The 56,079-nt window shown below is 68.8% G+C and carries 51 protein-coding genes, 1 other RNA gene and 10 pseudogenes (2 of these 62 running past the window's edge); 35 read left to right on the top strand and 27 right to left on the bottom strand.

Translation table 11 applies throughout. The features are described from left to right. Positions 1-120: the 5' portion of an NADPH-dependent F420 reductase gene (gene npdG, locus OG953_RS30615; protein WP_405688365.1), read on the bottom strand. Its footprint begins 591 nt before the window's first position; only the first 120 of its 711 coding nucleotides appear in the window; it begins with the start codon at positions 118-120; the stop codon falls past the left edge of the window. A gap of 141 nt (positions 121-261) precedes the next feature. Between npdG and OG953_RS30610 the strand changes: the two genes are divergently transcribed. After that, positions 262-864, top strand: coding sequence for a hypothetical protein (locus OG953_RS30610; protein ID WP_405688363.1), 603 nt, complete (start codon positions 262-264; stop codon positions 862-864). A 90-nt stretch (positions 865-954) separates the two neighbouring features. After that, positions 955-1,231: pseudogene (locus OG953_RS30605) on the top strand (MFS transporter); the annotation flags it as partial. 43 nt (positions 1,232-1,274) lie between these two features. On the opposite strand, the gene OG953_RS30600 reads toward OG953_RS30605, so the two are convergent. Next, positions 1,275-1,505 (bottom strand): hypothetical protein, encoded by a 231-nt coding sequence (locus OG953_RS30600; protein ID WP_176740283.1) that lies wholly within the window; start codon positions 1,503-1,505, stop codon positions 1,275-1,277. Between the two features lie 58 nt (positions 1,506-1,563). Between OG953_RS30600 and map the strand changes: the two genes are divergently transcribed. Both map and OG953_RS30590 read left to right on the top strand, forming a co-directional pair. After that, entirely contained in the window at positions 1,564-2,421 is an 858-nt protein-coding gene (gene map, locus OG953_RS30595; protein ID WP_189277516.1) for a type I methionyl aminopeptidase, read from the top strand. A 60-nt stretch (positions 2,422-2,481) separates the two neighbouring features. Next, a pseudogene (locus OG953_RS30590) lies at positions 2,482-2,559 on the top strand (biliverdin-producing heme oxygenase); the annotation flags it as partial. Here the strand turns inward: OG953_RS30590 and OG953_RS30585 are convergent. Then, entirely contained in the window at positions 2,549-3,319 is a 771-nt protein-coding gene (locus OG953_RS30585; RefSeq protein ID WP_405688361.1) for a PhzF family phenazine biosynthesis protein, read from the bottom strand. The pseudogene OG953_RS30590 and the gene OG953_RS30585 overlap by 11 nt on opposite strands. A gap of 157 nt (positions 3,320-3,476) precedes the next feature. Between OG953_RS30585 and OG953_RS30580 the strand changes: the two are divergent. The 5 genes and pseudogenes from OG953_RS30580 to OG953_RS30560 form a co-directional block, all read left to right on the top strand. Continuing rightward, positions 3,477-3,691: pseudogene (locus tag OG953_RS30580) on the top strand (hemin ABC transporter ATP-binding protein); the annotation flags it as partial. A 189-nt stretch (positions 3,692-3,880) separates the two neighbouring features. Continuing rightward, complete coding sequence (efeO, locus tag OG953_RS30575; protein ID WP_405688360.1) at positions 3,881-5,017, top strand: iron uptake system protein EfeO; 1,137 nt, start codon at positions 3,881-3,883, stop codon at positions 5,015-5,017. A 19-nt stretch (positions 5,018-5,036) separates the two neighbouring features. After that, the gene (gene efeB / locus OG953_RS30570; protein ID WP_405688358.1) at positions 5,037-6,332 is read left to right on the top strand and encodes an iron uptake transporter deferrochelatase/peroxidase subunit; all 1,296 of its coding nucleotides are present in this window, start codon (positions 5,037-5,039) and stop codon (positions 6,330-6,332) included. A gap of 230 nt (positions 6,333-6,562) precedes the next feature. Then, a complete protein-coding gene (efeU, locus tag OG953_RS30565; RefSeq protein WP_405688357.1) occupies positions 6,563-7,534 on the top strand; it encodes an iron uptake transporter permease EfeU in 972 nt (323 codons plus the stop codon). Beyond that, a complete protein-coding gene (locus tag OG953_RS30560) occupies positions 7,467-8,399 on the top strand; it encodes a hypothetical protein (RefSeq protein WP_405688355.1) in 933 nt (310 codons plus the stop codon). Before efeU ends, OG953_RS30560 begins: the two co-directional genes overlap by 68 nt. Positions 8,400-8,525: 126 nt before the next feature. Here the strand turns inward: OG953_RS30560 and OG953_RS30555 are convergent, their stop codons facing one another. Together OG953_RS30555 and OG953_RS30550 are read right to left on the bottom strand one after the other, a co-directional pair. Next, complete coding sequence (locus OG953_RS30555; RefSeq protein WP_402000193.1) at positions 8,526-9,272, bottom strand: bifunctional DNA primase/polymerase; 747 nt, start codon at positions 9,270-9,272, stop codon at positions 8,526-8,528. 143 nt (positions 9,273-9,415) lie between these two features. Continuing rightward, positions 9,416-10,033, bottom strand: coding sequence for a TetR/AcrR family transcriptional regulator (locus OG953_RS30550; RefSeq protein WP_405688354.1), 618 nt, complete (start codon positions 10,031-10,033; stop codon positions 9,416-9,418). A 171-nt stretch (positions 10,034-10,204) separates the two neighbouring features. Here OG953_RS30550 and ddaH point away from each other — a divergent pair, with 171 nt between their 5' ends. Next, positions 10,205-11,020 carry a dimethylargininase gene (ddaH, locus tag OG953_RS30545; RefSeq protein ID WP_405688351.1) on the top strand — a complete coding sequence of 272 codons (816 nt, stop codon included), beginning with the start codon at positions 10,205-10,207 and terminating at the stop codon, positions 11,018-11,020. Positions 11,021-11,054: 34 nt separating this feature from the next. On the opposite strand, the gene OG953_RS30540 is transcribed toward ddaH, so the two are convergent. Further along, positions 11,055-12,062 carry a small ribosomal subunit Rsm22 family protein gene (locus tag OG953_RS30540; RefSeq protein ID WP_405688349.1) on the bottom strand — a complete coding sequence of 336 codons (1,008 nt, stop codon included), beginning with the start codon at positions 12,060-12,062 and terminating at the stop codon, positions 11,055-11,057. A gap of 141 nt (positions 12,063-12,203) precedes the next feature. On the opposite strand from OG953_RS30540, the gene OG953_RS30535 reads away from it, so the two are divergent. Together OG953_RS30535 and OG953_RS30530 are read left to right on the top strand one after the other, a co-directional pair. Next, positions 12,204-13,511 carry a hypothetical protein gene (locus tag OG953_RS30535; protein WP_405688348.1) on the top strand — a complete coding sequence of 436 codons (1,308 nt, stop codon included), beginning with the start codon at positions 12,204-12,206 and terminating at the stop codon, positions 13,509-13,511. Positions 13,512-13,584: 73 nt separating this feature from the next. Further along, complete coding sequence (locus OG953_RS30530) at positions 13,585-14,235, top strand: hypothetical protein (RefSeq protein ID WP_405688347.1); 651 nt, start codon at positions 13,585-13,587, stop codon at positions 14,233-14,235. Positions 14,236-14,248: 13 nt separating this feature from the next. Here the strand turns inward: OG953_RS30530 and OG953_RS30525 are convergent, their stop codons facing one another. Then, the gene (locus OG953_RS30525; protein ID WP_405688345.1) at positions 14,249-15,571 is read right to left on the bottom strand and encodes a multidrug effflux MFS transporter; all 1,323 of its coding nucleotides are present in this window, start codon (positions 15,569-15,571) and stop codon (positions 14,249-14,251) included. A gap of 87 nt (positions 15,572-15,658) precedes the next feature. Here OG953_RS30525 and OG953_RS30520 point away from each other — a divergent pair, with 87 nt between their 5' ends. Next, on the top strand, positions 15,659-16,663 hold the full coding sequence (locus tag OG953_RS30520; RefSeq protein WP_405692148.1) for a Gfo/Idh/MocA family protein: 1,005 nt from the start codon (positions 15,659-15,661) through the stop codon (positions 16,661-16,663). A gap of 71 nt (positions 16,664-16,734) precedes the next feature. Here the strand turns inward: OG953_RS30520 and OG953_RS30515 are convergent, their stop codons facing one another. Then, on the bottom strand, positions 16,735-18,363 hold the full coding sequence (locus tag OG953_RS30515; protein ID WP_405688343.1) for an alkaline phosphatase D family protein: 1,629 nt from the start codon (positions 18,361-18,363) through the stop codon (positions 16,735-16,737). 262 nt (positions 18,364-18,625) lie between these two features. Here OG953_RS30515 and OG953_RS30510 point away from each other — a divergent pair, with 262 nt between their 5' ends. Both OG953_RS30510 and OG953_RS30505 read left to right on the top strand, forming a co-directional pair. Beyond that, positions 18,626-19,399 carry an SDR family oxidoreductase gene (locus OG953_RS30510; protein ID WP_405688342.1) on the top strand — a complete coding sequence of 258 codons (774 nt, stop codon included), beginning with the start codon at positions 18,626-18,628 and terminating at the stop codon, positions 19,397-19,399. 386 nt (positions 19,400-19,785) lie between these two features. Then, positions 19,786-20,667, top strand: a complete 882-nt coding sequence (locus OG953_RS30505; RefSeq protein WP_405688340.1) for a PhzF family phenazine biosynthesis protein — start codon at positions 19,786-19,788, stop codon at positions 20,665-20,667. 21 nt (positions 20,668-20,688) lie between these two features. On the opposite strand, the gene OG953_RS30500 is transcribed toward OG953_RS30505, so the two are convergent. Together OG953_RS30500 and OG953_RS30495 are read right to left on the bottom strand one after the other, a co-directional pair. Further along, positions 20,689-21,630 carry an NAD-dependent epimerase/dehydratase family protein gene (locus tag OG953_RS30500; protein ID WP_405688339.1) on the bottom strand — a complete coding sequence of 314 codons (942 nt, stop codon included), beginning with the start codon at positions 21,628-21,630 and terminating at the stop codon, positions 20,689-20,691. Then, entirely contained in the window at positions 21,627-22,679 is a 1,053-nt protein-coding gene (locus tag OG953_RS30495; RefSeq protein WP_405688338.1) for a ScbA/BarX family gamma-butyrolactone biosynthesis protein, read from the bottom strand. The genes OG953_RS30500 and OG953_RS30495 overlap by 4 nt, the downstream gene beginning before the upstream one ends. A 133-nt stretch (positions 22,680-22,812) precedes the next feature. Here OG953_RS30495 and OG953_RS30490 point away from each other — a divergent pair, with 133 nt between their 5' ends. From OG953_RS30490 to OG953_RS30480, 3 genes and pseudogenes are all read left to right on the top strand, one after another. Continuing rightward, positions 22,813-23,475 (top strand): ScbR family autoregulator-binding transcription factor, encoded by a 663-nt coding sequence (locus OG953_RS30490; RefSeq protein ID WP_405688335.1) that lies wholly within the window; start codon positions 22,813-22,815, stop codon positions 23,473-23,475. 125 nt (positions 23,476-23,600) lie between these two features. After that, on the top strand, positions 23,601-24,503 hold the full coding sequence (locus OG953_RS30485) for a glycosyltransferase family 2 protein (protein WP_405688334.1): 903 nt from the start codon (positions 23,601-23,603) through the stop codon (positions 24,501-24,503). Positions 24,504-24,684: 181 nt separating this feature from the next. Then, a pseudogene (locus OG953_RS30480) lies at positions 24,685-24,823 on the top strand (VOC family protein); the annotation flags it as partial. Here OG953_RS30480 and OG953_RS30475 read toward each other — a convergent pair. The 4 genes and pseudogenes from OG953_RS30475 to OG953_RS30460 all read right to left on the bottom strand — a co-directional run. Next, complete coding sequence (locus OG953_RS30475) at positions 24,801-25,697, bottom strand: metallophosphoesterase family protein (protein ID WP_405688332.1); 897 nt, start codon at positions 25,695-25,697, stop codon at positions 24,801-24,803. The pseudogene OG953_RS30480 and the gene OG953_RS30475 sit on opposite strands and share 23 nt — an antisense overlap. A gap of 506 nt (positions 25,698-26,203) precedes the next feature. Next, entirely contained in the window at positions 26,204-26,638 is a 435-nt protein-coding gene (locus OG953_RS30470) for a hypothetical protein (RefSeq protein WP_405688331.1), read from the bottom strand. Between the two features lie 176 nt (positions 26,639-26,814). Continuing rightward, entirely contained in the window at positions 26,815-27,576 is a 762-nt protein-coding gene (locus OG953_RS30465; protein ID WP_405688329.1) for a tyrosine-type recombinase/integrase, read from the bottom strand. Between the two features lie 250 nt (positions 27,577-27,826). Then, positions 27,827-28,324, bottom strand: a pseudogene (locus OG953_RS30460) (ISAzo13 family transposase); the annotation flags it as partial. Positions 28,325-28,724: 400 nt separating this feature from the next. On the opposite strand from OG953_RS30460, the pseudogene OG953_RS30455 reads away from it, so the two are divergent. From OG953_RS30455 to OG953_RS30445, 3 genes and pseudogenes are all read left to right on the top strand, one after another. Further along, positions 28,725-30,229: pseudogene (locus OG953_RS30455) on the top strand (ISL3 family transposase). A gap of 499 nt (positions 30,230-30,728) precedes the next feature. Further along, positions 30,729-31,850 (top strand): IS630 family transposase, encoded by a 1,122-nt coding sequence (locus OG953_RS30450; protein WP_405688327.1) that lies wholly within the window; start codon positions 30,729-30,731, stop codon positions 31,848-31,850. Positions 31,851-31,893: 43 nt separating this feature from the next. Further along, positions 31,894-32,676, top strand: a complete 783-nt coding sequence (locus OG953_RS30445; protein WP_405688325.1) for a class I SAM-dependent methyltransferase — start codon at positions 31,894-31,896, stop codon at positions 32,674-32,676. A gap of 74 nt (positions 32,677-32,750) precedes the next feature. Here the strand turns inward: OG953_RS30445 and OG953_RS30440 are convergent, their stop codons facing one another. After that, positions 32,751-33,209: a hypothetical protein gene (locus tag OG953_RS30440; RefSeq protein ID WP_405688323.1), complete on the bottom strand. Its 459-nt coding sequence runs from the start codon at positions 33,207-33,209 to the stop codon at positions 32,751-32,753. Between the two features lie 75 nt (positions 33,210-33,284). Next, the gene (locus OG953_RS30435) at positions 33,285-33,605 is read right to left on the bottom strand and encodes a hypothetical protein (RefSeq protein WP_405692146.1); all 321 of its coding nucleotides are present in this window, start codon (positions 33,603-33,605) and stop codon (positions 33,285-33,287) included. A gap of 719 nt (positions 33,606-34,324) precedes the next feature. On the opposite strand from OG953_RS30435, the gene OG953_RS30430 reads away from it, so the two are divergent. Further along, complete coding sequence (locus OG953_RS30430; protein ID WP_405688322.1) at positions 34,325-34,510, top strand: hypothetical protein; 186 nt, start codon at positions 34,325-34,327, stop codon at positions 34,508-34,510. Between the two features lie 12 nt (positions 34,511-34,522). Further along, the gene (gene ltrA, locus OG953_RS30425) at positions 34,523-35,590 is read left to right on the top strand and encodes a group II intron reverse transcriptase/maturase (protein WP_405688320.1); all 1,068 of its coding nucleotides are present in this window, start codon (positions 34,523-34,525) and stop codon (positions 35,588-35,590) included. A gap of 173 nt (positions 35,591-35,763) precedes the next feature. On the opposite strand, the pseudogene OG953_RS30420 reads toward ltrA, so the two are convergent. Then, a pseudogene (locus tag OG953_RS30420) lies at positions 35,764-36,006 on the bottom strand (DNA mismatch repair protein MutT); the annotation flags it as partial. A gap of 152 nt (positions 36,007-36,158) precedes the next feature. Further along, on the bottom strand, positions 36,159-36,812 hold the full coding sequence (locus tag OG953_RS30415; protein ID WP_405688318.1) for a hypothetical protein: 654 nt from the start codon (positions 36,810-36,812) through the stop codon (positions 36,159-36,161). A gap of 655 nt (positions 36,813-37,467) precedes the next feature. Between OG953_RS30415 and OG953_RS30410 the strand changes: the two genes are divergently transcribed. From OG953_RS30410 to OG953_RS30390, 5 genes and pseudogenes are all read left to right on the top strand, one after another. Further along, positions 37,468-38,685, top strand: a complete 1,218-nt coding sequence (locus OG953_RS30410) for a replication initiator (RefSeq protein ID WP_405688317.1) — start codon at positions 37,468-37,470, stop codon at positions 38,683-38,685. Continuing rightward, positions 38,685-38,909, top strand: a complete 225-nt coding sequence (locus OG953_RS30405) for a helix-turn-helix domain-containing protein (RefSeq protein ID WP_405688315.1) — start codon at positions 38,685-38,687, stop codon at positions 38,907-38,909. The genes OG953_RS30410 and OG953_RS30405 overlap by 1 nt, the downstream gene beginning before the upstream one ends. After that, a pseudogene (xerC, locus tag OG953_RS30400) lies at positions 38,909-39,919 on the top strand (tyrosine recombinase XerC); the annotation flags it as partial. The gene OG953_RS30405 and the pseudogene xerC, both read left to right, overlap by 1 nt. A gap of 124 nt (positions 39,920-40,043) precedes the next feature. Then, positions 40,044-41,433, top strand: a pseudogene (locus OG953_RS30395) (IS1380 family transposase). 154 nt (positions 41,434-41,587) lie between these two features. After that, positions 41,588-41,893 (top strand): annotated as a pseudogene (locus tag OG953_RS30390) (tyrosine-type recombinase/integrase); the annotation flags it as partial. A 282-nt stretch (positions 41,894-42,175) separates the two neighbouring features. Here the strand turns inward: OG953_RS30390 and OG953_RS30385 are convergent. Together OG953_RS30385 and OG953_RS30380 are read right to left on the bottom strand one after the other, a co-directional pair. Then, complete coding sequence (locus OG953_RS30385) at positions 42,176-42,661, bottom strand: SUKH-4 family immunity protein (protein ID WP_405688314.1); 486 nt, start codon at positions 42,659-42,661, stop codon at positions 42,176-42,178. A gap of 83 nt (positions 42,662-42,744) precedes the next feature. After that, positions 42,745-43,854: a polymorphic toxin-type HINT domain-containing protein gene (locus tag OG953_RS30380; RefSeq protein ID WP_405688313.1), complete on the bottom strand. Its 1,110-nt coding sequence runs from the start codon at positions 43,852-43,854 to the stop codon at positions 42,745-42,747. Between the two features lie 6 nt (positions 43,855-43,860). On the opposite strand from OG953_RS30380, the gene OG953_RS30375 reads away from it, so the two are divergent. Further along, complete coding sequence (locus OG953_RS30375; RefSeq protein WP_405688311.1) at positions 43,861-44,400, top strand: hypothetical protein; 540 nt, start codon at positions 43,861-43,863, stop codon at positions 44,398-44,400. Then, positions 44,357-44,980 (top strand): DUF6907 domain-containing protein, encoded by a 624-nt coding sequence (locus tag OG953_RS30370; protein ID WP_405688309.1) that lies wholly within the window; start codon positions 44,357-44,359, stop codon positions 44,978-44,980. The genes OG953_RS30375 and OG953_RS30370 overlap by 44 nt, the downstream gene beginning before the upstream one ends. Before the next feature lie 235 nt (positions 44,981-45,215). Here the strand turns inward: OG953_RS30370 and rnpB are convergent. Continuing rightward, positions 45,216-45,617: RNase P RNA component class A (rnpB, locus tag OG953_RS30365), an RNA gene on the bottom strand. Positions 45,618-45,669: 52 nt separating this feature from the next. Beyond that, positions 45,670-46,239, bottom strand: coding sequence for a Uma2 family endonuclease (locus OG953_RS30360; protein ID WP_405692144.1), 570 nt, complete (start codon positions 46,237-46,239; stop codon positions 45,670-45,672). 180 nt (positions 46,240-46,419) lie between these two features. Here OG953_RS30360 and OG953_RS30355 point away from each other — a divergent pair, with 180 nt between their 5' ends. Both OG953_RS30355 and OG953_RS30350 read left to right on the top strand, forming a co-directional pair. Next, entirely contained in the window at positions 46,420-47,160 is a 741-nt protein-coding gene (locus tag OG953_RS30355; protein WP_405688307.1) for a MerR family transcriptional regulator, read from the top strand. Next, entirely contained in the window at positions 47,157-48,020 is an 864-nt protein-coding gene (locus OG953_RS30350; protein ID WP_405688306.1) for a hypothetical protein, read from the top strand. Before OG953_RS30355 ends, OG953_RS30350 begins: the two co-directional genes overlap by 4 nt. On the opposite strand, the gene OG953_RS30345 is transcribed toward OG953_RS30350, so the two are convergent. Continuing rightward, positions 47,965-49,407: an RNB domain-containing ribonuclease gene (locus OG953_RS30345; RefSeq protein ID WP_405688304.1), complete on the bottom strand. Its 1,443-nt coding sequence runs from the start codon at positions 49,405-49,407 to the stop codon at positions 47,965-47,967. The genes OG953_RS30350 and OG953_RS30345 overlap by 56 nt on opposite strands. Positions 49,408-49,641: 234 nt before the next feature. Here OG953_RS30345 and yaaA point away from each other — a divergent pair, with 234 nt between their 5' ends. Together yaaA and eda are read left to right on the top strand one after the other, a co-directional pair. After that, a complete protein-coding gene (gene yaaA, locus OG953_RS30340; RefSeq protein ID WP_405688301.1) occupies positions 49,642-50,442 on the top strand; it encodes a peroxide stress protein YaaA in 801 nt (266 codons plus the stop codon). A gap of 75 nt (positions 50,443-50,517) precedes the next feature. After that, positions 50,518-51,138 carry a bifunctional 4-hydroxy-2-oxoglutarate aldolase/2-dehydro-3-deoxy-phosphogluconate aldolase gene (eda, locus tag OG953_RS30335; protein WP_405688299.1) on the top strand — a complete coding sequence of 207 codons (621 nt, stop codon included), beginning with the start codon at positions 50,518-50,520 and terminating at the stop codon, positions 51,136-51,138. Between the two features lie 173 nt (positions 51,139-51,311). Here eda and OG953_RS30330 read toward each other — a convergent pair whose 3' ends face one another. From OG953_RS30330 to OG953_RS30315, 4 genes are all read right to left on the bottom strand, one after another. After that, positions 51,312-52,610: a bifunctional RNase H/acid phosphatase gene (locus OG953_RS30330; protein ID WP_405688298.1), complete on the bottom strand. Its 1,299-nt coding sequence runs from the start codon at positions 52,608-52,610 to the stop codon at positions 51,312-51,314. After that, on the bottom strand, positions 52,610-53,353 hold the full coding sequence (locus OG953_RS30325) for a zinc ribbon domain-containing protein (protein WP_405692142.1): 744 nt from the start codon (positions 53,351-53,353) through the stop codon (positions 52,610-52,612). The genes OG953_RS30330 and OG953_RS30325 overlap by 1 nt, the downstream gene beginning before the upstream one ends. Beyond that, positions 53,350-54,192 carry a Nif3-like dinuclear metal center hexameric protein gene (locus tag OG953_RS30320; protein WP_405688296.1) on the bottom strand — a complete coding sequence of 281 codons (843 nt, stop codon included), beginning with the start codon at positions 54,190-54,192 and terminating at the stop codon, positions 53,350-53,352. The genes OG953_RS30325 and OG953_RS30320 overlap by 4 nt, the downstream gene beginning before the upstream one ends. 86 nt (positions 54,193-54,278) lie before the next feature. After that, entirely contained in the window at positions 54,279-55,322 is a 1,044-nt protein-coding gene (locus OG953_RS30315) for an ABC transporter substrate-binding protein (RefSeq protein WP_405688294.1), read from the bottom strand. A 198-nt stretch (positions 55,323-55,520) separates the two neighbouring features. Between OG953_RS30315 and OG953_RS30310 the strand changes: the two genes are divergently transcribed. After that, positions 55,521-56,079 carry the start of a hypothetical protein gene (locus OG953_RS30310; RefSeq protein WP_405688292.1) on the top strand. It continues 770 nt past the right edge of the window, so 559 of the gene's 1,329 nt are visible here — the first part of the coding sequence; the start codon lies at positions 55,521-55,523; the stop codon falls past the right edge of the window.

Here is a 56,079-nt window from a genome sequence, read left to right as displayed (position 1 = left end):
CCCGCGGCCCTGCGGTCCGGTGCCGCCGAGCACGCCGACGGTCAGCCCGGACACATCGGGAAGGTCCCAGGGATCCTTGGCGGGGGGCTTGGGTGCGCTGCCACTGTCATTCGTAGTCATGGCCTCGACACTACTGCCCGCGATGGAGGGGAACGCTCCGCCGTCGGCCGCGCGATCAGGATCGCTCCACGGGGCCCGTTCGGATGGTTTCGCCGTCGTTCGCCGGTGGTGGGGACCGGCCTTGGGGCATGATGCCGGGCCATGGATGCCGTACGCGTCGCCCTGCTGCGTGAAGTGCTCGCCGGGACCGGGTGGCCCGCGGCGGCCCGGCGGTTCGCCGGGGCGCTCAGGTCGTCCGTCGTCCCGCACGGCGGCGGGCTGCTGCTGGTGGGGACTGCGGTGTACGAGCCGTGGCATCTGGCGGCCCATCTGATCGACGAGTCGACCTGGTCCGGGCTGCCCGAGCTGACACCCACCCTGGTACGCCACCGGGTGGAGCCGGGCGATCCGGCGCATCTGGCCGTCGGTCTGTGCAGGATCGAGGCGGCCGGGCGGGGCGAGACGCTGCTCCTGGTGGCCCCTGAGCGGCCCGGCGCCGGGCTGCTGGAGCGGGTGCACGACGCCCGCCGGGCCGGGGCGACGGTGCTCTCGCTGGACGACGGCGACCCGGAGGTGCGGGGGCTCGCCCACGAGACGCTCGCGGTGACCGGCAGCGACGATGTCGATCTGGACACCGTGCAGCATCTGGTGAGCGCGGCAGCCGGGGAGAACAGCGCCCCCGCGCCGCGCGGCCGCCGCCGCTTCCGGGACCGGCTGTCCCGGCTCGCCGACCAGCTGACGGCACCGCCACCGGCCCGGTGGTGAGAAGTCCCGGGGTGCCACGGCGGGAGCGGCGGCCGCCACTCAAATCTGTTGCAGAGGGCATCTACGGCGCCGGACCATGAGCCCTCGTGCAACCAGACCATCCCGGAGGAGCTGCGGGGCCGGCTGGCGGGCGGGCATCGAGGTGCTCTCGTACAGCGTCGGCCCGCAGCTGGGCCAGGTGCGGGCCGGTGCGATGGCGGGCTGGACAGGGACCCGCTCCGCGATCCGGAGCGGGGGCGTGGCGTGCGTGGCCTCGGTCGCGCTGCTCACCGCAGCGCTGCCGAAGCTGCTGACGTACGACTCCGAGACGGACGAGGACACGGTACGCAGGCGCGCGGCCAGAGAGTCCAGCCCCGTCGGCGTGTGAGGAGCGGCGTCCGGGGGCGGAGCCCCCGGCCGGAGCCCCTCGGTCACGCCTCCGGGTCGGGCGGCGTGGCCCGGTCGTGCCACTTGGGATCCGTCTCCCACTCGAGATTCCGCTCCTGCGCCGTCTGCATCGCGTGCTCCGCCTCCTCACGGGAGGCATACGGCCCGAAACGGTCCTTGGCCGGGCACTCGGGGCCCTCCTCGACCTTCTGATGCTGCAGGCAGTAGTACCACTCGCCCGGCTTGCCGACCGTACGCTTCTTGAACAGGGCCATCATCGGCTCCTTCCCTCGGGGCCATGCTGCCCCAAGCACGCTGGTTAGACTCGCTGACATGTCTGGCCAGTCGCTGCTCGTACCCGGGGAGATCACTCCCATCCGTTCCGTACCCGGAAACATCCGGCGCCCCGAATACGTGGGCAAGCCGGCCCCCACCCCGTACACCGGACCGGAGATCCAGGACGCCGACACCATCGAGCGCATGCGCATCGCGGGGCGGATCGCCGCGCAGGCGATGGCGGAGGCCGCGAAGCACATCGCCCCGGGCGTCACGACGGACGAACTCGACCGGGTCGCCCATGAGTTCATGTGCGATCACGGCGCCTATCCGTCGACGCTCGGCTACCGCGGATTTCCCAAGTCGCTCTGTTCCTCGCTCAACGAGGTGATCTGCCACGGCATCCCGGACTCCACGGTGCTGCGCGACGGCGACATCGTGAACCTCGACGTCACGGCGTACATCAACGGTGTGCACGGCGACAACAACGCCACGTACCTCTGCGGCGACGTGGACGAGGAGTCCCGGCTGCTCGTGGAGCGCACCGAGGAGTCGCTGAACCGGGCCATCAAGGCGGTCCGGCCGGGCCGGCAGGTCAATGTGATCGGTCGGGTCATCGAGTCGTACGCGAAGCGCTTCGGATACGGGGTGGTGCGGGACTTCACCGGGCACGGGATCAATTCCTCGTTCCACTCCGGTCTGATCATTCCGCACTACGACAGCCCGCGCGCGACCACCGTGATGCAGCCCGGGATGACGTTCACCATCGAGCCGATGCTGACGCTGGGCAGCCATGACTACGACATGTGGGACGACGGCTGGACCGTGGTGACGAAGGACCGCAAGCGCACCGCTCAGTTCGAGCACACGCTGGTGGTGACGGAGACGGGCGCCGAGATCCTCACGCTCCCGTAGTCACACGGACAGTTCCCTCCGAAAGCGGCCGCCTGCGGGCGGCCGCTTTCGCATGCTCGCGACGAGTGCAAGCGCGCGTTCGCGCTGAACACGGCGGTGTTCCGGGAGCTGGGCGAGGTGTTCCCGCTCAGCGCGTAACGCCTTGGCGGCGCGGCTGGAGCGGTTGCCCCGGGTCCGCCGGCCGGCCGGCCAACATGACGCGGCCCCCGATCTCCACCGTGCCGTCCGGTGCGGGTGCGGTGAGGATCTGGGAGCCGCGTCCTTGCGTGATGTTGAGGGCGCGGCCGAGCTCCGCGCTGAGCAGCAGGGCCGCCGCGCCCGTCGCCTCGTCCTCCACGATGCCCCCGGTGCAAGCCCCGGCTCCACCGGAGCGGCTGACGCCGCGCTCATCGATTCGCCTCGGGAACGCCCTTGCCCTGACCCGGCCCGCCGCCTCGTCCTCCCAGGCCCATACATACAGCCAGCCCTCGCCCGGTGGCGGCCCGGTCAGCGCCTCGACCTCGGCGACGGATGCGTACCGCTCCAGCGTGCGCGGAGGCGCCCACTCGGGGCGGGCGGTGATCCAGGTGAACTCCCCGTCCTGACGGGCGAAGATCTCCCCGACCGGCAGCTCCAGGATCTCCAGATCGAGCAGCCATGCGGTGCCGACGAGCGGATGCCCGGCAATGGGGAGGCGGAGTCCCGGGGTGTAGATGTCGACGTGCCCACGCTCGGGGTCGTCGACGAACACGGTCTCGCTGAAGCCGAGTTGACCGGCCAGCGCCTGCCGGGACGCCTCGTCGGGGTACGTACGCCCGTCGCGTACGACCCCGAGGGCGTTGCCGTGCCGGCCGTCCGGGCCACAGAACACGCGCAGTACGTCGATGCCTGCGGGTACGTCGAAGTCGCTGTCGCTCACGCGGGCATTCAAACACCGCCCGGGTGACGGCCGTACAACTGGGCCGCCCCCGGGCGGTGGTATCGGGCGGTGGTGTCCTGCGGTGCGGACGGATCAGGCGGTACGGCGACGGCGGGCGGCGATCACGGCTCCGGCACCGGTCGCCACGACAACACGCGCCGGGGACGCGGTCGTCGTCGTGCCGCACGATCGGCCGGCCGCGGCGTACACGGACCGGGCCGCTGTACTGCACGACGGGCGGATCGCGGTGGCGGGCCCGCCCGCGGAGGTGTTCACGGGCAAGCTGCTCGGCGAGGTCTACCGGCAGCCGGTCGAGGTGTTCCCGCATCCGCGGGCCGGGACGCCCTCGTTGTACCGACAAGAACCGCTTGACCATCACTTGACCCTTCCATGGGCCTCCCGTGAGTCAATCGTGATCACCTCGATCCCACCTCGCGCGGATGAGAGTTGAATCACTACACAAGAGGGTATCGGTGAGGCAAGCCTCGGCTAAGTTAGGTCTGCCTCACCCGTCTTTGTCCGGCCTTCTCCTGCTTCTCCTTCATCCTCTGTGGAGCCCGTATGCGAGCCGTTCGTTCCTCCGTCGTCACCGCTGCCGCCACTGTGGTAGCCCTGACCGCCGTCACGGGCTGCGCGCAGAAGAGCGACGGCAAGGGCGACGGAGCCGTACAGGTCGTCGCGAAGGACGACTCCTGCGAGGTATCGAAGAAGAAGCTGCCGGCCGGTCACATCGAGCTGGCCGTGCAGAACAAGGGCTCGAAGGTCACCGAGGTCTACGTACTGTTCCCGGACGACCGCATCGTCGCCGAGCGCGAGAACATCGGCCCCGGAACCAAGGCCAACATCACGGCCGAGATCAAGGCCGGCTCGTACGAGATCGTCTGCAAGCCCGGCATGAAGGGCAACGGCATCCGGCAGAAGATCGAGGTCACCGGCTCCAACGCGGCCGAGCGCAGCCCCGAGATGGACAAGGCCGTCGCCGCCTACCGCACGTACGTCCAGACCCAGGCCGACGAGACGCTGCCGAAGGCCAAGGCCTTCACGGACGCCGTCGCCGCCGGTGACATCGAGGCCGCGAAGAAGCTCTACGCCGACTCCCGTCTCGGCTGGGAGCGCACCGAGCCGGTCGCCGAGTCCTTCGGCGACATCGACCCGAAGGTCGACATCCGCGAGGACGGCCTGGAGGACGGCCAGAAGTGGACGGGCTGGCACCGCCTGGAGAAGGCGCTGTGGCACGACAAGAAGCTGGGCGCCGAGGAGAAGGCCCTCGCACCGGTCCTCTACAAGGACCTGCTCGACTGGCAGAAGCGGGTCGGCACGGCGGAGATCACCCCGACCTCCATGGCCAACGGCGCCAAGGAACTCCTCGACGAGGTCGCGACCGGCAAGGTCACCGGCGAGGAAGAGCGCTACAGCCACACCGACCTGGTCGACTTCAAGGGCAACGTCGAGGGCGCGGAGAAGTCCTACGAGCTGCTGAAGCCGATCGCGTCGAAGAACGACCCGGCGCTGACGGCGTCCCTGGACAAGCAGTTCGCGGCACTGAACACGCTGCTGGACAAGTACCGCAAGGACAAGACCTCCTACGAGTTCACCTCGTACGAGAAGGTCGGCAAGGCAGACCGCAAGGAGCTTTCGGACGCCGTCAACGCGCTGGCCGAGCCGCTGTCCAAGCTCGCCGCCGCGGTGACGAAGTAACGAGCGGGGAGACTTCGGGATGTCGCAGGAGAAGCAGAACACCGCCGTGGACGACGCTTCCGGGGCAACCGCCGCCGAGACCGGCAGCCGTGCCCCGTCCCGCCGGGCGCTGCTCGGCTGGGGCGGCGCCGGTCTGGCGCTGGGCGCGGTCGCGACGGGCGGCGCGGTCGCCGCGGTGCGTACGGAGAACGACGCCGTGCCGGCCGCGGACAGCGGTCCGGCCGTGCCGTTCCACGGTCCGCACCAGGCCGGTATCTCCACCGCCGTACAGGACAGGCTGCACTTCGCCGCGTTCGACGTGACGACGAAGGACCGCGCCGAGCTGATCGCGCTGCTCAAGGAGTGGACGCGGGCGGCCGAGCGGATGACAGCCGGTCACGCGGTCGGCGACGGCGCCTACGGCGGTCTCGCGGAGGCCCCGCCGGACGACACTGGCGAGGCACTGGGGCTCAAGCCGTCCCGGCTCACGCTCACCATCGGCTTCGGCCCCTCGCTCTTCGCCAAGGGCCGGTTCGGCCTGGAGGACAAGCGTCCCGAGGCGCTCGTCGATCTGCCGAAGTTCTCCGGCGACAACCTCGACGCGGCCCGCAGCGGCGGCGACATCTGCGTCCAGGCGTGTGCGGACGACCCGCAGGTCGCGGTGCACGCCATCCGTAATCTCGCCAGGATCGGCATGGGCCGCACCGCGATCCGCTGGTCCCAGCTGGGCTTCGGCAAGACGTCCTCGACGACGCCCGACGCCCAGACCCCGCGCAACATGATGGGCTTCAAGGACGGCACCCGGAACATCTCCGGCACCGACACCGCCGCCCTGGACAAGCATGTGTGGGTGGGCGAGAAGGACAAGGCGGGCTGGATGACCGGGGGTTCGTACCTGGTGGCCCGGCGCATCCGGATGCATATCGAGACCTGGGACCGCGCCCCCCTCCAGGAGCAGGAGGACATCTTCGGCCGCGACAAGGGCGAGGGCGCCCCGGTCGGCAAGTCCAAGGAGCGCGACGAGCCGTTCCTGAAGGCGATGCTGCCGACCGCGCATGTGCGGCTCGCCCACCCGGACAGCAACGACGGTGCGACGATCCTGCGCCGCGGCTACTCCTTCACGGACGGCACGGACGGCCTCGGCCGGCTCGACGCCGGGCTGTTCTTCCTCGCCTACCAGCGCGATGTCCGCAAGGCATTCATTCCGCTGCAGCGCCGCCTCGCGGCGCACGACGCACTCAACGAGTACATCCAGCACGTGGGTTCGGCGCACTTCGCCGTCCCGCCGGGCGTCCGTGACAAGGACGACTGGTGGGGCCGGGCGCTGTTCTCGTAGAGGGACCGGCAATCGGGGGGTGGGAGAAGGAGCGGGGGCTGGGCGCGTGCAGCTGCAAGGCGGAGGATCGAGTCAACGCGATGGGGTCTCCCCTGCTCGAGCGAAGCCGAGAGCTTGGGGAAGTTGGTGATTGACGACAACGCCGCAGATGCGCGTGCCCAGCCCCGCGACGCCGCCCCCCGATTGCCGATCCTTCCTGGGTACTCGAAGCAGAAAAGGAGAACCGAAACGTGTTCAGCAACTTCCTGATCGGCCTGCGCGAAGGCCTTGAGGCCAGCCTGGTCGTCTGCATCCTCATCGCCTATCTGGTGAAGACCGGCAACAAGAACAAACTGGTGTCGATCTGGATCGGCGTCGGTATCGCGGTCGTCGTCAGCCTGGCGTTCGGTGCCGGCCTCGAATTCGGTTCGCAGGAGATGACGTTCAAGGCCCAGGAGGCGCTCGGCGGCACGCTGTCGATCATCTCGGTCGGTCTGGTCACCTGGATGGTCTTCTGGATGCGGCGCACCGCGCGGCATCTGAAGACGGAGCTGCACGGCAAGCTCGACGCGGCACTCGCGATGGGCACCGGCGCACTGGTCGCCACGGCACTCCTCGCGGTGGGCCGGGAAGGCCTGGAGACCTCGCTGTTCGTGTGGCGTGCGGTGCATGCGGCGGACGACGGCTGGCACCCGATGATCGGCGCGTTCCTCGGCATCGGGACCGCCGTCGTACTGGGCTGGCTGTTCTACCGCGGTGCGCTGAAGATCAACCTGTCGAAGTTCTTCACCTGGACCGGCGGCATGCTGGTGGTCGTCGCCGCGGGCGTGCTCGCGTACGGCGTCCATGACCTGCAGGAAGCCGAGTTCCTGGGCGGTATCCACAACAAGGCGTTCGACATCAGCGCCACGATTCCGCCGGACAGCTGGTACGGCACGCTGCTGAAGGGCACGTTCAACTTCCAGCCCGACCCGACCGTTCTTCAGGTCACGGTGTGGGCGCTGTATCTGATCCCCACTCTCGCGCTGTTCCTCGCCCCGATAGGGTTCGGACGGTCAGTGGGGGCGACGGATCAGAAGGCGCAGAAAGCAACGGATGAGAAGCCTGAGGCCGATTCGGCTGGCGACGGGGCTCGCGACGGCGACGGTGCTGTCCATGACGGCGAGCGGGTGCGTGACGGTGCACGGCGAGCTGGAAGTGGTGCCGGCGGCAACCAGGTCTGAGGCCGCACAGGCCCTGAAGGTTTTCACCACCGCGTACAACGCGGCGGACAAGGCCTACGACCCGGCTCTGGACGCGGACCGGGTCACGGGCCCGCTCGGCGCGATCAATCAGGCCGGGCTGAAGGCACGGCAGAAGAACAACCCGGACGGCAACGCGAACCACACGCCGTTGGAGCTGACCGACGCCAGGTATCTCATCCCGAAGAAGGCCGGCTGGCCGCGGTGGTTCCTCGCGGACACCGACTCCAACCGCGACGAGGACAGCGGAAAGCTGGACACCCGCTGGCTGCTCGTCTTCGTCAAGTCCGGGCCGGACGCGGGGTGGAAGACCTCCCATCTGTCGGTCGTCACACCGTCCCAGCTGCCCGGCTTCGCGAAGGACAGCGACGGCCTGGCCGAGCCGGTGGCCGCGGACAGCTCCGAACTGGCCGTGGCGCCGGAGGACTTGGGCACCCAGTACACGGAGTACCTGCAGAAGGGCACCCCGGACGTCTTCGCCCCCGGCAACGCCACTTCGGGCTGGCGGGACGCGCGCCGCACCACCCGTCGGGCAGGCTTCTCGTACCAGTACATCGACCAGCCACTGGACAGCGGTACGTTCGCCCCGCTCGGCCTGAAGACGGACGACGGCGGGGCGCTGGTCTTCTTCAGCAGCAAGCACTTCGAACGGCAGACCGCGGCAAAGGGCCTGCGTCCGCCGCTCAACGCGGATGTGGAGGCGCTGCTGAGCGGTGAGGTGAAGTCCACCCTCACCAAGGAGCGGGTCTCCAGCCAGCTGGTGTTCGTTCCGAAGAAGGGCGCCGGGGACGGCAAGGTGGTCTTGCTGAACCGACTGCCGGGCCTGACGGCGGCGAAGGGGTCGTAACCGGGGCAGGATCAAGCCCGTCCGGCGATTGAGGACGTCGTTGAGCCCGTCCGGCAATCGAGGACGTCGTTGAGCCCGTCCGGCGATTGAGGACGAAGTGGCCACCGGACGGCCCCGGTCATTCCGCTAGCGGCTCAGCGGCCACGCCACCGAGTCGTGGTCCAGATCGCTCTGGTCCGCCGCGTCCGCGTACTGCGCACACGAATCGGTGAGCGTCTCCAGCAGCGTCAGCGGATCGGGCAGCGGGTTCTCCGGCCCCCGCACCCATTGCACATCCAGCTCACCGGGCAGCCTGGCCGGCGGCAGGAGTACGTAGCTGCCGCGGCAGTGCCAGCGCAGTCCCGGATGCTCGTCCATGGTCTCGGGATGGCAGTCCAGCTCGCACGGCCACCACTCGTCCTCGTCCTCGGGCGTACCGCGGGTGGCGGTGAAGAAGAGCATCCGGTCGTCGCCGGACCGGGCGACGGGGCCGACGTCGATGTCTGCGGCGAGGAGCCGTTCCAGTGCCTGGCTGCCCGCGGACAGCGGCACGTCGAGAACGTCGTGGATCATGCCGGTCGCAGTGATGAAGTTGGCCTGCGGCTGGCTGCGGGCCCAGCGCTCGATCTGGGCGCGGTCGGTGGTGGACTGCGTCTGCCAGGCGAAGGAGATGGGGTGCCGGGCGGGGGTGGGACAGCCGATGCGTTCGCACGAACATCGGTAGCCGACCGGATGGGCGGCGGGCGCGATCGGCATTCCGGCTTCGGCGACAGCCAGGAGCAGCGCCTCCCGGGCGGTGTCGTCGACCTCGCTCTGCTGCGGTTTGGGTCGGCGGCGAAGCCATTGGGAAAATTTGCTCTCTGAGCCGCGATAACGGCCGAAATCGGCGCCCATCTATCCCCTTACCTCAGCGTTGCCCATGCCCATGGTCCCACCATCCTGCGCCTCGGGTGGCCAGAGTCCCGAAGCGGGGTACGGGGGACGACGCCATGAGCTGGGCACTATGCCACTTCTTGTCATGAAACGACGGGTGCGTCTCAGGGGTGTGCCAGCCCGCGCAGGGCGTAGTCGACGATCGCTTCCGCGTACTCATGGGTGAGCGGGAGTGTGCGCAGCAGCCAACGGTGGGTGAGCGGGCCCACGAGGAGTTCCAGGGCGATCCGCGGGTCGATGTCGGCGCGTACCTGGCCCGCCTCCTGGGCGGCGCGCAGCCGTGCGACGTACAGCCGGAGTGAAGGATCGAGCAGCTTCTGGACGAATTCGGCGCCCAGCTGCGGGTCGACGATCCCCTCGGCGGCCAGTGCCCTGGTCGGCGCTTCGAAGGCGGGGTCGGTCAGCTCGTCGACGGTGGCCCGCAGAACGACTTTGAGGTCGGCCGCGAGATCACCCGTGTCCGGGAGCCCCTGCGCGTCACCCGCGCCGTTCTCCTCGGCGGCCCGGTCACCGAGAGCGACGAAAGCCTCCAGGAGAACGGCCGCCTTGGAGGGCCACCACCGGTAGATCGTCTGCTTCCCGACGCCGGCCCGCGCGGCGATGGCCTCGACGGTGGTCCTGGGGTAGCCCACCTCGCCGACCAGGCCGAGCGCCGCGTCGTAGATCGCACGGCGCGAGCGCTCGCTGCGGCGACTGGAGTCGGGTGGCCGATTCTCTACCATGTCGGCAAATCTAGCAGCGGCACGAGTCGATACGTGTCGTCTCATCACCGTGCGGAACCACCCGATCGGATCACTGCGCGCGGGCCCCCGGAAAGCGGACCATGGGCTCACGCACACACCCGTGCGAAGTCCCCCGGCAGGTGACCCCTGCTTTTTCGTGAGGAGCCTTCCTTGCCTCGTGAAGCCACACCCCGCCGTTACCTGATGTGCGCCCCGACCCACTTCAGGGTGACGTACTCCATCAACCCGTGGATGGACCCCAGCAAGCCCGTGGATCTCCCCCTGGCCCAGACCCAGTGGGAGGACCTGCGCGACCGCTACCACGCCCTCGGACACACCGTGGAGCTGCTCACCCCCCGACCCGAGCTGCCCGACATGGTCTTCGCCGCCAATGGCGCCACCGTCATCGACGGCCGGGTGCTCGGCGCCCGGTTCGCGTACCAGGAGCGGTACGAGGAGGCCGGGGCCCATCGCGAGTGGTTCCGGGACAACGGCTTCAACGAGATCCATGAACCGGCCCACGTCAACGAGGGCGAGGGCGACTTCGCGGTCACCGCTTCGTACATCCTGGCCGGGCGGGGCTTCCGGTCCAGTCCCCTCTCGCACGACGAGGCGCAGGAGTTCTTCGGGCGCCCGGTGGTCGGGCTCGATCTGGTCGACCCGCGCTACTACCACCTGGACACTGCCTTGTCCGTGCTCGACGACGCGGGCGACGAGATCATGTACTACCCGGGCGCCTTCTCGCCGGGCAGCCGGTCGGTGCTGGCGCGGCTCTTCCCCGACGCACTGATCGCCGAGGAGACGGATGCGGCGGCGCTCGGCCTGAACGCGGTGAGCGACGGGCTCCATGTGCTGCTGCCGCAGGCCGCCACGGGGCTCTTCGATCCGTTGCGGGCTCGCGGCTTCGAGCCGGTGCCGATGGATCTGGGCGAGCTGCTGAAGGGCGGCGGCAGCGTGAAATGCTGCACGCAGGAGCTGCGCGGTTAGCCGGGGGTCCGGCAGCCGCGGGCGTCAGCCGCGCTCAGGCGCCGGACTCACCCGCGTCGTGCGGCGGCCACTCGTCGCCCCACGCGATGTCCCGGGCGGCCCGGTACAGCTCGCCGTGCCGCTTGGTGACCGTGGAGCGTTGCAGGGCCTCGTCACGGGTGCACAGGTCCAGCAGCACCTGCCCCTTGCGGATCTGCGGCTTGCGGGTGACCCGCGCGCGGACGGGTTCCGTCCGGAAGCGGGTCGCCACGACATAGCTGAACTTCTCGTCCTCGTACGGCAGCGAGCCGCCCTTGACCTGCCGGTGCAGCGAGGAACGGCTGACCCGGGCCGAGAAGTGGCACCAGTCCGTGCCCGGCTCGATGGGGCAGGCGTCGTCGTGCGGGCAGGGCGCGGCGACCTTCAGCCCGGCGGCGATCAGCCGGTCGCGGGCCTCGATGATCCGGGCGTAGCCGTCGGGGGTGCCCGGCTCGACGACCACGACCGCCTGTGCGGCGGCCGCCGCGGTGTCGACGAGGCCGGCGCGGGCGTCCGCCGTCAGCTCCTTGAGTACGTAGGAGACGGTGATCAGGTCCGTGGGGGCGAGTTCGAGGCCGGTGCCGATCCGGGCCCGGCGCCACTCGGCAGTGCGCAGGGCGGGGATGCCGGAGATCGCGGCCAGCTCCCGGCCGAGGGCGAGTGCGGGCTCGGCCCAGTCCAGGACGGTCGTCTTCGGCCCCTCCCAGGCCCCCGCCACGGCCCAGCTCGCCGCTCCGGTGCCGCCGCCGATGTCGGTGTGCGTGGCGGGCACCCAGCCCGGGGCGGCCTCCTGGAGTGCGGCGAGCGCGGACCGTACAGCTTCGAAGGTCGCGGGCATCCGGTACGCGGCGTACGCGGCGACGTCGGAACGGTCGCGTAGCACCGGGGCGTCCGTGGGGGTGGTCCCGCGGTAGTTGGCGATGAGCCGGTCGACGGCCTGGACGGCCTGCTTGGGCGGCAGCCCGTCGAGCAGTCCGGCCAGTGCCGCGCGCAGGGCTTCCGCGGTGGGGAGGGTGGCGTTCACCGACGAATTGTAGGCAAAGGCGGCGGACCCGCTTGCGACCCGGCACCCGCAGCGAACGGCAGCGCATGGGAACTGCCGCGACATCTACGCGAGTTGCTACGCTGACCGGCGCGAGGTCGGGATCGCCCATCGAGGGAAACCATGAGACAGAAGATCGTGCGCCTGGTTCTGGTCGGCGGAGTGCTCGTGCTTGCCATGCTTCTTCTGCTGGCCACCTGCGGCAGCGGCGAGAAGAGGTCCGACAAGCCGAAGAAGCAGGCCAAGGGGAGCGCGGCCCCGGTGACACAGCTCACCGTCCCCTCCGTGTTCGCGACCGAGCACGGCTGGGAGCTCATCGGCACCTCGCCCGACTACGCGCTCTCCCGGACGACGGGAAGCCTCGCCTATCTCGTGCGGGTCTCGGACACCAAGTACCAGCTGCGGACCATCGACTCGGAGACCGGGGAGGCCGGCTGGCACGGGGAGAGCTGGCGGCCCCCGTCCCCGCAGCACTTCCCGAGGCTCCTCCCGGTCACCGTGGACGACCACGAGTACTTCGTCACTTGGTCGTACGGGAAGGTCGGCGAGAACGCGCTGACCCCCGCCGACACGATCATCTCGCTGGATGTCTACGACGTGCAGGACGGCTCCCGGCGGCGCATCGAGGTGCCGTGGAACTCCGTACCCACGGTCACCACCACCGGCCCCGGCATTCTCATCAGCGACGGCCGGACGAACAGCGCCGTGGTCGACCCGGTGACCGGCCGGGTGTCGGAGATCACCACCCCCGCGCTCAAGTATCCGAAGGGCTGCACGACCTGCAAGCAGCTCACCGAGGTGCGCGGGCTGACGAAGAAGGGCCTGCTGGTCAGCGGGGCCAAGGAATTCTGGGTGCAGGGCGGCTGGTTCAGCCGCAATGTCGCCCCCAAGGGCACCGACCGGCTCAGCGGAATCCCGACATCGGTGATCCCGGGCCTGGTACTGGCGAAGTGGCAGCTCGCAAAGGGGGCGAAGCGGGCCGCCACCCATGACCTGTGGACGGTGCAGGACATGGAGACCGGCAAGCCCCTCGCCTCGGTGGAGTGCAGCAAGCCTGCGATCAAGCCGGGCCAGTACCCGCAGCTGGTCGCCGCCCCCTCGGGCAACTTCCTGGTGGCCGGGCCGCTCGCCTTCGACCTGTTGACGAAGCGGGGGTTCTGCTTCGAGGGGGCGGACGGCACGAAGCCGCTGACGCTCGCGTCCGTGACCGACGAGGGCATCGCGTACGGCGCGGCGAACGCACGCAACGCGGCCGACGTACTGGCCGGCGGCGGCACCCCCGTCGCGGTGGCGGTCAGGAGCGGCACGACGGGCGCCCTGCCCTCGAACCAACGGGTTCCGGGCGCGGTGACGTCGGACGGCGTCGGCCTGTTCCGCTGGACGGACGAGAAGGACCGCCCGCATCTGATCGGCTACCCGAGCGCGAACTAGGCGTACTACTCGGTCCGACCGGGCCTGCGGAAACACGCTCGCGCCGCACTGGACCCCGCTGTTACAACAGGGCATGGGAATCTGGACCGACGCCTTCATCGCGCCCGCGAAGCCGACTCTGCTTCCGCCCGAGGCCTTCGGCCGCTTCGTGGTCGAGCTGGCGCGTCAGCGTCTGGTCCGGACGCCGTGGGCGCTCGTCGCGGGGAAGCTCTGTGCCAACGCCAGCCTCAACTGGGGCAGCGTCAGCGGGCAGGCACGCTGGGACCGGCCTCCCGTCGGCACGGTGCTGCGTTCCGAGGAATACCCGGAAGGCATGCGGGACGACGACCCGCCGCCCTGGGGCGACTCCCACGAAGAGGCCCGGCTCCTCGCCGCCGGCGACGCGGTCCTCGATGTACTGCCGGCCCTCCGGGCGGCCCCGTACGGCAGCGAGGACATCGCCGTCGCGTTCGACTGCATGGACTTCGGCAATCGGAGGATCGCCGACTACTTCTGGTACGAGGACCACCGCACGATGCTCGTCTGCTTCGCCCTGGCACGCCCCCAGCACCGGCCCTTGCACGCCAACGACGGCGGATGGCCCGGCGGGCCGATGCACCCGGTGCAGACCTGCGTGGTCCACACCTTCAAGCACGCGTCGGGGGAAGGTGCGGTACCGGCGATCGTCTCCGTCGCCTCCCGCCACCTCGGACCGGACCTGATCAGCGGCGAGACCTGGGGCTGACCCCGGCCCCAGGCTAAGAAACCCGCTGCCAGGGCCGGCACAACCCCAGGAAGCAGGCCATCGCACCCACCGCGCACACCAGCTGCACGACAGCCATCGGAACGGCCGTCCCCTCGCCCGCGATCCCGACGAGCGGCGAGGCGACGGCGCCGATCAGGAACGACGACGTACCGAGCAGTGCGGAGGCGGACCCGGCGGCGTGCTTCGTACGCATCAGGGCCTGTGCGTTCGTATTGGGCATCGCGAGCCCCATCGCCGACATCAGCACGAAGAGCCCCGTCGCGACCGGGACCAGGCCCACGTGCCCGAAGACCCCGGACGTCATCAGCAGCAGCGCGGCCGCGGCCAGCACGATGACCGAGAGCCCGAAGGCGAGCGCCTTGTCCAGGCTGATCCGGCCGACCAGCACCTTGCCGTTGATCTGGCCCACGACGATCAGGCCGACCGAGTTGATGCCGAAGAGCAGGCTGAACGTCTGCGGCGAGGCCCCGTAGATCTCCTGCACGACGAACGGCGAGGCGCTCACGTACGAGAAGAGGACGGCGAAGGCGAGGCTGCCCGCGATCATGTAGCCGGTGAAGACCCGGTCGGCGAGCAGCCCGCGCATGGTGCGCAGCGCGTCGCCGATGCCGCCGGTGTGCCGGTCCTGCGGCGGCAGGGTCTCGTGCAGCCACTTCCAGACGACCAGGGTGAGCACCACGCCGACAACGGTGAGGACGGCGAAGATCCCCCGCCAGTCGGTGAACCGCAGCACCTGTCCGCCGATCAGCGGTGCGACGATCGGTGCGACGCCGGAGATCAGCATCAGGGTGGAGAAGAACCTGGCCATCTCCACGCCGTCGTACATGTCGCGCACCACGGCACGGGCGATGACGATCCCCGCCGCACCGGCCAGGCCCTGCAGGAGGCGGAAGCCGATGAGGAGTTCCGTGGTGGGGGCGAAGACGCAGATCGCGGTGGCGAAGACATAGATGATCATGCCGAGGAGCAGTGGCCTGCGCCTCCCCCACCGGTCGCTCATCGGTCCGACGACGACCTGCCCGAGCGCCATGCCGGTGAGGCAGGCGGTGAGGGTGAGCTGCACGGTCGCGGCGGAGGCGTGCAGGGACTCGGTGACCGCGGGCAGGGCCGGGAGGTACATGTCCATGGACAGCGGCGGCAGTGCGGTGAGGCCGCCGAGGACCAGGGTGACGAGGAGTCCGGTGCGCCGGGCCGCGTCGGTGGCGGCCGGATTTCCGGGAGGTGTGCCGGTGGCCGCGGACTCCGCGGCCACGGTCCGGGTGGTCGATATGTGTGTACGTTCCTGCTGGGCCCGGCTTGCGCCGCTCTCCGGCATTCTCATCTCCATGTCGTTGAATCCGCCTCTATGCTCTCAGCTCAGCCGGACTGGTCGAGACCTCTTTGGGGAGCAGGCATGACAGGCATGAGCAGGGCTGTGCGTTGGGGCGTGCTGGCGACCGGCGGTATTGCCGCGACGTTCACCGAGGACCTGCGGTCGATGCCGGACGCGGAGGTGGTGGCCGTCGCATCCCGTACGGACGCCGCGGCGAAGGCGTTCGCGCAGCGGTTCGGGATACCCCGGGCGTACGGCAGCTGGGCCGAGCTCGCCGCCGACGACGAGGTCGATGTGGTGTACGTCGCGACACCGCACTCTGCGCACCGGGAGGCGGCCGCGCTCTGTCTGGAGGCCGGAAAGCACGTGCTGTGCGAGAAGGCGTTCACGCTCAACGCGCGGGAGGCGGACGAGCTGGTGAAGCTCGCCCGGGACCGCGGCCTCTTCCTGATGGAGGCCATGTGGACGTACTGCAACCCGGTCATCCGGCGCATGACGGAGCTGGTGCGGGACGACGCCATCGGCGATATCCGTACCGTGCAGGCCGACTTCGGGCTCGCGGGTCCTTTCGGACCCGAACACCGGCTGCGCGACCCGGCGCTGGGCGGCGGCGCGCTGCTGGACCTCGGGGTCTATCCGGTGTCGTTCGCGCATCTGCTGCTGGGCGAGCCGGACCGGGTGCAGGCCGACGCGCTGCTCTCCCCCGAGGGCGTCGATCTGCACACCGCGATGCTGCTGAGCTGGTCGGAGGCGGGCGCCTCGGCGCTGCTGAACTGTTCGATCGTCGCGGACACGCCGCTGACCGCCTCGGTCACGGGCACGAAGGGGCGGATCGACTTCCCGCGCGGCTTCTTCTACCCGGAACGGTTCGTGCTGCACCGGGAGGGGCACGAGCCGGAGGAGTTCACCGCGGGGGCGGCGGGCAAGGGGCTGCGCGGGATGCAGTTCGAGCAGGCCGAGGTGGCGCGGGCACTGCGGGCGGACGAGACGGAGTCGCCGCTGGTGCCGCTGGACGGTTCCCTTGCCGTGATGCGGACGCTCGACGCGGTACGTGACCGCATCGGCGTCCGCTACCCGGCCGACGGCCTCCTCTGACCGGGACCTGTCCGAGAAGGGCCTTGGACCGACCGGCAAATGGAGGGTGGCGTCCCCATTGCCGGTCGGTCTCACGCGGGCGTGAGGCCCTGGTTCCCCACCTCGGTGACGAACGATCCGGCCGTCGTCACGGGCGCACCGGGCGTGGTGACGGCCGGCACCGTGCGGTAGTCGGCGCGCGCCTGCTTCAGGCCCAGCGTGATGACCGCGTATCCGCGGCGGCCGTTGAAGAACTTCATGTGCGGGTTGGCCCGCATCTGGTTGTTCCAGCCGGCCGGCTTGTCCGTACCGTCCTTGCCGCTCGTGATGGATGTGGCGACGATCTCCGTGCCGACGGTGCGGGACGACGAGTCGTCGAAGTCCTTCTTCAGGTCGAAGCCGTAGCCGACGTGCACATCGCCGGTCAGCACCATCAGGTTGTCGATCCCGGCGGCCCCGGCCCCCTTCAGAATCCGGTCCCGGGAGGCGGGGTAGCCGTCCCACGCGTCCATGGAGAGCAGATAGGCGTCGGTGGGGACATCGCGCCGCTGGGCGAAGGCGACCTGCTGCGGTACGACGTTCCAGGTGGCCCGTGAGGCGTGCCAGCCGTCCAGCAGCCAGCGTTCCTGGGTGGCGCCGGTCAGGGTGCGCGAGGGGTCCGCGGACTCCGGTCCGGGCTTGTGCCAGCCGTCGCCGTAGGCCTGGTCGCTGCGGTACTGACGGGTGTCGAGGATGTCGAACTGGGCGAGGCTTCCGAACTGCAGGCGCCGGTAGAGCTTCATGTCCGGGCCGGCCGGCTGCTGCGGGGTGCGCAGCGGCTGGTTCTCCCAGTACGCCCGGTAGGCGGCGGCGCGCCGCAGCAGGAATTCCTCCGGCGGTACGCCGTTCTCGGGGGTGTCACCCGCGTAGTTGTTCTCGGTCTCGTGGTCGTCCCAGGTGACGACGAAGGGGTGCGCGGCGTGGGCGGCACGCAGATCGGGGTCGGACTTGTAGAGGCCGTACCGCAGCCGGTAGTCCTCCAGCGTGACCGTCTCCCGGTTGAAGTGGGCGGGGAGCTTGCGGTCGGTGTAGTTGCGGGCTCCGCCGGTCGCGTTGACGGCGTACTCGTAGAGGTAGTCGCCGAGGTGGAAGACGACGTCGACGTCCTCCCGGGCGAGGTGCTTGTACGCGGTGAAGTAGCCGTCGTGGTAGGCCTGGCAGGAGACGGCGGCCAGGCTCAGCACGCTGTTGCGGGCGTCGGGGGCGGGCGCGGTGCGGGTCCGGCCGGCGGGGCTGATCCACGTACCGGTGCGGAAGCGGTAGTAGAAGACGTGGTCCGCTTCGAGGCCCTTGACCTCGACGTGGACGCTGTGGTTGAACTCCGGGTGGGCGGTGGCCGACCCTCGCTGGACGATGCGGGAGAAGCGCTCGTCGTGGGCGAGTTCCCAGCTCACCGCGACACGGGACTGGGGAAGTCCGCTGCCGGTCTCGTACGGGCGGGGTGCGAGTCTCGTCCACAGCAGGACCGAGTCGGGTTGCGGGTCGCCCGAGGCGACGCCGAGGGTGAACGGGTCCTCGCCGATCCTCCGGCCGTCCAGCTCGGCGGCGCTCGCGGTGCCCGCGGCCGGCAGATTGACCGAGAAGGCCAGCGCGGCAGCGGCACCGGTGGCGGTGAGGAAGCGGCGGCGTCCGACATGCCTGGCGGCGTCGCGCATCTCCTGCTGGTGCGATGAGTGCGTCATCTGTCCCTCCCCTGGCTGGTGGTGTACTCGGGCAGTGCACCGGGCCAGCACATCGAGCGGCTGTCGTGGTCGCGTCGCTCCGGCGTCGCGCGGATAAGGAATACAGCGGGAATGGATGCCCACGACAAAGTGCGCATACGCGACGGAGACCATGATCATCAAGGTCGGCCCTCCGTGACGTGAACCCGCGGCCGCATACGGCGTCCTGACCCCGTGTGGCCCCACGCGGCCCGCGGGACGACAGGGCGTACGCTGCGGCCCCATGAGCAACAAACTGTTGAATTCCGACTCGAAGACGGCGGTCGTGACGGGCGCGGGCTCCGGAATCGGTCGCGCGGTGGCTCTCGCCCTGACCGGCGCCGGCTGGTCGGTGGCGCTCGCGGGCCGGCGCCCGGAACCCCTCGCCGAGACCGCCGCGCTGGCCGGGGAGAACGCCCGGATGATCACCGTCCCCACCGATGTGTCGCGCCCCGAGGACGTGGACGCGCTCTTCTCCTCGGCACACGAGTGCTTCGGCCGACTCGATCTGCTCTTCAACAACGCGGGTACGTTCGGACCGCGTTCCGTCCCGGTCGAGGACCTGTCCGTGGAGGACTGGCGCTCGGTGGTGGACGTGAATGTGACGGGGGCGTTCCTCTGCGCGCAGGCGGCATACCGGCTGATGAGGGCGCAGGACCCGCAGGGCGGCCGGATCATCAACAACGGCTCGGTCTCCGCCCACGCACCACGCCCGCATTCGGTCGCCTACACCGCGACCAAGCACGCCATGACGGGCCTGACGAAGTCGCTGTCCCTGGACGGCCGTCCGTACCGGATCGCCTGTGGGCAGATCGACATCGGCAACGCCGCCACGGACATGACGGAGCGGATGCAGACCGGCACCCTGCAGGCCAACGGCGACCTGGCGGTGGAACCGGTGATGGCGGCGGCGGACGTGGCCCGGACGGTGCTCCACATGGCGGAACTGCCCCTGGAGGCGAACATGCAGTTCGCCACGGTCCTGGCGACGGCGATGCCGTACGTGGGCCGCGGCTGACGGTGCCGCAGCCACGAGTCCGGCCATCCCGCCCACGAAACGAACAGGCGCCCGGAACAACGCTGGTTCGGGGGTGCTGCAGTCCATCCCGCCGGAAACCATGCGGAACCGTTGTGAGCGTTACTGTGTCAGTCGACGGCCTCGGCAGGCCTACCGCCGGGCGGGCGGGAAGTGACGCCCGTGGAGGCCCATGTAGGACCGCACCTTGCGGTGCGGCAGGGGCCTACGGAGCAGGAACCCGAGGAAGTCGTTCCGTTGCCACGTTGCGGCCCCGCGACGCCGCCCCCCATTTGCCGGTCGGTCTGGGCCGGGCCACCGCGGCTCGGGGCACCATCCGGCCGGCCGGAGCGGGAATACCCCGGGCCGCGGCAGGGTTGACCTGCGGCATGAGTCAGAATTCAGGTACCGAGATCCTGCGCTACACCGCCTTCTCCGCCGACCCGGAGGGCGGCAATCCGGCAGGTGTCGTCCTTGATGCGTCCGGACTCGACGACGCGGCGATGCTCGCCGTCGCGGCGGAGCTGGGTTACAGCGAATCGGCTTTTCTGACCGGGCGGAACGAGCCGGGCGACGAAGGGCCGTGGGCCGCCCGGGGATACACGATCCGCTACTTCAGCCCGAAGGCCGAAGTCCCGTTCTGCGGCCACGCCACCGTGGCGACGGCCCTCGCACTCGCCGAGCGCGACGGCCCCGGCGATCTGGTGTTCAGCACCCCCGCGGGTACGGTCCCGGTCACCGTCACCCAGGAGGGCGGCGGACTCCGCGCCACGCTCACCAGCGTCGAACCGGACGTCATGGACATCGCCCCGGACGACCTGGCGGAGGCGCTCGCCGCCCTGGACTGGCCGACCGCCGATCTCGACCCTGCCCTGCCGCCACGGATCGCCTTCGCGGGCGCCCGCCACCTGGTGCTGGCCGCCGCGACCCGTGAGCGGCTTGCCGACCTCAGTTACGACTTCGCGCGCCTCGAAGCCCTGATGCGCCGACTGGACCTGACGACCCTGCAGCTGGTGTGGCGGGCGGCGCCGGACGTCTTCCACGTCCGCGACCCGTTCCCGGTCGGCGGCGTGGTGGAGGACCCCGCCACGGGCGCGGCGGCGGCCGCCTTCGGCGCCTATGCGCGCACCCTGGGCCTCGTCCCGGACGCCGCTGTCCTCACCCTCCACCAGGGCGAGGACATGGGCCGCCCCGGCACGCTCACGGTCGAACTGCGGGCGGGCGACGCGCGGGTGCGGGTGAGCGGTACGGGTACCCGGATCGAAGCCTGACGAGGGGGCGCCGCGGCGCCGTCAGCCGCCGAGGTGCCGGCGGTACCACGGCGCGTGCCGGGTGAACGCGGTCGCAAACCCTTCGCCCGGCTCCCAGTCGAAGTCCTGGCCGACCCGTTCGTCGGTGAACCAGTGGTCCACGGCGAGCATGCCGAGGTGGTGCAGCGCGTACGGGACCCCGGCGAGCCGCACGCGGGCCGTGTCCACATCGATGCCGGTGGCCCCCCAGGGCAGCCGAAGCTCGTCGACGACCGTGGACAGCAGCTGCGAACAACTCACCGGTTCGGGGTGGTTGACGTGGTAGACCCCGGCCGGCTCCTTCGGGGACAGCGCAGCACCCAGCAGCGCCCGCCCCAGCGTCTGTACGTCGATCATCGAGTGCCGTGCCTCGCACCCGGTCAGTCCGGCCGAGAGCTGCCGGACGAGCGCGACCAGGCCGGGCACGGCCCATCGGTCCCCGGCCCCGTACACGATGTGCGGGCGCACGACGACGCCGCCGGCCGCCAGGACATGCTGTTCGGCGGCGGCGCGGGTCAGGCTGGTGGCCGAGGCCGGGGCCGGCTCGGCCTGTCCGGGCAACAGCCGGGTGAACGGGCCCCGACCGTAGACGGATGCCGTGCTCAGGTGGACGATCCGGGTGACTCCGCAGCGGGCCGCCTCTTCGGCCAGGGCACGGGTTCCTTGATCATTTACGGACCGGACGGTCGGTTCGTCGCCGCCGATCCGTGAGGCGCAGTGGATCACAGCGTCGATGCCCTCGCAGCTGCCGCGCAGCGTTGCGGGGTCGGCGAGGTCCCCGTACACCGTCTCGATGCCGGGCCCGGCGCCCGCCGTTGCCGATGCGGTGAGGGCTGTCCTGTGGGTCATCAGCCGCAGCCGGACACCGGGGGTGGCCCTGGCCGCGGTCACCACATGGCCGCCGACGAAACCGGTCGCGCCGGTAATGAGTATGCGCAGTGTCATGACTGGCCATTCTGCCTGTCGTCCGGCCGGCTCCCCTGATTCCCCGCTGTGCCGTGCAGGCCGCTCGGGGAGCCGAGGGCGCAGGTGAAGGCCGGCTCGCCGTCCTGGATCGCCGAGACGTGCACCCCGGTCGTACTGCGGTCGCCGGCCGGAACGGGCCGGGCCTCGATCCAGCAGGGACGGTCGAGTTCCACGTACCGGAGGAAGTCGGTCTTCACCGATGCCGGGAGGAAGTCATGGCCGGGGGTGACGGCGACGGCCGCCTGACGGGCCGCCTCCAGCAGCAGAATGCCCGGCACATGGTCGTTGGGCCGGGCGAACAATGTCGGATGTGCGGTGTCGAGCCGCAACTGCCAGACGTTTTGCCGCGGACCCGGTGCCAGTACGACATCGCGTTCATCGGCCCTGCCCACCTCGGCCGGTGCGACGGCGGGCAGGAGGGGTATCGGGGCGCCGATCACGCCCTGCCGGTCGCCCCGCAGCCTGTCGTACACCTTGGCCGAGGTGCAGCTGATACGTCCTCCGCCTCTGGCGAGGACGGTGCCGAGCCGGTGCAGGAGCAGCTCGACGTGCATGGAACCGATGCTCCGGCCGCGCCGCCGGATCCGGGAGCAGGACACATCCACCGTGATGTCCCAGGGCGCCTCGCCCAGGAGCAGCCGATCGGGCTCGGAGACGTACGCGAGCTCCCACATCACGAACTGGTCCCCGACCGGGACGTCGAACGCCGCATGCCCCAGGAGCATCGTCGTCTGCCGCATGGTCTCCGCGATCAGCAGCGGGTCCTGGTAACGGCCCGACACGGGGGCGAAGAAGCGGTGCGCATGCGGCCAACGGGCCGATACCGAGAACTGGGTGTCGGTCTGTGGGGTCCAGCCGGTGGGAAAGACATCCTCGGCATCGGACCGGTGGACCAGGTGTCTCGGGAAGTCCGCCTCCCCACGCCTGCCCCTCGACGGCGTCTCGCCCTCTCCAGGGATTTCGGTGAATTCGGCGGCGCCTCCGCCCTCGACGGACACCGATGCGCTGCGCGAGGTGAGCTGAACCATGAACTTTCCTCCCAGAGGATCCATACCGGGAGGGCGGGCCGCCCTCGCAGTAAGATACTGACAGTCCGGTTTTCCTATCCAGCCATATCCCAGTGGTGCTGACCACGCCACGACTGAGAGAGACTCGTAGCTGATGGCACAGCAGGCGCGCGCGATCCAGACTCGACGGTCAATCCTGGTGGCGGCCGCCGCCGTCTTCGACGAACGCGGCTACAGCAGCGCCACCATCAGTGAAATTCTTGCGCGGGCCGGAGTGACAAAGGGCGCGCTCTACTTCCATTTCACCTCGAAGGAAGACCTGGCACTCGGGGTGATGGACGTACAGCTGGACAGTGATCCACTTCCCCCCCAGCTGACGAAGCTTCAGGAATTGGTCGATCAGGGCATGCTGCTCGCTCACCGGCTCCGGCATGAGCCACTGGTACGCGCCAGCGTCGGGCTGGCCATGGATCAGGCGGTGGAAGGCCTCGATCGGGGCACCCCGTTCCGTGCCTGGATAGACCGGCTCGAACATCTGCTGACCGCCGCGAAGAACCAGGGCGAACTCCTGCCGCACGTCGACCCCCGCGAGACCGCCGAAATGCTGGCAGGTTCCTTCTCCGGCATTCAGGTGATGTCCCAAGCCCTGTGCAAGCGCGAGGACTTGGGGCGACGAATCTCGGTCCTTCTGCATTACGTACTGCCGAGCATCTCGACCCCTGCCGTGCTGACCACGCTCGACATGGCCGAGGACCGGGGCGAGCGCCTGTTCGGCACCCTCGGATCAGTCCCCAGCCAGGCCGGCGCACCCGGCTGACGGGTGGGGCCTCCCCTGCCGAAGAGTCACGGGGCATGACACGGCAGCGACGATCGGCTGAACATCGGGCGACGAAGAGTTGCGGCTACGATCGCGGGCACCCAGCGAGACCAGGAGTGCCGACCGTGTCCCAACCGCGCATCGCCGTATCCATCGTCACCATGGGCGATCGCCCGCAGCAGGTCGAGGCCCTGCTGGCCTCGGTGGCCGGACAGGACGTCCGGCCGGCCCGGATCGTCGTCGTGGGCAACGGCTCACCGCTCCCGGACTTCACCGCGTTTCCCGGCCTGTCCGATCTGTCCGGCGGTGTGACGGCGATCGAACTCGACGAGAACCTGGGCTGCCCCGGTGGCCGTAACGTCGCCCTGCGCAAGCTGGCGGAGTTCGGCGATGTGGATGTCGTCATCGAGCTCGACGACGACGGGCTCCTGGTCGACGGCGGAGTGTTCCGCAAGGTCCAGGAGCTGTACGCCGCCGACCCTCGGCTCGGCATCGTCGGCTTCCGGATCGCCGACGAGCACGGCGAGACCCAGCGCCGCCACGTCCCGCGCCTGCGCGCCGCCGACCCGATGCGGCGCGGCGCGGTGACCGCGTTCCTGGGCGGCGGCCACGCCCTCTCCATGAAGATGCTCGCCCAGACGGGGCCCTGGCCCGCGGAGTTCTTCTTCACGCACGAGGAGACGGACCTGTCCTGGCGGGCGCTCGACGCGGGCTGGAAGATCCTGTACGAGCCCGATCTGCTGCTCCAGCACCCCAAGACCTCCCCGGCCAGGCACTCCGTCTACTACCGGATGACGGCCCGCAACCGGGTCTGGCTGGCCCGCCGCAATCTGCCCCTCCCCCTGGTCCCGGCCTACCTGGGCACCTGGACCCTCCTGACCGTGGCCCGCACCCGGTCGGCGACGGGGCTGCGCGCCTGGGCCGGCGGCTTCGCCGAGGGGGTCCGTACGCCGTGCGGGCGGCGGCAGCCCATGCGGTGGCGCACGGTGTGGCGGATGACGAAACTGGGACGGCCACCGGTCATCTGATCCGCGACGGGGTCGGGTGGCACAGCGTCAGTCCCGAGACAGGAGTTGCCGATGTCCGTCCGCAGGATCGTCCCCAACATTCGGACCAACATCGGCCCCGGGGCCGAATCGGACACCAACGCCAACGCCACCACCACCGCCGTTGCCGCCGCGATGAAGCGGACCGCGGAGTTCTACGGCCGTGGACGCGGCCTGCACCGCCATGCAGGAGGACGGTGCGGAGATCGTGTACCCGTTGCACGACGAGGAATGGGGCGTGCGCCGCTTCTTCGTCCGCGACCCCGACGGCCCGGGTGATCAACGTGCTGGGCCATCGCTGACCGGCCCCTGCCCGGTGACGCCGTCGTCGTACGGGAGGATCCGCCGCAGGAGCCCCTCGGGGCGGCCCCGCTTGCGCCATTCCCTCGGGTAACCGATGGAGACCTCCTCGAAGCGCACCCCGTCGTACCAGGTCGTACGGGGGATGTGCAGATGGCCGTAGACCATGGCCGCCACATTGAAGCGCCGGTGCCAGTCGGCGGTGAGTTCCGTGCCGCACCACTGGGCGAACTCGGGATACGTCAGGACGGCCATCGGTTCGCGGACCAGGGGCCAGTGACTGGCGATGACCAGCGGAATCTCCGGATCGTGCGCGGCGAGACGCCGCTCGGTCTCCGCCACTCGCGCCCGGCACCAGGCGTCACGGCTCGGGTACGGGTCGGGGTGCAGCAGGAACTCGTCGGTGCACACCACCCCCGTCTTGTGCGCGTACGCCAGGGACTCCTCCTTGGTCGTCGTGCCCGGCGCCCGGAAGCTGTAGTCGTACAGCAGGAACACGGGCGCGACGGCCACCGGCCCTTCGGGGCCGGGCCACAGCGGATACGGGTCCTCCGGAGTGGCCACCCCGAGGCTCCGGCACAGCTCGACCAGATGCTCGTAGCGTTCCCGGCCCCGCAGTTGGACCGGGTCGTGCTTGGTCGTCCACAGCTCATGGTTCCCGGGGGTCCAGATCACCCGGGCGTACCGGCCCGCGAGCAGCCGCAGCGCCCACTCCACGTCCTCGGCCTTCTCGGCGACATCACCGGCGACGATGACCCAGTCCTCGTCCGAATCCGGCCTCAGGGACTCGATGATGGGGCGGTTGTCCGCCATCCCGACGTGAAGGTCGCTCACCGCGAGCAGAGAACCGCGGTTTCCGTAGGCGCGATCGGACATGGAGAACCTTTCCCGAGGACGGACCGAACGAGATCGTCTCCCATGATGTGGCCCGGCACCTCACCAGGGCCACGGCGACGGCCACGAACCCGGCTCCGGCCATGGCCACGACGGGCGCGCATCGGATGGTCAGCCTGACGGCGGCAGTCACCATGGGAGCGATGGCACGCCGGACGGGATTCAGGCCGGGACAACCCCCTGCCTCCACCCGGGCCAGGAGAAAAGGTTCTCGGCGACCTGCCCGAAGGCCGCGTCCGACGCACAGAGGACGGCTTCATCTCTCATGTCGACAACCCACGCTCGCTGCCGAGGTGGTGTTCGCCGACGACGGTCCGACCGTGCCGACGGACCGCCCGTGGGACGAAGAGGGCCGGCCCACGAAGGACTGGCGCAGGAGCGAGGACTGAGTTCTGCGACAGCATCGAAGGCGACGCCGACTGCCCGACCACCCCAATCCGGAAGGGCAGTTCGGCGTCTCCTGAAGGACTGCGTCGACTGCCGATCGGTCAGCCGGATGCTTCTCCCGTGGGAGCCAAAGCCATTTTCACCAGCTCTCCCGCCCTGCTGACCAGGAGATCGGGGACATCTTCCTCGTAGAAGCGGATCTGCCCGATGACCCCCTCGGTGCCGGAATTCCGCGCAAGCCGCACCGCCAGTGAGTCCAGCTCGGGCAGGGATTCGGCGTGCACCTCCTGACGTGTCGTCAGGGACCATCCGTCGGCAGTCCGGGCCAGCTCACCGACCAGGACTCCGCCGATGCGCGCCGCGGGCCCGCGTGCCGCGAGCAGGGGGGACGTGTCGCCGATCTCGTCCGTCATGTCCTCCGCCGGGGCGTCCGCCGCGTCCTCGATGCCGAGGTGCCATCGCAGATCGGCGAGCACGGCGCTCGGCGCGGAGGCCCGGAGGTCCAGGGCGAGGTCCACGGCGTACACGTCACTCATGCCCGCAGCCTAGCCAGTGAGCATGAGCACGACGGCAGACAGGGCGCCAGTGAAGCGGCAGACGAGTCGGGCTGTACGCCGGGTTCTGCCCTACTCAGGGAGCGATCACGCTCTGACCCGCATGTATACCGCCACACGGTTGATGCTTTTCGCCCTCTGGGACTTCTCAGGGACTTTCAGCCAAGATCCGTGAACCACGCCTCGATCGCGGACAGCCCACGAGCCCCAGCCTGCGGCATGAAGTGAGTGTAGGTCCGGAGTGTGAACGCCGGATCGGAGTGCCCCAGCCACTTCGCGAGCGACACGATCGACTCGCCGGCTTCGAGCATCACCGAAGCGTACGTATGACGCAGGACATGGAAGCCGTGCTCGCGACTGGGTTCCCAGACCCGAGACGGCTTCTCGCCGGGCCGCTGCTTGGGCAGCGGCAGGATGACTCCAGCGTCGGCGAGCGCGGGCTTCCACGCCTTGGTGTTCCAGGTGGTGCGGTTGATCGCGCCGCGTCGCCCGGTGTAGATGAGCAGCGGGACTGTCACCTTGCGCCGGTCCTCGCGTGCGAGGTCGGGCTCCTCAGGATCCAGCCACGGCAGTGTCACGTCGATCGGTTTGAAGTGCTCCTGGTGCGTAAGGAGCCGCTTCGCGAGAATCTTCGGCAGGGGGGCGTCGCGTTCCTTGCCGCCCTTGGGCGGACCGAAGTACAGCTGCGACTTGTACATGAGGATCTGCCGCTCTATGTGCACGGAGTCACCGCGGACGTCGCCGGGACTGAAGCCGAACGCCTCACCCTGCCGGAGCCCGCACCCGACCCCGAGGTCGAGCGCGATCCGGTACCGGTCAGCCAGTGTCTCCCGTACCGCGTCGACACGATCCTGCTGCCAGGCGCGAGCCTTGCGTTCCGGCTTCTTCGGCGGCTTGATCGAGAACTGCTGCCCTTGCACGGGTTGCGGAACAGTCGCTTGTCCTCGACTGCGGCTTGCATGATCGCCTTGAGGTACACCCATGCGACATAGGACATCGGCGTCGCGGAGCTGCGTAAGTGGTCGGCCGATGTGCAGCGGTCACTGGCGTCAAGCACGGCCACCCGTTTCCCGGCGTCCCGGCCGGTCGTGGAGGCGGGGACCCCAGCAGCCGCGTGGACACATCGGCGGGGGCTTGACCCAATGCCACGAAGTTAGGGCTTGCCGGACATTAACTCGCCGTCTTGATCTCTGATGTCGGGGTGATGCCGAGGTGGGCGGCGAGGTCGGTGAGATCGTCGAGGGTGGCCAGCTGTGTTTCGGCGGGTTCGATGGCGTGCCCGATGTCGTGGAGGAGCCGACGGGTTTGGCTGATGGCCCGGTTGAGGGTCACGGGGGTGATGGTGAAGAGCGGCGCGATGACGACCTGGGGGATCTTGAACCGCTGGTAGAGGATGGTGGCCAGGAGCCGGTCGACGAGGGTGAGGCCGGGGCGCCGACCGGTGTAGAGGCCGGTGGCGGGGGTCTTCTGCCGGTCGCCGCCGCGTCGTTGGTGGAGGTCCTCTTCCCGCTGGAGGTGTCGGGCCGCTGCCAGTTCGTTGACCAGCTGTTCCCACTGGTCAAGCCGCATGCCGGTCAGGGCCGGGTGAGTCAGCCAGTCGCGTCCGGGGCCGGGCTGGTTCTGTGGCGGGATGGGTGGGACTCCGTCGCGACGGTGTTCCTCGGGGCGGTGAAGTCGGCCCGAAGCGTGGTCTCGTCTTTCGATCGAGCCGTTTCTTCAGGCCGCTTCCCGCACCCGGCGTGCCATTCTCATGGCACCGGGCGCTCCACAAGTCCCGCCTTGCTGTCGATGATCGTCCTCATGCCGTGGTCGGCCAGGGGGAAGGGATGGCCGCGCCCCGGTAGCGGTAGCGCGTGGTGCGCACCTTTCCGGGATCGAACAGCGTCCGTTCCTCCCCAACCGGCCACCAACCACCCCCGCAGTAGCGGCGGCGGAGGTCCTTCCAGGTGAGGGTCTGTACAGCGAACGGCTCTGTCCCGTAATCGGCTCTGTCCCGTAATCGGTGGTGACCGTACGTCACTGTGTGTCAGGCTGGGGCGTGCTTGAGGTCAATGCCCTTGCGGGTGTGGTGTTTTCGGGTCTGTCTGCCCTGGTCATCGAGGGTGTGGCGGATGAGGGTGAGCTGGTCCGGGTGGTGGCGCGTACCCGCGATGATCCGGTGCCGTGTCCGGTGTGCGGGACGCCGACCGGGCGGGTGCACGGCTTTCACGGCCGGACGGTGGCGGACGTGGCGGTGGACGGCAGGCGGGTGGTGGTGTCGGTGAGGGTGCGGCGCCTGGTGTGCCCGGTGCTGGGCTGTCCGCGGCAGACGTTTCGTGAGCAGGTGCCCGGCCTGCTGGGGCGCTACCAGCGCCGGACGAACCGGCTCACCGACCAACTCGGCAGCGTAGTCAGGGAGTTAGCGGGCCGGGCGGGCGCCCGCCTCTCCCGGGCTCTGGCCACCGCGGTGTCGCGCTCGACCGCCCTGCGGATGCTCATGCGACTGCCGCTGCCTCCGCGCCGGGTACCGCGGGTGCTGGGCGTGGACGACTTCGCGCTCAAGCGCCGCCACCGGTACGCCACCATCGTGATCAACGCCGAGACCGGCGAGCGGATCGACGTACTCCCCGACCGCAGCGCGGACACCCTTGAGGCGTGGCTGCGCGAACATCCCGGCGCTGAGATCGTCTGCCGGGACGGCTCAGGCGCCTACGGCGAGGCCATACGCCGGGCCCTGCCCGCCGCGGTGCAGGTCAGCGACCGGTGGCACCTGTGGCACAACCTCTGCGACAAGGCCCTGGCCGAGGTCCGCTCCCACAGCTCCTGCTGGGCCACCGTCAACCCACCCCGCCCCGAGGGAGCACGCGGGCAGACCACCCGCGAACGCTGGCACCAGGTCCACGACCTCCTTGGCAAGGGCGTCGGCCTGCTCGAATGCGCCCGCCGCCTGAACCTCGCCCTCAACACCGTCAAGCGCTACGCCCGCACCCAGGGGCCCAACGCCCTGCGCCGGGCCCCGCAGTACCGGCCCACCCTCGTCGACCCCTACCGCGACCACCTGCGCGCCCGCCGGGCCGCGGACCCCGCCGTCCCCGTGCTTCAGCTCTTCCGCGAGATCAAGGAACTGGGCTACACCGGCAGCCTCAATCTGCTCTACCGCTACATCACCCAGGGCCGGGCCGAGGGCGACCGGCCCGTCATCACCCCGCGCCGCCTCGCCCGCCTTCTCCTCACCCACCCCGACAACCTGCGGGACAAGGACGCCGAACTCCTGTGTGAACTCACCGCCGCCTGCCCCGAGATGACCGAACTCGCGCGTCTCGTCAAGGAGTTCGCTGAACTCCTCACCCCCGCCACCGGCAACGACACCAAGCTCACCGAGTGGATCACAGCCGTCCGCGCCTGCAACCTGCCCCACCTGCACACCTTCGCGAACGGCCTCGAACTCGACCGCGCCGCGGTCAACGCCGGCCTCACTCACCCCCACCACAACGGCCGCACCGAGGGCGTCAACACACGCACCAAGAGGATCATGAGACAGATGCACGGCCGAGCCGGATTCCCCTGCTCCGCCACCGCATCCTCCTCCAATGACCACCACATAGCGCTACCACCGATTACGGGACAGAGCCGGTCACACCCCCTCAGTGAAGCGATCTTCTCTGCGCCTCCAGGAACTGCCGGAGCGCTGCAGCCAGCGACGATGTCATCGATCTCTGCCAGGCGCGAAGCCTCGGCAAGTGGGCGGCCGTGCCGCGCGCGACCCGCGCCAGCGGGTCGCCTTGATGCAGTAAAGAAACTCTGAACAGCTCAGCCTCTTGGGCCATCGCCTGCCAGCACCTGAAGAGCATCGGTGTCACCTCAGCCGACCCGCTGAGGAGACACCGGCGAGGCCGACATCGAAAGCGATCCGATGTCGGGTGGAAGATCATCCGCCATTACTGCCGTCAGACGTTGCCGTCAGACGGACCAGCCTGCCCCTTCGGAGGTTCGCAGCTTGGACACGCTAGTGCTCTGACCACATAGGTTCGCCGGGTTGGGTGTCCGAGCGGTTGGATGAGCGGTGATGTCCGATCTGACCGCTGGAGGTGTGGTGGCTGAGCCTGTCCGCGTGCGCAGGTTGACTGACCAGGAGGGGCAGAAGCTGCAGCAGATCGTGCGCCGGGGCAGCACCAGTTCGGTGCGTTTCCGGCGCGCGACGATGTTGCTGGCCTCGGCTGGCGGGAACCGGGGGCCGGTGATCGCGAAGTTGGTGCAGGCTGACGAGGACACGGTCCGGGACGTGATCCACCGGTTCAACGAGATCGGTCTGGCCTGCTTGGACCCTCGGTGGGCGGGAGGCCGTCCCCGCCTTCTCAGCCCTGACGACGAGGACTTCGTCGTCCAGACGGCCACCACCCGACCGACCAAGCTCGGGCAGCCCTTCACCCGCTGGTCCATCCGCAAACTCGCCGCCTACCTGCGCCGCGTACACGGCCGCGTGATCCGGATCGGCCGCGAGGCATTACGGTGCCTGCTCGCCCGCCGCGGCGTCACCTTCCAGCGCACCAAGACCTGGAAGGAATCCCCCGACCCTGAGCGCGACGGCAAGCTCGACCGGATCGAGCACGTGCTGGAGCACTTCCCGGACCGCGTCTTCGCGTTCGACGAGTTCGGCCCGCTCGGCATCAGGCCCACCCCCGGGTCGTGCTGGGCCGAACAGGGTCGGCCCGAGCGGCATCCCGCGACCTATCACCGTACTCACGGGGTGCGCTACTTTCACGGTTGCTACTCGGTCGGCGACGACACGCTCTGGGGCGTCAACCGGCGCAAGAAGGGGGCCGCGAACACCCTGACTGCGCTGAGGTCAATCCGGGCGGCCCGCCCGGACGGCGCCCCGATCTACGTCATCCTGGACAATCTGTCCGCCCACAAGGGCGAGACCATCCGACGCTGGGCAAAGAAGAACCGGGTCGAGCTGTGCTTCACCCCGACCTACGCGTCCTGGGCCAACCCGATCGAGGCCCACTTCGGACCGCTGCGGCAGTTCACCATCGCTAACTCCAACCATCCCAACCACACCGCTCAGACCCGAGCCCTCCACGCCTACCTCCGCTGGCGCAACGCGAACGCCCGCCACCCCGACGTGCTGGCCGCCCAACGCCGCGAACGCGCCCGTATCCGCAGCGAGAAGGGCATCCGCTGGGGCGGCCGAAGTCAGGCAGCCGCTGCCTAAAACTGCCCGCACTCCCCGGCGGCCACGTACTACGGTGGGATACATGTCCGAGCCCTCCGTGCGGGATTTCTACGACGATTTGGCCCACGACTACCACCTGATGTTCCGGGACTGGGACGCGAGCATGGCCTACCAGGCCGAGGTATTGGGCGGGCTCCTCCGCCAATCTCTCGGCGCGGGACCACACACCGTCCTGGACTGCTCGTGCGGGATCGGCACCCAGGCCATCGGCCTGGCCCTGGCCGGGCACCAGGTCATCGGCAGCGACCTGAGCCCGGTCGCCGCCACGCGCGCCGCCGCCGAGGCGGCGGCCCGGGGAAGCCGGCTTCCGGCCGCTGCGGCTGACATGCGCCAACTGCCTTTCAGAGAGACGTCATTCGACGTCGTCCTCTGCGCGGACAACTCGCTCACGCACCTACTCTTCGGGCAAGATCTCCGGACGGCACTCCTCGGCATGAGACGGGTACTCCGAGACGACGGACTGTTGATGATCACTGTCCGGGCCTATGCCGAGACGCGTCAGACCAGACCCACGTCGACACCTCCCCAGGTCTCGCAAACACACGACGGCCAAGCGATCACCTTCCAGCTGTGGCACTGGCACGAAGACGGCGAACGCTACGACCTGGAGCACTTCCAGCTCATCCCCGCAAAGAACACCTGGCAGGTCCGAGTCCGCCGGACCACCCACTGGGCGCTGACGCCGCCGCAGCTGACAGAGTTCGTGACTGAAGCCGGCTTCACCAAAATCGCCTGGCACAGTCCGGCCTCCAGCGGGTACTACCAGCCCGTGCTCACCGCACAGCGCGCTCCCTCAGCGCAGTAGCCCAGACATCGGCTCCGCCCTGCCTAACTTTCCGTTCATCCATGGCAAACCGGTGAACGTTGCCGGTCACAGCACTAGACGTGGCGTTCCGCCAGAGCCTTAAGGGGGTCGGCCAAGTTGCCTAGATTCCTCACGGCCTTCCCAAGAAATCCGATAGCCGCGCTCAGCTCAATGCCGTCAACCATTTCCTCATACAGGGCGAGTTTCCGTTCACCTAGCTCTCCGGCCGCCTCACCGAGGTCGGCTCGAATTTCAACAGCTGTAGCGCACGAGGATTCCCCGATGAGGATGCTTGCGGCAATTTCAATCTCCTTGCAGTCTGCAAAATCAAGGCCGACCGAAACAGTGAAGCGATGCAGGGATGTGAATTCTACCGACTTCTCGATCGGCTCAACAAGAATTTGATGAACCAATTCAACGTCACTGCCAAAATCATATTCACGAAGAATCCTGCGAGAGAATTCAGTAAGCTCTTCGTGGAATTTCCCCAGACTCGCCAGGGTGCTGACTACGCCTTGCTGAACCTGCATCACTTGAGATATCTCCTGTAAATATTGAGACGCCGGCCCATCTAAGTGGGCCGGCGTCTCGCACGTCGAGTGGTGCGTTTACCAGGCCATGACCGTATGCACGACCCATGTCCCCTTATGGCCGTCAGTTCCCTTATTTACACGCCTAATAAGGAGCTGCAGATTGTATGTATCTGAGACATTTCCAGAGCTGTCGGATACCCGGCCAATGGGGCTATTGAACCGTCCAGTGAGAGTCCTTTCGGCCCCATGAGAGTTCTTGGCAGCCCAGGCGTTGATATTTACGCCAGAAAGTACGGAGTCGATACTTGCCTGGGCAGTTCCTGGCGTCAGGCTCGACGCTTTGCCGCCCTTGAGAGTGGGCGCCCTGTCTTTCATTTGCTGATCCGACAGACCCACGTGATCCTTGGCGTGTCCGCCCGCGACATCGTATTCCTTGTCGATATTTCCGCAGTTGTGGACGAGGACAGGGGTGGTGCCAGCCACCACATAGTACGTGTGCTATACGGACCCCTCTACCTGCTTTTCTGCAGGTCTTGTGTCCTGAACATGAAAGGGAGTTGGTTGTAGGACAGCTTCTGGAATTGGTGCTGTGCGGAAGATGAAGGTTGTGGCCCTTCGGAGTCGCCCTGCGGGGGGAGGCTTCAAACCGCCTCATGCTGCGTTGGCTGAAGACCGTCGTGGTGAGCGATGAGGAAAATGCGCCGTAAGAGGCGTCAGGTAGGGATCGGGAAGACGAACGCAAGTGAATCGCTGCTGACGTGTCGTAAGAAAAACAGATGGCATCAAAACCGGGGTGCGACCTGTGCCCCGGGATGAGCCTGGCGGGTGCCCGTTTATTGGCCAGGTGGTGTCCGGCATGTAGGCGACGTGAGCCCGCTCTGCGGCTTTCGCATGGAACAGGAGAAGGCAGGACCCGATAGTGCCGTCGCGTTGCAGCGGTGAGAGGGAGCGCCCCAAGTAGCGGACACTGCGAGGGGTTGAGTACCGACGCGGGCCCTGCCGGCGGACCGGCTCGTAGTAGTGGTGAAGCCCCTGTAACGGGGGTGGAGCGAAGGGGCCGGGTCGTTCGTGGCTGAGTTGATCGCATCAACCGGAAGCAGTCCGGGAGGAGTTCGGTGGACCAGTTGAAGTCTCAGATCAAGCCGTTTGATATTTCGAAGTGGGAAGTCAAGGAGGAATGGGGGGAAGTCAGGGCTAACAAGGGTGCGCCCGGAGTGGATGGGCAGAGCATCGGTGAATTCGAGAAGGACCTGAAGAATAATCTCTACAAGGTCTGGAATCGGATGTCGTCAGGCTCGTAATTTCCGCCACCGGTGCGCGCGGTGGCCATCCCGAAACCGCACGGCGGTGGCGAGAGAATTCTAGGAATTCCGGCTGTCGCCGACCGTGTGGCCCAGACCGTAGTGGCACGGCATCTGATGCGAAGGGTGGAGCCAGTATTCCACCCGGACAGCTATGGATACCGGCCCGGACGGTCGGCCTTGGACGCGGTGGATAAATGCCGGGAGCGTTGCTGGAAGCGGGACTGGGTGGTGGAGTTCGACATCGCCAAGTTCTTCGACAGCGTCCCCTGGGACCTGCTGGTCAAGGCGGTGGATGCGCACACAGATGCCGTCTGGGTGAAGTTGTATGTGCGGCGGTGGCTGGCTGCCCCGCTCGCCATGCCTGACGGCGCCCTGCTGGAACGGGAGAAGGGGACCCCGCAAGGGGCTCCGGTGTCTCCCGTCATGGCGAACCTGTTCCTGCACTACGCGTTCGACATGTGGATGGTCCGCAACTTTCGGGACGTCCAGTTCGAGCGGTGCGCGGATGACGCGGTGATGCACTGCGTCTCCGAGCGTCAGGCCCGCGAGGTGCTGGCAGCGCTCACGGACAGGATGGCTGAGGTCGGGCTGCGTCTGCACCCGGCCAAGACCCGGATCGTCTGCTGCAAGGACGGCAAGCGCCGCGGCTCCTACGAGCAAACGGCGTTCACGTTCCTCGGGTACACGTTCCGCGCCAGAAGAGGCCAGGATCGGCACGGCAGGCAGTTCCTGTCGTTCAACCCGGCGGTCAGCAGGGAAGCCCTGAAGAAGATGGGGCGGGAGGTGCGTTCCTGGCACCTGCACACCCGCTCGGACCTGTCCTTCTACGAGCTCGCACGCAGGATCAACCCTGTCGTAGCGGGCTGGATCAACTACTACGGACGTTTCAGACCGTGGGAGCTGATCCCCTTCGGGATGCGCATCAACGCCTACCTGGTGCGCTGGATCCGCCAGAAGTACAAACGGCTCGCGGCGAAGCGGAAGGCCACCGCGAAGATGCAGGAGATCGCCCGACGATACCCCCGCATGTTCGCGCACTGGCGCTTGACCCCAACCGTGTCCGCCATGCAGATCTGACGATCAGAACGACAAGAGCCGTGTAAAGGGACACTTTTACGCACGGTTCCGTGAGAGCCGAGGGGTGAGACCCCCCTCGGCTACTCGGCAAGCGCAGTTTGCTGGTCCGGTGAAGTGCGTGGGCGTCCGTGGTTGTGCGGGGTTGTTGCCGTCAGCTACTGCCGTCAGCCGGTTCAGCCCAGGTAGGGCATTTCGCGCTGTTCCAGGAAGTGCTGGAGCCTGAGCCGTTGGGTGTGATGCATCGGCAACTGCTCGATCTCTTCCGGCGGTACGAACCGGAGCTCGGTGGACTCGTCGGAGATCTCCAGCCGGCCGCCGGTGATGCGGGCGGTGAAGCAGACGTTGAACTGTCGCCGGACCTCGCCGTCGGTGTAGGCGATGATGCGCTTCGGGTCGGTGTAGGTGTCGAACATGCCGCCCTCCTGGTGCCGCCGAAGATGCCGGCGGGGGCCGTCGCGTTCATCGATGAACGCGACGGCCCCCTGTCCGAACCGACATGTACCCCCGGTCACCGTTTCTCTCGACGGCATCCCGGGCGGAATCCCCTACTGAGCTTCCTGGTAACCCGTCATGAGGACTCCGGGCACCCCAGGGTGCTCAGTACAGCGCTCTCGGACAGTGGTTCGCTCCGGACACCCCCGTTGACGAGCCAGGAGCCGTCCCAGGTGACGTGCCAGACTTCGCCCCGGAAGTTCTCCCACTCAACGAAGCTACCCACAGTCCCCTCCAGCAGCGCCAGCTCCCTGAGCAGCACATCAGTGGTAGTGAAGCCGCGCGACGCTCCGAGGCTGCCACTGCCGGTCCTGGTGTTCTCGTACCGCATCCGGAGATACGGCGCCACCGGCCGCTCGACCACTGTCGGACGGAGCATCCGCTTGAAGCGGTGGACCGCCTCCTCAAGGGTCTCGCGTCCGGAGAACTCACAGCTGTACGCCGGGAACACCCCGGTGACCCGCTCGCCCAGCGCGTTGTCCCGACCGAAGTGGTACTGGTGCACCGCGGGCGGAACAGCCACAACTACATCGAACCCGTGGGACTCGGTCGTGAAGCCAGGAGCGACTGTGAAGGGTGTGGTGTCCTTCATCTCCCCCGCCAGGTGCCGCTCTTTCGCAAATTCGAGAACAGCGATGACGAGCCCCTGGTCGAAGCGATCGATGATGTTCATCTGGTAGGCACTGTTGTGCTTCGAGTCCAGCGCCAGCGAGAAGACGAACCTTGGCATGGGCGACCACCGCCACGCCTCTCGCATACCGGGAAGGGGTTCCGCACCCTCGATCCCTGCCACAACATCTTCGAAATTCATGGCACCTCTTGTTTTATCGATCCTTTTAGGAGGAGTAATTGGAACCTGTGTCCTGCCGGTATCTAGCTGTCATACTGCCGCCCGCACTGAAGTTGGGCCCCCTGCCCATCGGAACCAGATTATCCGGGTCATTGTAGTAGTCATTCCTCGCCGCTCGACTGCTGTTGTACCCGGAAGAATTCCAGTGATCGACCACAGGAGGCGCATGGTCGTAGGTCAACTCGTCCCGAGGGATAACGCTACCTTGCTCATCGAGCCAGTTTCCGCTGGAATCCTTCCAGCGTTTTGCCATTTCCTGGTGGGTGGACGCACGATAGCCGCTCGGATACTGGTTGCCGCGATCGAGCCTATTGGCCGGAGCATTGGGGTTGGATCCCATGGTTCCGTTGGCCAACCGTGGCTGCGCACCGCTCGCGCACGCGCATGTGCCGGAATGCCCGGAAACGCTGCCGCCACAGTTGTGGGCGAGGACCGGCGTAGCCCCCGCCAGCACATAGTACGTGTGCTGGCAGCCCCTCCCTTAGCTGCTTCTATGCAGGTGGGGAGGGGTTTTGGGGTCCGCTGGAGTCCGTGGTTGTGCGCCGGAATCCGTGGTTGTTGCCGTCGCTACTGCCGTCAGGAGTCGGGGTTCTCGGGCGGGGCGAGGATCCCGGTCGGGCTGTCCTTCGCGCAGAAGACGGTGGAAGCCGCGGTGGCCGCGCTCGGTGACGACATCCGCAACTGGCCCGACGCCAGCCCAGTCACCTTGCAGGACCCCGCCTATGTCGGCGTCGCGGTCATGGCGATGCAGGGCCGCGCCGGCTACACCCGCATCCGCACCCCGTACGTCTCCGATTCCGACGCGGCCCACGTCGCGGAAGCCTGGCAACGTATGGGCGCTCGCCCTGCGGCTCGGCGTACCCCACCTCATCGCCCCACTGATCGCCCCCAGCTCGGCATGACCCAGAAGGCCGCCCGCGCGGTCCTGCGGGTCTCCTTCGCCAAGGTCGCCGAGTACCAGAAGCGCGGCCTGGTCCACTTCCACGCCGTGATCCGGCTCGACGGCCCGGGCGGCAGCACCCAGCCCCCACCGCCGGATGCCACCGCTGCTTTGCTCGCCGATTCCATCCAGTCTGCCGCTGCACGCGTCCAAGTAACCATTGAGTCTGACGCGATCGGCGAACGCACACTCGCCTGGGGCGAACAGCTCGACGTACGCGAGATCTCCGCCTTCGGCACCGACGCAGAACTTACCGACCAGGCCGTCGCCGCCTACGTGGCCAAGTACGCCACCAAGTCCGCAGACGCCTCCGGAACCCTCGACCGCGCCCTGTTCTGCCGCCCCTGCCAGGGACGCGGCGCAATGCTGACCGCGCACGGAACCCCGATCCAGTGCACCGCATGCACTGGCACCGGACAGGCCCGGTCCCTGCCCCGCCTCGCCGTTGCCCGCCACGTGCGGCAGATGATCCGGACCTGTTGGGAGTTGGACAAGCGGCCGGAGTTCGCCGATCTCAAGCTCTGGAAGTGGGCACACATGCTCGGCTTCCGGGGTCACTTCTCCACCAAGTCCCGCTGCTACTCGGTCACCCTCGGCGCGCTGCGCGACGCCCGCCGCGCCTGGCGCACCTGGCGCACCGAGCAGGCCCGCGCCCAGGCCGGCCTTCCCGACCTCGACCCGACGACAACCCTCGTCCTCGGCCATTGGTCCTACCTCGGTTCGAATTACAGCCCCGGCGCCGGGCTCCTCGCTGCTGGCGTCTGGCACCGCAGAGAGCTGGAGCGGCAGTTCGTAGCGGAAGGGGGTTGCTGATGACCTCGTACCAGCCCACCGTGCTCAACCACGGGCCGGGCGGGATGCAGGAGCTGCTGACGGTTCCCCAGGTAATGGCACAGCTCCAGCTCGGCCGGTCGGCCGTCTACGACTTGCTCCGTACTCGGCAGCTCGCCTCGATCACTCTCGGCCGCGCCTGCCGTATCCCCACCCACGCCCTCACCGACTTCATCCGCACCCGACTCGACCAGGAAGCCGCCTGATGACCACGCCCCGCGACTCCACGACCTCCCGTCGCGTCCGCGCCAACGGCGACGGGACTGTCTACCAGCGCAAAGACGGACGCTGGGAAGCCGCCGGCTACCTCCTCGCCCCGGGCAACACCCGCAAGCGCGTCCGCGTCTACGGCACCACCCGCAAGGAAGCCCTGGCCAAGCTCACTGAGAAGATCGCCACAAGCAACCGCGGCGTCCCCGTACCGTCCGCGCAGGGCAGCGTCAGCGTATACCTGACGTACTGGCTGGAGGCCGTCGCCGTCCACCAGCTCCGCGAGAACACCCACACCCGATACACCGCCTGCGTCCACCAGCACCTCATCCCCGGCCTCGGCAAGAAGAAGCTCGCCAAGCTCACAGCCAAGGACGTCCGCACCTGGCTCAACCAGCTCCGCACCACCTGCCAGTGCTGCGCACGCGGCATCGACACCCGCCGCGATCCATCCCGGTGCTGCGCTGCGGGAATGTGCTGCTCCAAGCGGCTCTCACCGCTGACGCTGGCGTACATCCACTCCGTGCTCAAGTCCGCCTTGGAGCACGCCGTCCGCGAGGAGGAGGTCCCGCGCAACGTCGCCCGCAACGTCCGCACCGGCACGCCGCGCGCCCGGCGATTCGAACCGCTCACGGCAGATGAAGCCCGCCAGTTCCTCGCTGCCGCCCGCGATGAACAGCTGTTCACGCTGTACGAACTCGCCCTCCACACCGGACTCCGCAAGGGCGAACTCCTCGGCCTCCAGTGGGAAGACCTCGACCTCCAGACAGGTACTGCCAGCATTCGCCGTACCCTCCAGCGCACCCAGACCGGCGGGCTGACGGCCCTCCCCACCAAGACCCGTGCATCCGAACGCCGCATCGCCCTCCCCGGCGAGTGCATCCGTTCATTGAAGAAACACCGTGAAGCACGGGAAGGAGAACGTGAGGCGGCAGCGGAGGCTTGGAGGGACAACGGCCTCGTCTTCAGCACACCGACAGGAGGGCCGATCGATCCCGCGAACCTCAACCTGGATCCACCGGCTTGATGTCTGTGGACAGTTTCTCGGGGAACGAAGAAGTGCCTTGTGACCTGCGATGATGGGGTTTCTCTAGGACCACATCAGGCACGATCAGCAAGGCACTTCCGAGATGCAATCTTCCCATGCCGCAGCGGCGGTCTCATCCGCGTTCGACGACCCGAACCTGATCGCGTACGGCGGCCTGGAGCCGGTGGTGCGGTTGGCCGAGCGGTGCGGTCTGCCCGCACTGGTCGGGGAATACATCCGTCTGCCGGCCTCGAAGGACGGCACCGGTGCCTTCCCCGCGGCGAAAGTGATGTCGCTGGTGGGCGGCATGGTCGCGGGCGCCGACAGCATCGATGACATGCACCGGCTACGGCACGGCGCGATGGGCCGCCTTTTCTCCGGTGTGCGGGCCCCGTCCACGCTGGGGTCGTTTCTGCGTTCCTTCACGCACGGGCATGTGAAGCAACTGCATGCTGTGGCCCGCCGGTTCCTTCCCGAACTGGCCCGTCACGCGCCGTTGCTGCCCGGCGCGGGCCAGGTCGCCTACGTGGACATCGATGACACCATCCGCCGCACCTACGGCTACGCCAAGCAGGGAGCCGGTTACGGATACAGCAAGGTCAAGGGCCTGAACGCGCTGCTCGGCATCGTCTCCACACCCCTGGCCGCCCCGGTGATCGCCGCCACGAGGCTGCGCAAGGGACCATCGAACTCCGCGCGCGGGGCGGCGGCATTCGTCGCCGAGACCATCCGCACCGCTCGCGCCTGCGGCGCCAGTGGCCTGCTGGTGATGCGGGCGGACTCGGCGTTCTACGGCGCCGATGTCGTCAACTCCTGCCGGGCGCTGGGCGCGCGGTTCTCCATCACCGTGCGGATGAATGCTTCCGTCAAGGCCGCCATCGCCCGCATCGATGAGGACGCCTGGACGCCGATCAAGTACCCCCAGGCGGTCTGGGACGAGGAGGGCCAGTGCTGGATCTCCGACGCCGAGATAGCCGAGACCGGCTACACCGCCTTCACCTCCAAGCCGAAGAAGCAGCAGGTCACCGCCCGTCTGATCGTGCGCCGCGTCAAACGCCTGAGCGCTGAAGCCGTCCCCGCCGGACAGGGCACGCTGTTTGACACCTGGCGCTACCACGCCGCGTTCACCGACTCCCCGCTCTCCTTGAACAATGCCGAGCGTGATCACCGACGGCACGCTGTCGTCGAGCAGGTGATCGCGGATGTCAAGAACAGCGCCTTCGCCCACGCGCCCTCCGGACATTTCCAGGCCAATGCCGCGTGGCTCGCCCTGGCAGCCCTGGCGCACAACCTGACCCGCGCCGCTCGGCGCACTGGCCGGAACGTTCCATGCCAGAGCGACCACCGCCACCATCCGTGACCACCTGATCAACGTGCCCGCCCGCCTGGCCCGCTCGGCCCGCCGCCTCACCCTGCACCTACCCGAACGCTGGCCCTGGAGCACGGACTTCACCCAGCTCTTCAGCATCGTGCACGCGCCACCAGCCCTCTGACACTCCCTGACCGACCTGCCCAAAAGGGCCCGAGACCTGCGGAAAAGTGGAAAAGCTGGACAGACCAGCGGCCACCTCACGCCCGAATCCGCAACTCAGCCCCGACACGCCCTGCACGACCCCGAACCGATCACACCACAATCAAGCCGGTGGATCCGGGCTCAATCGGAGCTTCCGCGCCCTCCTCGACCGGGCAGGGCTCCGACGTATCCGCTTCCACGACTTGCGGCACTCCACCGCCACCCTGCTCTTGGAGCAAGGCGTCGAACTCGTCGTAATCAAAGAACTCCTCGGCCACGCCCACATCGGCGTCACCGCTACCGTCTACGCCCACGTCAGACTCCGCCTCCAACGCGACGCCATCGATCTCCTCGGCCACACGCTCCGCAACCCTGTTCAGCTGCCAACCGACCCTGACGCCGGCGACGCCCCTCCGTCATTCGCACCCCACGTCCGCTGACGTTGCCGTCAGCTACTGCCGTCAAAACCACTTGGGCCCCTCCAAAACCTCACGGAGGGGCCCAAGCTTGCACCAGGCGTGCGCCCATCGGCAATTGACCCGCGCGGCCATTCTCCCGCTATTCGAACGACGACTTCACGGCGAGTCTGAATAAAATTTGCATACGTGCCCCCGCAGGCCAGAAGGTCGCCGCGATTGGCTAATTGCAGGCCCTCTCTATCGTGGCGTTGAAATCGACCAACCCCGCCACCGAAAGATGCGAGTCAAATGACCTTAAGGAGGTCACTCCTCGTCATTGACATAGTCGCCGATTGCCACATCGAAGAGAATTGAACGCCAAAATCCTGGATCGTCCCGCAGAGCCGACGCATCAATCTCCTGGAATGACCTCGCCAGTAGATCAGCAAGTTCTTCCAGCATTTCCGGATTATCTTCACCTGTGGATCGAGTGGTTTCACGCTCAAACGCGCTCAAATACTCAGAGAATTTCTGCGGTGATGAATTCACAAAAAACAGGGACGAATCACCGCTACCACGATAGAGCACCTCTCCGCTCTTACAGTCAACGCAGTACGCGTCATCGCCATCCCCTCCAGATCCCAATTTCAGAAGGTCTCGACCTTCAGCGCTCTCGACCCCGCCATCAGCGGCTTCTGAAGCCGAAAAGAGGACATGCTCGGCAGGTAGACCGATGGAAGAAAGATACCCACGCGCAGCGGCGTTCCTCACGAATGCAACATACTCGATTGAGTAGCGGTGGTTAGCCATCGACACCCGCCTCCATTCCTATAGCTACACGGTTGGCCCGCCGCCCACGTGGGCGGCGGGCCAACCGTCATATTGGAACTACCTTACCAGTTGCCCGATATGGCGTCCCTGAACATCGAAGTCACCGCTTTACCCTTGGCGGACCTTGCGGCAGCGCCCTCAGCCGAGGTGGTCCAACCCCAAGTCCATGTCGTTGGTATGCCGGCCTCAGCTAGCCTGCTGCGGCACTTATTCGTCCCAGTGCACGGCTGGAATTCCGAATAGGCTTCAGTGATCGAATCCCCGTACTGCCTGAGCAATTTACGCTCCGCATGGTTACCCAGACCCTTCGAGGAGACTGCGACCGCAATCCGCGAATCCCCATTCGCGTCGGTGTACCTCACCGCCGCAAAATTGTTGGACTTGTTCCCCGCCCTCAGCCGTTCCTGTATGACAGCCTGGCTCAGATCATTGCCACCATATTCCACCTGGCCGCCACAATTGTGAACCAGGACCGGGGTAGCCCCCGCCAGCACATAGTACGTGTGCACGTCGTTGATGGTCAGGTTGTGAACGGTGGCCGGCCTTTTCCACCGGTGCACTCCGGTGACACGAACCTCGGCCTTTTTTGCGTCCTGCAGCCGTGTACCGGGCTGCAGATCGGTGGCGTCGACCCACTCCTGCAGGGACGGGACCCAGAAGGGGTGGCCGGCCGTGGCAGTGAGGGAGTCATCCGTATCCAACTGTCTGCCGGTACCGGTGACATCGACCTTGACGAGGTCCTTGTCGCCGGTGCCGACGATGGTTGAGGTCACGGTGCGAACGGTGGTCTTGCCCGTCTTCGGGTCGGTGGCGAGAACCTTGTCGCCGACCTTGACCTTGCTGATCGGTTTCTTAGATCCGTCGCTCATGAGGACGGTTGTCTGGGGCAGGAAGCTGTTGCTGACGGGGCAGATCTGCTGTGCGGGCTTTTTGACTTGGGAAGGCTTCGGCCGTGATTTGGCCGCTGCTCCGGGCTTGGAGGCAGGGCGGGTGCGGGCTGCGGCCTTTCGGGCTGCGGCCCGTCGGGCCTGATCCCGCCTGGCCGCGGCGCGCTGATTTTCTATGCGTTTCCGCGCTGCGGCTTCCCGCAGTGCCGCCCGCTTGTTTGCCTTTGCCTGAGCGGCAGCTTCCTTGGCTGCCTTTTCCTGGGCGGCAGCACGCTCCCGGGCCATTTTGCGTTGGGCCGCCTCCTCTGCTTCCTGCTTGCGCTTCGCGTCACGCGCGGCCTTTTCACGCGCTTTGCGGGCTGCTTCCTCCCGAGCTTTCCTCTGGGCTTCTGCGATTCTCCGCTGCCGCTCGCGCTCCTGCCGCTCGCGCCACTGCTGCATCAGCCACTGCTGGAGCGCGTACCCCAGCTCGAAGGCTCCCTCACCTCGGTCACGACCTCGGCCACCGCCTCCACCGGCGACCTGTGGGTCTACCACGGCAAGAGCAACGGCGACGCAGACGGCGACGGGATCCCTGACGGCGGCACCGACCCCGCATCCCTGGGCAACGTAGCCAACAGGACCGCCTACGCCACCGGGTGGATCACCACCGCCCGGCCACTGATCACCGCATCCGGAGACTCGAACGGCGACGGTATCGGTGACCTGTGGACCACCACCGCCAACACCACCGCCGGCCTGGAATTCATTCCTGGCCGCAAGACCGGCCTCGTCGGCCCGGCAACCGTTGTCGGCACAGGAGGCTGGCAGACCATCAAGAACATCTCCTGACAACCCAGAACAACCAACGCCCGGCTCGAGCCACGAGACCTCCAGTCCCGGCTCGAGCCGGCGCCAGTTTCGTGTACAGACACGCGATGGGGCGCGATCAAGAAGTACGAAGAGCCCTCCCTGCAAACGGAGTTGCGGGGATGGGCAATCGATCAAGCAGTGCCGGCATGGAGGGGAACTTACCCGGATCGTGCCGTTCGAGATGGTCGATGCCATCCTTGCCGAGACCGGCGCGGGGCAACGGCGGTTGCGGAAACTGCCCGCTCACGTCGTCGGCGCTGAGGCCCATGCCGAGTACACCGAGGCATACGAGCAATACGAGTCCTGGCCGCTGCTCTGCGCACACCTCGCCGTAAGTCCGAACTCGACAGTCAGCCCGGCCTACCAGGTCCCGCACGTTCTGGTCGAAGTGGCCGCCGATACGTACACCCGCCCTATGGATCCGGACCAGCTGGCCGAGTTCATCGAAACGGTGGCCGGGCAGCTGGATGAGCTGCGCTTGATCCACTCTCGGCTCGCCGCAGCCCGCGCCGAATGGGCCACGCGGACCGATACGACGACCAACGCCGAGGCCGCGTAATCCCGCCGCCTCAAGAATCACCCCGAGTCCTTCGGCGCCGGCGTCATACTCCGACGGCTGTCGCAAACGCCCAGCCCAGGGGCCCCGCCCGCCCATCCGCTCCAGGGACTCTTCAGGGACTTTCAGCGCTGCCCGAGGGACTTTTCGCTACCTAACGCGGCAAGCCCCCGAAACATCGGAAAGGACCTCCGACGCAGGTCGGAGGCCCTTCCGAAGGCAAAACCGCTGGTGGCGGCAGACGAGTCGGGCTGTACGCCGGGTTCTGTCGCCCGGTCGCCTCGCGGCGGCCGGGGAGACGGCCATCCATCTAGGACCGGCATTGCTGCCGGCCTCGTGCGGTCTACCCGCGAACTCGGGCGGGCAGCCCTCGAACATTCGCGCAGGGCCGTCTTGCGACGGCCCCTCTTGACCTTGCTCCGGGTGGGGTTTACCTAGCCGCCTGAGTCACCTCAGGCGCTGGTGGTCTCTTACACCACCGTTTCACCCTTACCGAGGACCGAAGTCCCCGGCGGTCTGTTTTCTGTGGCACTGTCCCGCGGGTCACCCCGGGTGGCCGTTAGCCATCACCCTGCCCTGTGGAGCCCGGACGTTCCTCGGGGGGATCCGAGGATCCCCACGCGGCCGTCCGCCCGGCTCGTCTGCCGTGCCGACCATGCTACCCGCCTGGCGGGAGCCGCCGGACGGGGCGCTCAGATGAACGCCTCGGTCTCCAGGTCGAAGGCGAAGGGCGCCGGGAGAGTGAGCGGCTTGCCGAACGGGATCGTGCAGTGCTGACGGTAGTCGTCCCCTTCGGGGTCGCTGAACAGCGTCACCGACGACTGCTCTCGGTCGACCAGGAGGTAGAGGGGGACGGGTCCGCGGGCGTAGCAGTGACGCTTGTCCGTGCGGTCGGCCCGGGGCTTGGACGAGGTGACCTCGACGACGAGGGACACCCCCTCGCACGGCATCCAGGGGTCCGCTCCCCGGTAGAGACGTAGCTCGGCCGGGGCGAAGGTGCCGTCGGGAATGACGTGGTTCCTGGGACAGCGGCCGCCGCTCTTCAGCTTCAGTCCCTTGTTCCCGGAAAACTGCATCTTGGTGCGAGAGCGGGTGATCACTTGCTCCAGAATCAGGCTGATGTAGTCCTCGTGGTCCCCGTCCGGCGGCGGCGTCACGACAATCTCCCCCTCGATCAGCTCGGCCCGGAAGCCCTCCGGCGTATCCAGCGCCAGGAAGCCCTCCAGCAGGACGTCCGCCTGCGTGAGCGGTTCGTGCGGCATGGCAGTCATGTCACGCCCCTTCCTCGGTCGCTCGCCAGATTGGGACATCAGTGGATCAGCCGTCCGTGAGATGGGAGTTACTTCCTTCGATCGTGGCACAGGAGAGTGCGGAGTTGTCAGATGCGGACGGGTGCGGTGAGCGCTTGACCCTGCCGCGGCGTCAACGTTTCTACTGGACTCATGCGCATCGGAGAGATCGCCGCGCTCGTCGGGGTCACCTCGCGGGCGATCCGGCACTACCACCACATCGGACTGCTTCCCGAGCCCGGGCGCCGGGCCAACGGCTATCGCGCCTACAGCGTGCGCGACGCCGTGGTGCTGGCCCGGATCCGGCGGCTCACCGAGCTCGGGCTCGGTCTGGACGAGGTACGGGACGTCCTCGCCGATGACGCCGGGCACGAACTCGTCGAAGTCCTCGTCGAGCTGGATGCCGATCTGGCCCGGCAGGAGAACGAGATCCGGGAGCGGCGGCGTCGGCTGGCCCGGTTGCTGGACGGCCCGGTGAGCGCCGAGGAGCCCGTGTCGCCCGCGCTGGCCGAGCTGCTGGGCACGGCTCCGGCCACCGGCTCCCCGATGGCTGCCAAGGATCGCGAGCACCTGGTGCTGCTGGACACGACGGGTGTCGGCAGTGAGGTCTACTCCGCGCTGCGGCCCCTGGCCGAGGACCCGGCCGTGCACGCGCTGTACGAGCGGCTGGACGCACTGGCCGCGGCACCCGTGGACGATCCGCGGATCGCTCCGCTCGCCGCCGATCTGGCCGCCGCCGTGCCGGACGAGGTGCTGGCGGCCATCCCCGGCGGGCCGGTCCTGACGGGGTTCGGTCAGGCCCTGCTCGACGACTACGCGCCCGCGCAGGCCGAGGTGGTGCGCCGGGTGATGGCGGCCCTGACGGCACGCGTGGCGGAGAGGGGAACAGGATGAGCGTGCGGATTGCGCGGTATGCCGTGGGGGCTGTGCCGGCGGTCGAACTGGGTCTGGGCGGCTGCCTGCCGGCGGGGGTCCGGATACCGGGTGCGGTTCTGCTCGGTGCCGAGGCCCTGGTGGTCGCCGTGCTCGGGTTCGAGTGCGTGATCCTGTGGCGGCTCTGGCTCGTGGGCCGGCGTGCGGGTGCCGGGCGGCGGGCGGCGATGGGTGCGGCGCTCCGTACCGTCGTGCCCGAGAAGGTGCGCCGTCTCGTCGCCCACGAGGTGCGCGCCCTGCGCAGTCTCGGGCTGTGGGTGCTGCGGAGGCGTCATGGCGTGCCGGAGGGTGCCCTTGCCGTCCCGTACACCGGGCCGCAGACCGCCATGATGTATGGCCTGGTCTTCGTCGCTCTGGTCGAGACGGTGATGATGGCGCTGCTGATCCCGTGGCCGGTCGTGCACAGGGTTCTGCTCGTGCTCGATGTGTACGGGGTGGTCCTGGTGCTCGCTTTCCATGCCGCGTGTGTGACCCGGCCGCATGTGGTGGACGCCGACGGGGCGCTGCGGCTTCGCTACGGCGGGCTGTTCGACCTGCGGGTTCCCGCCGGGGCGGTCGCCGGTGCGCGGGTCGAGCGGCGCTGTCCCGAGGGCGGGCCGGTGCGGCCGGGGGCGGACGGAGTGCTCGACCTCGTCGTGGGCGGGCAGACGACGGTGACCGTGGAGCTGTTCTCGCCGGTGGCGTTCGTGCGGCCGCTCGGGAAGCGGGGGTGGGCGCGGACAGTGCGGTTCCATGCGGATGATCCCGGTGCCGCCGTGGCCGCGCTCACGCGGGGGCGAAGAGGACCTTCGCCGAGCCAGGATCCGCCTGGGCGAGCCTGACCCGCAGCCGCTCCCCCAGCGGGAGCTTCGCCGTGCCGCCCTCGACCCGGGCGACGACGGCCGGGTCGTCGATGTGGACGGTGCCCGTGGTGGGCTCCAGTTCCTTCACGTCGACCACGTACGCGTCGAAGACCTCACCGATCCGGTCCTTGAGCAGCGCTGCCTCGACCACGTCGACGCACTCGCGCTCCACCGTGTTGGCGCGCCTGGTTCCGTCCGCCATCTCCCTCGGCAGGCCGGGCAGCGCGGCGAGGACCCACTCGGGCGGTTCCTGTTCCGCGACGGCGGCGAGACACAGCTCGGCCGCGTACCGGTCGACGAGGCGGCGCAGCGGGGCGGTGCAGTGCGTGTAGAGGTCGGCGACGGCGGCGTGGACGGCGCGGGTGGGGAGTTCGCCGTGTTCGGAGACGGTGTAGCCGGCGCCGCGCAGCAGGGTGGTGCACTCCTGGAGGAACGCGGCGTGGTTGGCCTTCCTCGGATCGAGGGAGCGGACGACCTGGGCGTACGGAACATGGTGCGGCCAGTCGATGTGCAGCGCCTCGGCCGAGCGCCGGAGCCGGGCCACGGCGCCGTCGGGCGCGACCGGCAGGGTCCGCAGGACGCCGGTGCCGGTCTCCGCCATGAGGTGGGCGGCGGCCATGCCGGTCAGGAGGGAGATCTGGGCGTTCCAGCCATCGGCGGGCAGCGGGGCACGGTATTCCAGGCCGTACGTGCCGTCGCGCTCGACGATCTCCTGCTCGGGCACGTTGAGGGAGATGCCGCCTCGGGCGACCTCCTGCTCCTCGCGGAGCCGTCCGATGTCCTGGAGCAGCGCCAGGGGCTCCTCGGCGGTGCCGGTGTCGATCTGCCGCTGGACGCCCGCGTAGTCGAGCTTCGCCCGGCTGCGGACGAGGGCCCGGCACACCGAGGCGGTGACGGCGCCGCCCTCGGAGTCCAGGTCGATCTGCCAGAGCAGGGCGGGGCGGGTCTGTCCGGGGAGGAGGCTGGCGGCGCCCTCGGAGAGCAGGGTGGGGTGGAGCGGCACCTTCCCGTCGGGGAAGTAGAGGGTCGTCACCCGGCGGTGGGCCTCGGTGTCGAGTGCGCCGCCGGGGCGTACGAAGGCGGCGACATCGGCGATGGCGTAGTGCACGCGGAAGCCGTGGCGGCGGCGTTCGAGGTGCATGGCCTGGTCGAGGTCGGTCGATGTGGGCGGGTCGATGGTGAAGAACGGCAGGTCCGTCGCGTCCTTGTGGGCCGACACCGCCGGGGCCCCCGCCGCCTGCGCCGCCTCGGCGAGGACGTCGGGCGGGAAGCCGTGGGGCAGTTCGAGCTCGGTGCGCAGCTTGCACAGGGCCGCCCTCAGCGGGGTCTCGGCCGGCCCGGTCATATGGATATGGCGGCGGGGCATGGACCGAGCGTATGGCGGGGCGGGCCGGGCGGCATCCCGGGTGGCGGCGTGTGCCGGTCCGGCCCTGATCCGCCGGACAGGGCCCAGTGCGGTACCGGGGTCCCCGTACGCTGGTGCCAGGTCCTGTTGTCGAACTGCCGTCTGCCGTCGTCGCACGGCAGACGGCAGTTCGACGACAGGACCCAGGGCCTTCTGAGCCCGTTTACGTGTGCGTACGTACGAAGGAGAACCGCCGTGCTCGTGCTGTTGCCGCCCTCCGAAGGAAAGGCCGCGTCGGGGCGCGGAGCACCCCTGAAGCCGGAGTCGCTGTCGCTGCCGGGCCTGGCTGCGGCGCGGGCCGCGGTCGTCGACGAGCTGGTCGAGCTGTGTGCGGCGGACGAGGAGAAGGCCCGCGAGGTGCTCGGGCTGAGCGAGGGGCTGCGCGGCGAGATCGCGAAGAACGTCGAGCTGCGGACGGCGGGGACGCGTCCGGCCGGCGAGATCTACACGGGGGTGCTGTACGACGCCCTGGATCTGGCCTCCCTGGACACGACGGCCAAACGGCGGGCCGGAAAGTCGTTGCTGGTCTTCTCCGGGCTGTGGGGCGCCGTGCGGGTGGGCGACCGGATTCCTTCGTACCGCTGCTCGATGGGCGTGAAGCTGCCGGGGCTGGGCGCGCTCGGGGCGTACTGGCGTGACCCGATGGCGGAGGTCATGCCGGAGGCGGCCGGCGACGGGCTCGTCCTGGACCTGCGGTCCTCCGCGTACACCGCGGCCTGGAAACCGAAGGGCGAGGTGGCCGGGCGCACGGCGAGCGTGCGGGTGCTGCATTCCCAGATGGTGAACGGGGTCGAGAAGCGCTCCGTGGTCAGCCACTTCAACAAGGCGACGAAGGGGCGAATGGTCCGCGATCTGCTGCTGGCGGGCGCACGGCCGAAGGGGCCCGCGGAGCTGGTGGAGACATTGCGGGAGCTCGGGTACGTGGTGGAGGCCGAGGCCCCCGCGCGAGCCGGTCGGGCGTGGTCACTCGATGTCGTGGTGACCGAGATTCACTGAACCGGGAAAGCCATTACGTTGCAACATGCGCAACGCTCGTTGCGTGGTGTGCGGTGGGCGCGGCAAGATGAGCGCATGACCTCCTCTGTGCTGGACCTTGCCCCCGTCGTCCCCGTTGTCGTCCTGGAGGACGCCGCCGACGCGGTGCCGCTCGCCCGGGCCCTGGTCGCGGGCGGGCTCCCGGCCATCGAGGTGACGCTGCGCACCGCCGCGGCGGTGGATGCGATCAGGGCCATCGCGGCCGAGGTGCCGGACGCGGTGGTCGGGGCCGGCACGGTGATCTCCGTACGGAACGTCTCCGACACCGTCGCCGCGGGGGCCCGGTTCCTGGTCAGCCCCGGCTGGACGGACACGCTGCTGGACGCGATGAAGGCGACGGGGGTGCCGTTCCTGCCGGGCGTCTCGACGACGTCCGAGGTGGTCGCGCTGCTGGAGCGCGGGGTCACCGAGATGAAGTTCTTCCCGGCAGAGGCGGCGGGCGGCACAGCGTATCTGAAGGCGCTCTCCTCGCCGCTGCCGCAGGCCCGGTTCTGCCCCACGGGCGGCATCTCGCTCGCCTCCGCGCCGTCCTATCTGGCGCTGCCCAACGTCGGCTGCGTGGGCGGCAGTTGGATGGTCCCGGCGGACACGGTGGCGGCGAAGGACTGGGCGCGGGTGGAGCGGCTGGCGAGCGAGGCGGCGGCGCTGCGCGACTGATTTCCTCCTGTCCGCGTCTTCCCGGAACCGGCGCTCCGCCCCGGACCCCGGTGGGTGCCGACCGGGGTGCGGACTACCCCCGCCACCCGAGGAAGCGGCAGCTTTCGCGCCGCCGGGAGTCGCTCCACTGCCCCTCCCCGGGGCGCCGCACGCCCACGCGGACTTCCCGTCCCCTACCGCAGGTGCGATGTGTCGTTCAGGAGCCTGAGTGACACGTTCCCGTCCGAGTAGTAGGCCACCGCGGACACCGAGGCCGCCGAGAGTTCCATACGGAACATGGCTTCCGGCGGGGCGCCCAGCGCCAGCCTGACCAGGGTCTTGATCGGCGTCACATGGGTGACCAGGAGGACCGTGCGGCCCGCGTAGCGGGCGGTGAGGCGGTCACGGGTGGCCGCGACGCGGCGGGCGACCTCGGCGAAGCTCTCGCCGCCCCCGGTGGGGGCCGCCTTCGCGGAGGCGAGCCAGGCGTCCAGGTCGGGGCCGTACCGCTCACGCACCTCGGCGAACGTCAGACCCTCCCAGGCGCCGAAGTCCGTCTCACGCAGGCCGTCCTCGATCCGGACCTCGAGGCCGAGCCGGGCCGCCACCGCGGCCGCTGTTTCACGGCAGCGGCGCAGCGGGGAGCTGACGATCTCCTCGATCGTGCCGCGGGCGGCCAGCGACCGGGCGATGCGTTCGGCCTGGTGGCGGCCGGTCGCCGAGAGTTCGGGATCGCTGCCGCCGCTGCCCGAGAACCGCTTCTCGGGGGTGAGGGCCGTCTCGCCGTGCCGGAGCAGTACGAAGGTGGTGGGCGCCCCGAGATCGGGCGCCGCGGCCCAGCCCACCTGGGGGGCGGTGGAGGATGCCGTAGGCGTGGGGGCGACTGCCGATGCCGCGCCTGTCGCCGCTCCCGGCCGGGAGGACAGGGCCGCGCGGGCCCTGGCCGCGCCCGCTGCCGCGTCACCGGGCGGGCCGGAGACGGGCGGCAGCTCGGCGGTCGTCGAGGGCCGGGGGGTGTCGAGTGCGGCCGTCGACGACGACGGCTCCCACTGCTTGCCGCGCTTGCCCGCGTCCATCGCCTCGTTGGCGAGCCGGTCCGCGTGCTTGTTCTTCTCGCGCGGGATCCACTCGTACGTCACGGCGGAGGCCGGCAGAATCCTGGCGGCCTCCGCCGCGAGCGGCTTCATGTCGGGGTGCTTGATCTTCCAACGGCCCGACATCTGTTCCACGACCAGCTTGGAGTCCATCCGGACCCGCACCTGGAGCGCACCGTCCGCCGAGGCGTCCGGCACCAGCGCCTTCGCCGCCTTCAGACCCGCGATGAGGCCCTTGTACTCGGCGACGTTGTTCGTCGCGACGCCGATGTACTCGGCGGCCTCGGCAAGGGTCTCCCCCGTCACCGGGTCGATGACGACCGCACCGTAACCGGCGGGCCCGGGGTTGCCCCGGGAACCGCCGTCGGCCTCGACGACGAACTGGCGCGGCTGGGTCATTACAGGCCCGACTCCGACGTACGGACCAGGATGCGGCGGCAGTTCTCGCAGCGCAGGACGGTGTCCGGCGAGGCCGCCTTCACATCGTTGACCTCGGTGATGTTCAGTTCGAGACGGCAACCCTCGCAGCGGCGCTGGTAGAGGCGGGCGGCGCCGACCCCGCCCTGCTGGACGCGGAGCTTGTCGTACAGCTTCAGCAGGTCCGCGGGGACGGACCCGGCGACGAGCTCGCGCTCCTTGGTGACGGTCGCGGTCTCCTCGTCGAGCTCCTCGGTCGCGGCGTCACGGCGGGCGGTCGCGTCGTCGACCTTGGCCTGGACGGCAAAGACCCGGTCGGACAGCTCGGTGACGCGCTCCTGGGCGGACTCGCGGCGCTCCATCACTTCGAGGACGACGTCCTCCAGGTCGCCCTGGCGCTTGGCCAGCGAGGTGATCTCGCGCTGGAGGCTCTCCAGGTCCTTGGGCGAGGTGACCGCACCCGAGTCGAGGCGCTGCTGGTCGCGGGCGGCGCGCTGGCGCACCTGGTCGACGTCCTGCTCCGCCTTGGTCTGCTCGCGGGCGGTGTCGCTCTCCTCGGTCTGCGAGGCGACCAGCAGGTCACGCAGTTGCGCGAGGTCGCTGGTGAGTGACTCGATCTCGGCGTGCTCGGGCAGCGACTTGCGCCGGTGCACGATCTGCGACAGGCGTACGTCGAGGGCCTGGACGTCGAGGAGTCGGATCTGGTCGGCGGGCGCGGCGTTCAGTTGGGGGCTCCAGAAGAGTGGTGGGTGGTGGTGGTCCAGGGGTCGGTGACCTGCTTCGAGACATGGACCCGCAGGTCCCATCCGTGGCGGTCGGAAATCGCATCGAGCTGCGCTGCGGCCTGTTCGCACCAGGGCCACTCGGTGGCCCAGTGCGCGGCGTCGATCAGGCCGAGCGGGGAGTGCTGGATGGCTTCGGAGGCCGGGTGGTGGCGCAGGTCGGCGGTGAGGAAGGCGTCGACGCCGGCGGCCCGCACCGCGTCGAAGAGGCTGTCGCCGGAGCCGCCGCTGACCGCGACGGTGCGGACCGTCGCCGACGGGTCGCCCGCGAGCCGGATGCCCTGCGCGGTGGCGGGCAGCCGGGCAGCGGCGCGGGCGGCGAAGTCGGCCAGGCTCTCGGGGTGGTCGAGCACACAGATCCGGCCGAGGCCGCGACGGCCCTTGGGGTCGGCCGGATCCGGCACGAGGGGCCCCTCGACGCGCAGGTCGAGCGCACCGGCGAGGGCGTCGGAGACGCCCGGGTCGGCGGTGTCGGCGTTGGTGTGGGCGACGTGCAGCGCGATGTCGTGCTTGATGAGGGTGTGCACGACCCGGCCCTTGAAGGTGTCGGCCGCGACCGTCGTCGTACCCCGCAGATAGAGCGGGTGGTGGGTGACGATCAGCTGGGCGCCGAGCCTGAGCGCCTCGTCGACGATCTCCTGGACGGGGTCGACGGCGAAGAGCACCCGGTCGACCTGCGAGGCCGGGTCTCCGCACACGGTGCCGACCGCGTCCCAGCCTTCGGCCCGCTCGGGTGGCCAGAGAGCGTCGAGCTCGGCGAGGACTTCAGACAGACGGGGCACAAGGAAAAGGCTACCTGCCCTCCGTGCCCCGTCGCCCATGGCTTCGGCCACCCGTACGGACGAGCCGACAGCCTGCCAAGGAATCGTTACTTCACGAGGTCGGCGCGGAGGTCGTCGAGAACCAGGTTCGCGGCCGTGACACCGAGACCGAGGTACCAGGTCTCGTCGGAGACGTCCTTGGCCTGACCGTCCTTGACCGCCTCGAGGTTCTTCCACAGCGGGTTGGACTGGGTGGTGTCGCGCTCGGTGGCCTTCACGTCGCCGTAGACGCCGGTGAAGATCCAGTCGGCGTCGGCCTCGTCGATCTTCTCCGGGCTGATCTCCACGGCGAGGTCGTTGATCTGCTGGTTCTCGGGCCGCGGCAGACCGACGTCGTCGAGGATGGTGCCGATGAAGGACGCCTTGGCGTAGAGGCGGATCCGGTCCGGCAGGTAGCGGACCATGGAGATGGTCGGCTTGTCCGGGCCGATGTCCTCGCCGAGCTTCTTCGCCTTCGCCTCGTAGGCACCGAGCTCGCTCTTCGCCTTGGCCGTCTTGTCCAGCGCCGCGGCGTTGAGGAGGTAGTTCTCCTTCCAGGTGAAGCCCGGGCGGATGGAGAACACGGTCGGCGCGATCCTGGAGAGCGCGTCGTACTTGTCGGCGGCACGCAGCTGGCTGCCGAGGATCAGGTCGGGCTTCAGACCGGCGATCGCCTCGAGGTTGAGGTTGTTGATCGTGCCCACGTTCTTCGGGTTGCCCGCGTCCTTCTTCAGGTACGAGGGGATGGCCGCGTCCCCCTCGGAGGGGGCGTAACCGACCGGCTTCACGCCCAGCGAGACGACGTTGTCGAACTCGCCGACGTCCAGCACGACGACGCGCTTGGGGGCGGACTTGATCTCGGTCTTGCCCATGGCGTGGGTGAGGGTCCGGGGGAACTGGCCGGCCTTGGCGTCCGTCCCGTACTCCGCCGTCTTCTTCGCCGCGTCGGCGAAGTCCTTGCCACCCGTAGCGACGGCGGCCTTCTTGTCACCACCACCCTCGGACTTGGCGGAATCGCCCGAGCCTCCATCGCCGCTTCCGCAGGCCGAGAGGGTGAGGGCGGCAGCCACTGCCAGGCCGACTGCGGCAGTACCGCGGCGACGAAGGGACATCACTTGCTCCAGTCGAGGGTCACACAGGAATCACTTAGGGCTGCCTTACCTTACTCACCCGCCTCACCTCCGAGCACAGGCACCCCCTCACCCTCAGTCAAATCCGGGCAGCACCACCCTTATGTGTGAAGTGGCGGGTCTCGTGTTGTTCGGCAGGAAGTGCGAAAACTAGCTTCGGTTGCCGGAGGTGACCAGTCCATGACTGCCTGTGCCATCGAGAACGAGACCGCCAGGGCGGCCGAGACCGCCGGGGATGCGGTCCTGGAGGACGACGAGCCGGACGCACCCGGGGAGCCGGCCGGGTTCGGCGTGCCCGGCGAGGACGGAGCGGACGGCGGGCCCGAGCAGGCCGGTGCGCCGGGTGAATCGGGCGTGCCCGTCGGAGCAGCCCTCGCCCCGCCCCCGCTCACGATCGCCGCGGACGGTTCGTACGCGGCCCGGCTCGCCCTTCGCAACGTCGCCGCGGAGGCGTCCGACGAGGCCGGGCAGGCGTGGTTCGTGGAGCGCTGGACACTCGACGGGCACGAGCCGTACGCCGTGCCGCTCCCCCTCGATCAGCCGGAGGAGCCGGACTCCCAGGTGCTGCCGCTGGCCGACGGACGGGTGCTGATCCGGCGACGGGTCGCGGACCGGCATGCGCTCTCGCTGCTCTATCCGACCGGCCCCGGCACCGGTGAACTGCCGCTCGGCGCCGTCGGATGCGCGGATCTGACCCTGCTGCCGCCGTCACCGGACGGTGCGAGCGCGTACGCTCTGT

It is taken from the genome of Streptomyces sp. NBC_00057 (genome assembly GCF_045041165.1).
Classification (GTDB): Bacteria; Actinomycetota; Actinomycetes; order Streptomycetales; family Streptomycetaceae; genus Streptomyces.
The sequence above is the reverse complement of the archived record's forward strand: the minus strand, read 5'-3'. Positions and strand labels throughout refer to the sequence as shown.

Coding starts and splice junctions, on each gene's coding strand:
- OG953_RS30360 (WP_405692144.1), bottom strand. CDS start 46,239: ATGCCGCACGAACCGCTCACGCAGGCGGACGTCCTGCTGGAGGGCTTC.
- OG953_RS30550 (WP_405688354.1), bottom strand. CDS start 10,033: ATGGTAGAGAATCGGCCACCCGACTCCAGTCGCCGCAGCGAGCGCTCG.
- OG953_RS30355 (WP_405688307.1), top strand. CDS start 46,420: ATGCGCATCGGAGAGATCGCCGCGCTCGTCGGGGTCACCTCGCGGGCG.
- OG953_RS30510 (WP_405688342.1), top strand. CDS start 18,626: ATGAGCAACAAACTGTTGAATTCCGACTCGAAGACGGCGGTCGTGACG.
- OG953_RS30345 (WP_405688304.1), bottom strand. CDS start 49,407: ATGCCCCGCCGCCATATCCATATGACCGGGCCGGCCGAGACCCCGCTG.
- OG953_RS30445 (WP_405688325.1), top strand. CDS start 31,894: ATGTCCGAGCCCTCCGTGCGGGATTTCTACGACGATTTGGCCCACGAC.
- OG953_RS30530 (WP_405688347.1), top strand. CDS start 13,585: ATGGGAATCTGGACCGACGCCTTCATCGCGCCCGCGAAGCCGACTCTG.
- eda (WP_405688299.1), top strand. CDS start 50,518: ATGACCTCCTCTGTGCTGGACCTTGCCCCCGTCGTCCCCGTTGTCGTC.
- OG953_RS30525 (WP_405688345.1), bottom strand. CDS start 15,571: ATGCCGGAGAGCGGCGCAAGCCGGGCCCAGCAGGAACGTACACACATA.
- OG953_RS30330 (WP_405688298.1), bottom strand. CDS start 52,610: ATGACCCAGCCGCGCCAGTTCGTCGTCGAGGCCGACGGCGGTTCCCGG.
- OG953_RS30470 (WP_405688331.1), bottom strand. CDS start 26,638: ATGAGTGACGTGTACGCCGTGGACCTCGCCCTGGACCTCCGGGCCTCC.
- OG953_RS30520 (WP_405692148.1), top strand. CDS start 15,659: ATGAGCAGGGCTGTGCGTTGGGGCGTGCTGGCGACCGGCGGTATTGCC.
- OG953_RS30495 (WP_405688338.1), bottom strand. CDS start 22,679: ATGGTTCAGCTCACCTCGCGCAGCGCATCGGTGTCCGTCGAGGGCGGA.
- OG953_RS30385 (WP_405688314.1), bottom strand. CDS start 42,661: ATGGCTAACCACCGCTACTCAATCGAGTATGTTGCATTCGTGAGGAAC.
- OG953_RS30315 (WP_405688294.1), bottom strand. CDS start 55,322: ATGTCCCTTCGTCGCCGCGGTACTGCCGCAGTCGGCCTGGCAGTGGCT.
- map (WP_189277516.1), top strand. CDS start 1,564: ATGTCTGGCCAGTCGCTGCTCGTACCCGGGGAGATCACTCCCATCCGT.
- OG953_RS30555 (WP_402000193.1), bottom strand. CDS start 9,272: ATGGGCGCCGATTTCGGCCGTTATCGCGGCTCAGAGAGCAAATTTTCC.
- OG953_RS30500 (WP_405688339.1), bottom strand. CDS start 21,630: ATGACACTGCGCATACTCATTACCGGCGCGACCGGTTTCGTCGGCGGC.
- OG953_RS30610 (WP_405688363.1), top strand. CDS start 262: ATGGATGCCGTACGCGTCGCCCTGCTGCGTGAAGTGCTCGCCGGGACC.
- OG953_RS30560 (WP_405688355.1), top strand. CDS start 7,467: ATGACGGCGAGCGGGTGCGTGACGGTGCACGGCGAGCTGGAAGTGGTG.
- OG953_RS30515 (WP_405688343.1), bottom strand. CDS start 18,363: ATGACGCACTCATCGCACCAGCAGGAGATGCGCGACGCCGCCAGGCAT.
- efeB (WP_405688358.1), top strand. CDS start 5,037: ATGTCGCAGGAGAAGCAGAACACCGCCGTGGACGACGCTTCCGGGGCA.
- OG953_RS30350 (WP_405688306.1), top strand. CDS start 47,157: ATGAGCGTGCGGATTGCGCGGTATGCCGTGGGGGCTGTGCCGGCGGTC.
- OG953_RS30475 (WP_405688332.1), bottom strand. CDS start 25,697: ATGTCCGATCGCGCCTACGGAAACCGCGGTTCTCTGCTCGCGGTGAGC.
- OG953_RS30600 (WP_176740283.1), bottom strand. CDS start 1,505: ATGGCCCTGTTCAAGAAGCGTACGGTCGGCAAGCCGGGCGAGTGGTAC.
- efeO (WP_405688360.1), top strand. CDS start 3,881: ATGCGAGCCGTTCGTTCCTCCGTCGTCACCGCTGCCGCCACTGTGGTA.
- OG953_RS30380 (WP_405688313.1), bottom strand. CDS start 43,854: ATGGCCCGGGAGCGTGCTGCCGCCCAGGAAAAGGCAGCCAAGGAAGCT.
- OG953_RS30405 (WP_405688315.1), top strand. CDS start 38,685: ATGACCTCGTACCAGCCCACCGTGCTCAACCACGGGCCGGGCGGGATG.
- OG953_RS30505 (WP_405688340.1), top strand. CDS start 19,786: ATGAGTCAGAATTCAGGTACCGAGATCCTGCGCTACACCGCCTTCTCC.
- OG953_RS30490 (WP_405688335.1), top strand. CDS start 22,813: ATGGCACAGCAGGCGCGCGCGATCCAGACTCGACGGTCAATCCTGGTG.
- OG953_RS30415 (WP_405688318.1), bottom strand. CDS start 36,812: ATGCCAAGGTTCGTCTTCTCGCTGGCGCTGGACTCGAAGCACAACAGT.
- OG953_RS30535 (WP_405688348.1), top strand. CDS start 12,204: ATGAGACAGAAGATCGTGCGCCTGGTTCTGGTCGGCGGAGTGCTCGTG.